At 57.5% G+C, this 55977-nt stretch carries 58 protein-coding genes and 1 tRNA gene (1 of these 59 only partly in view); 25 read left to right on the plus strand and 34 right to left on the minus strand.

The genetic code is table 11. The features are described from left to right. Positions 1-273: 273 nt before the first annotated feature. A complete protein-coding gene (gene msrQ / locus ACR0JX_RS17965) occupies positions 274-888 on the minus strand; it encodes a protein-methionine-sulfoxide reductase heme-binding subunit MsrQ (RefSeq protein ID WP_480545146.1) in 615 nt (204 codons plus the stop codon). A gap of 4 nt (positions 889-892) precedes the next feature. Beyond that, positions 893-1795, minus strand: coding sequence for a protein-methionine-sulfoxide reductase catalytic subunit MsrP (msrP, locus tag ACR0JX_RS17970; protein ID WP_480545147.1), 903 nt, complete (start codon positions 1793-1795; stop codon positions 893-895). Positions 1796-2016: 221 nt separating this feature from the next. On the opposite strand from msrP, the gene ACR0JX_RS17975 reads away from it, so the two are divergent. Then, complete coding sequence (locus tag ACR0JX_RS17975) at positions 2017-2832, plus strand: cyclase family protein (RefSeq protein ID WP_480545148.1); 816 nt, start codon at positions 2017-2019, stop codon at positions 2830-2832. Between the two features lie 154 nt (positions 2833-2986). Further along, complete coding sequence (locus tag ACR0JX_RS17980) at positions 2987-3586, plus strand: NAD(P)H-dependent oxidoreductase (RefSeq protein ID WP_480545149.1); 600 nt, start codon at positions 2987-2989, stop codon at positions 3584-3586. 119 nt (positions 3587-3705) lie between these two features. Here the strand turns inward: ACR0JX_RS17980 and clpB are convergent, their stop codons facing one another. Then, positions 3706-6324 carry an ATP-dependent chaperone ClpB gene (gene clpB / locus ACR0JX_RS17985; RefSeq protein WP_480545150.1) on the minus strand — a complete coding sequence of 873 codons (2619 nt, stop codon included), beginning with the start codon at positions 6322-6324 and terminating at the stop codon, positions 3706-3708. Between the two features lie 123 nt (positions 6325-6447). Then, positions 6448-6765 carry a hypothetical protein gene (locus ACR0JX_RS17990; RefSeq protein ID WP_480545151.1) on the minus strand — a complete coding sequence of 106 codons (318 nt, stop codon included), beginning with the start codon at positions 6763-6765 and terminating at the stop codon, positions 6448-6450. 143 nt (positions 6766-6908) lie between these two features. Between ACR0JX_RS17990 and pyrF the strand changes: the two genes are divergently transcribed. Next, positions 6909-7613, plus strand: a complete 705-nt coding sequence (gene pyrF / locus ACR0JX_RS17995) for an orotidine-5'-phosphate decarboxylase (RefSeq protein WP_480545152.1) — start codon at positions 6909-6911, stop codon at positions 7611-7613. A 350-nt stretch (positions 7614-7963) separates the two neighbouring features. Further along, positions 7964-9217, plus strand: coding sequence for a DNA polymerase IV (locus ACR0JX_RS18000; protein ID WP_480545153.1), 1254 nt, complete (start codon positions 7964-7966; stop codon positions 9215-9217). A gap of 3 nt (positions 9218-9220) precedes the next feature. Here ACR0JX_RS18000 and ACR0JX_RS18005 read toward each other — a convergent pair whose 3' ends face one another. Beyond that, on the minus strand, positions 9221-10075 hold the full coding sequence (locus ACR0JX_RS18005; protein ID WP_480545154.1) for an N-formylglutamate amidohydrolase: 855 nt from the start codon (positions 10073-10075) through the stop codon (positions 9221-9223). Positions 10076-10224: 149 nt separating this feature from the next. On the opposite strand from ACR0JX_RS18005, the gene ACR0JX_RS18010 reads away from it, so the two are divergent. Together ACR0JX_RS18010 and ykgO are read left to right on the plus strand one after the other, a co-directional pair. Continuing rightward, positions 10225-10299 (plus strand) — tRNA-Val (locus tag ACR0JX_RS18010). Between the two features lie 88 nt (positions 10300-10387). Next, positions 10388-10513, plus strand: a complete 126-nt coding sequence (gene ykgO, locus ACR0JX_RS18015; RefSeq protein ID WP_008755722.1) for a type B 50S ribosomal protein L36 — start codon at positions 10388-10390, stop codon at positions 10511-10513. Between the two features lie 79 nt (positions 10514-10592). On the opposite strand, the gene ACR0JX_RS18020 is transcribed toward ykgO, so the two are convergent. Beyond that, a complete protein-coding gene (locus ACR0JX_RS18020; protein ID WP_480545155.1) occupies positions 10593-11087 on the minus strand; it encodes a GNAT family N-acetyltransferase in 495 nt (164 codons plus the stop codon). 224 nt (positions 11088-11311) lie between these two features. On the opposite strand from ACR0JX_RS18020, the gene ACR0JX_RS18025 reads away from it, so the two are divergent. From ACR0JX_RS18025 to ACR0JX_RS18035, 3 genes are all read left to right on the plus strand, one after another. Continuing rightward, the gene (locus ACR0JX_RS18025; RefSeq protein ID WP_480545156.1) at positions 11312-12328 is read left to right on the plus strand and encodes a Fe(3+) ABC transporter substrate-binding protein; all 1017 of its coding nucleotides are present in this window, start codon (positions 11312-11314) and stop codon (positions 12326-12328) included. Between the two features lie 119 nt (positions 12329-12447). Further along, on the plus strand, positions 12448-13002 hold the full coding sequence (locus ACR0JX_RS18030) for a helix-turn-helix domain-containing protein (protein ID WP_480545157.1): 555 nt from the start codon (positions 12448-12450) through the stop codon (positions 13000-13002). After that, positions 12999-13580, plus strand: a complete 582-nt coding sequence (locus ACR0JX_RS18035; protein WP_480545158.1) for an N-acetyltransferase family protein — start codon at positions 12999-13001, stop codon at positions 13578-13580. The genes ACR0JX_RS18030 and ACR0JX_RS18035 overlap by 4 nt, the downstream gene beginning before the upstream one ends. On the opposite strand, the gene gyrB is transcribed toward ACR0JX_RS18035, so the two are convergent. Both gyrB and ACR0JX_RS18045 read right to left on the minus strand, forming a co-directional pair. Next, entirely contained in the window at positions 13577-15994 is a 2418-nt protein-coding gene (gene gyrB / locus ACR0JX_RS18040) for a DNA topoisomerase (ATP-hydrolyzing) subunit B (protein WP_480545159.1), read from the minus strand. The two genes, ACR0JX_RS18035 and gyrB, sit on opposite strands and share 4 nt — an antisense overlap. A 102-nt stretch (positions 15995-16096) precedes the next feature. Then, a complete protein-coding gene (locus ACR0JX_RS18045) occupies positions 16097-16669 on the minus strand; it encodes a TetR/AcrR family transcriptional regulator (RefSeq protein ID WP_170537086.1) in 573 nt (190 codons plus the stop codon). 100 nt (positions 16670-16769) lie between these two features. Between ACR0JX_RS18045 and ACR0JX_RS18050 the strand changes: the two genes are divergently transcribed. Then, positions 16770-17336: a carboxymuconolactone decarboxylase family protein gene (locus tag ACR0JX_RS18050; protein ID WP_480545160.1), complete on the plus strand. Its 567-nt coding sequence runs from the start codon at positions 16770-16772 to the stop codon at positions 17334-17336. On the opposite strand, the gene recF is transcribed toward ACR0JX_RS18050, so the two are convergent. The 6 genes from recF to mutM all read right to left on the minus strand — a co-directional run bounded on the left by recF (position 17333) and on the right by mutM (position 23975). Then, the gene (gene recF / locus ACR0JX_RS18055; protein WP_480545161.1) at positions 17333-18430 is read right to left on the minus strand and encodes a DNA replication/repair protein RecF; all 1098 of its coding nucleotides are present in this window, start codon (positions 18428-18430) and stop codon (positions 17333-17335) included. The genes ACR0JX_RS18050 and recF overlap by 4 nt on opposite strands. Before the next feature lie 59 nt (positions 18431-18489). Further along, positions 18490-19611: a DNA polymerase III subunit beta gene (gene dnaN, locus ACR0JX_RS18060; protein WP_353012544.1), complete on the minus strand. Its 1122-nt coding sequence runs from the start codon at positions 19609-19611 to the stop codon at positions 18490-18492. A gap of 227 nt (positions 19612-19838) precedes the next feature. Beyond that, on the minus strand, positions 19839-21236 hold the full coding sequence (dnaA, locus tag ACR0JX_RS18065; protein ID WP_480545162.1) for a chromosomal replication initiator protein DnaA: 1398 nt from the start codon (positions 21234-21236) through the stop codon (positions 19839-19841). A gap of 556 nt (positions 21237-21792) precedes the next feature. After that, entirely contained in the window at positions 21793-22056 is a 264-nt protein-coding gene (gene rpsT / locus ACR0JX_RS18070) for a 30S ribosomal protein S20 (RefSeq protein ID WP_170463044.1), read from the minus strand. Between the two features lie 225 nt (positions 22057-22281). After that, positions 22282-23058, minus strand: coding sequence for an enoyl-CoA hydratase (locus tag ACR0JX_RS18075; RefSeq protein WP_480545163.1), 777 nt, complete (start codon positions 23056-23058; stop codon positions 22282-22284). 65 nt (positions 23059-23123) lie between these two features. Next, positions 23124-23975 carry a bifunctional DNA-formamidopyrimidine glycosylase/DNA-(apurinic or apyrimidinic site) lyase gene (gene mutM / locus ACR0JX_RS18080; protein WP_480545164.1) on the minus strand — a complete coding sequence of 284 codons (852 nt, stop codon included), beginning with the start codon at positions 23973-23975 and terminating at the stop codon, positions 23124-23126. 86 nt (positions 23976-24061) lie between these two features. On the opposite strand from mutM, the gene ubiE reads away from it, so the two are divergent. Both ubiE and ubiB read left to right on the plus strand, forming a co-directional pair. Continuing rightward, positions 24062-24814, plus strand: coding sequence for a bifunctional demethylmenaquinone methyltransferase/2-methoxy-6-polyprenyl-1,4-benzoquinol methylase UbiE (gene ubiE, locus ACR0JX_RS18085; protein ID WP_480545165.1), 753 nt, complete (start codon positions 24062-24064; stop codon positions 24812-24814). Then, positions 24815-26344, plus strand: a complete 1530-nt coding sequence (ubiB, locus tag ACR0JX_RS18090; RefSeq protein ID WP_480545166.1) for a 2-polyprenylphenol 6-hydroxylase — start codon at positions 24815-24817, stop codon at positions 26342-26344. It abuts the gene before it with no gap. Between the two features lie 98 nt (positions 26345-26442). Here the strand turns inward: ubiB and ACR0JX_RS18095 are convergent, their stop codons facing one another. After that, a complete protein-coding gene (locus tag ACR0JX_RS18095) occupies positions 26443-27618 on the minus strand; it encodes an acetyl-CoA C-acyltransferase family protein (RefSeq protein ID WP_480545167.1) in 1176 nt (391 codons plus the stop codon). Between the two features lie 116 nt (positions 27619-27734). Here ACR0JX_RS18095 and ACR0JX_RS18100 point away from each other — a divergent pair, with 116 nt between their 5' ends. The 7 genes from ACR0JX_RS18100 (at position 27735) to ACR0JX_RS18130 (ending at position 34648) form a co-directional block, all read left to right on the plus strand. Then, positions 27735-28298, plus strand: a complete 564-nt coding sequence (locus tag ACR0JX_RS18100) for a helix-turn-helix domain-containing protein (RefSeq protein WP_480545168.1) — start codon at positions 27735-27737, stop codon at positions 28296-28298. Between the two features lie 107 nt (positions 28299-28405). Next, the gene (locus ACR0JX_RS18105) at positions 28406-29590 is read left to right on the plus strand and encodes a glycine C-acetyltransferase (protein ID WP_480545169.1); all 1185 of its coding nucleotides are present in this window, start codon (positions 28406-28408) and stop codon (positions 29588-29590) included. A gap of 14 nt (positions 29591-29604) precedes the next feature. After that, positions 29605-30633 carry an L-threonine 3-dehydrogenase gene (gene tdh, locus ACR0JX_RS18110; protein ID WP_480545256.1) on the plus strand — a complete coding sequence of 343 codons (1029 nt, stop codon included), beginning with the start codon at positions 29605-29607 and terminating at the stop codon, positions 30631-30633. A 65-nt stretch (positions 30634-30698) separates the two neighbouring features. Then, entirely contained in the window at positions 30699-31586 is an 888-nt protein-coding gene (locus ACR0JX_RS18115) for a tryptophan 2,3-dioxygenase (protein ID WP_480545170.1), read from the plus strand. A 3-nt stretch (positions 31587-31589) separates the two neighbouring features. Then, a complete protein-coding gene (locus tag ACR0JX_RS18120) occupies positions 31590-32417 on the plus strand; it encodes an alpha/beta hydrolase (RefSeq protein ID WP_480545171.1) in 828 nt (275 codons plus the stop codon). 252 nt (positions 32418-32669) lie between these two features. Then, positions 32670-34340, plus strand: coding sequence for a CdiA C-terminal domain-containing protein (locus ACR0JX_RS18125; protein WP_480545172.1), 1671 nt, complete (start codon positions 32670-32672; stop codon positions 34338-34340). Beyond that, on the plus strand, positions 34340-34648 hold the full coding sequence (locus ACR0JX_RS18130; RefSeq protein WP_480545173.1) for a hypothetical protein: 309 nt from the start codon (positions 34340-34342) through the stop codon (positions 34646-34648). The genes ACR0JX_RS18125 and ACR0JX_RS18130 overlap by 1 nt, the downstream gene beginning before the upstream one ends. Positions 34649-34856: 208 nt before the next feature. Here the strand turns inward: ACR0JX_RS18130 and infB are convergent, their stop codons facing one another. The 6 genes from infB to pip form a co-directional block, all read right to left on the minus strand. Then, entirely contained in the window at positions 34857-37334 is a 2478-nt protein-coding gene (gene infB, locus ACR0JX_RS18135) for a translation initiation factor IF-2 (RefSeq protein ID WP_480545174.1), read from the minus strand. Positions 37335-37342: 8 nt separating this feature from the next. Continuing rightward, complete coding sequence (locus ACR0JX_RS18140) at positions 37343-37966, minus strand: RNA-binding protein (RefSeq protein WP_480545175.1); 624 nt, start codon at positions 37964-37966, stop codon at positions 37343-37345. Positions 37967-37989: 23 nt separating this feature from the next. Then, positions 37990-39603 carry a transcription termination factor NusA gene (nusA, locus tag ACR0JX_RS18145; RefSeq protein WP_170537121.1) on the minus strand — a complete coding sequence of 538 codons (1614 nt, stop codon included), beginning with the start codon at positions 39601-39603 and terminating at the stop codon, positions 37990-37992. Next, on the minus strand, positions 39603-40193 hold the full coding sequence (gene rimP / locus ACR0JX_RS18150) for a ribosome maturation factor RimP (RefSeq protein ID WP_480545176.1): 591 nt from the start codon (positions 40191-40193) through the stop codon (positions 39603-39605). The genes nusA and rimP overlap by 1 nt, the downstream gene beginning before the upstream one ends. A 159-nt stretch (positions 40194-40352) precedes the next feature. Then, a complete protein-coding gene (locus tag ACR0JX_RS18155) occupies positions 40353-41171 on the minus strand; it encodes an ABC transporter substrate-binding protein (protein WP_480545177.1) in 819 nt (272 codons plus the stop codon). Beyond that, positions 41168-42145 carry a prolyl aminopeptidase gene (gene pip / locus ACR0JX_RS18160; protein ID WP_480545178.1) on the minus strand — a complete coding sequence of 326 codons (978 nt, stop codon included), beginning with the start codon at positions 42143-42145 and terminating at the stop codon, positions 41168-41170. Before pip ends, ACR0JX_RS18155 begins: the two co-directional genes overlap by 4 nt. A gap of 49 nt (positions 42146-42194) precedes the next feature. Between pip and ubiG the strand changes: the two genes are divergently transcribed. Together ubiG and ACR0JX_RS18170 are read left to right on the plus strand one after the other, a co-directional pair. Then, a complete protein-coding gene (gene ubiG / locus ACR0JX_RS18165) occupies positions 42195-42941 on the plus strand; it encodes a bifunctional 2-polyprenyl-6-hydroxyphenol methylase/3-demethylubiquinol 3-O-methyltransferase UbiG (protein ID WP_480545179.1) in 747 nt (248 codons plus the stop codon). A gap of 156 nt (positions 42942-43097) precedes the next feature. Continuing rightward, positions 43098-43691 (plus strand): hypothetical protein, encoded by a 594-nt coding sequence (locus ACR0JX_RS18170; protein WP_480545180.1) that lies wholly within the window; start codon positions 43098-43100, stop codon positions 43689-43691. Positions 43692-43779: 88 nt separating this feature from the next. On the opposite strand, the gene ACR0JX_RS18175 is transcribed toward ACR0JX_RS18170, so the two are convergent. Genes ACR0JX_RS18175 through ACR0JX_RS18190 form a run of 4 tightly spaced genes read right to left on the minus strand, consistent with a single transcriptional unit; the run spans position 43780 to position 46064 of the window. Then, entirely contained in the window at positions 43780-44220 is a 441-nt protein-coding gene (locus tag ACR0JX_RS18175; protein WP_170537132.1) for a MarR family winged helix-turn-helix transcriptional regulator, read from the minus strand. Between the two features lie 13 nt (positions 44221-44233). Beyond that, complete coding sequence (locus tag ACR0JX_RS18180; protein ID WP_480545181.1) at positions 44234-45064, minus strand: carbon-nitrogen hydrolase family protein; 831 nt, start codon at positions 45062-45064, stop codon at positions 44234-44236. Further along, on the minus strand, positions 45064-45321 hold the full coding sequence (gene grxC, locus ACR0JX_RS18185; RefSeq protein ID WP_480545182.1) for a glutaredoxin 3: 258 nt from the start codon (positions 45319-45321) through the stop codon (positions 45064-45066). The genes ACR0JX_RS18180 and grxC overlap by 1 nt, the downstream gene beginning before the upstream one ends. Positions 45322-45344: 23 nt before the next feature. Continuing rightward, positions 45345-46064 carry a double zinc ribbon domain-containing protein gene (locus ACR0JX_RS18190; RefSeq protein ID WP_480545183.1) on the minus strand — a complete coding sequence of 240 codons (720 nt, stop codon included), beginning with the start codon at positions 46062-46064 and terminating at the stop codon, positions 45345-45347. A gap of 40 nt (positions 46065-46104) precedes the next feature. On the opposite strand from ACR0JX_RS18190, the gene ACR0JX_RS18195 reads away from it, so the two are divergent. Together ACR0JX_RS18195 and hemH are read left to right on the plus strand one after the other, a co-directional pair. Then, the gene (locus ACR0JX_RS18195; RefSeq protein ID WP_480545184.1) at positions 46105-46935 is read left to right on the plus strand and encodes a class I SAM-dependent methyltransferase; all 831 of its coding nucleotides are present in this window, start codon (positions 46105-46107) and stop codon (positions 46933-46935) included. Positions 46936-46991: 56 nt separating this feature from the next. Continuing rightward, a complete protein-coding gene (gene hemH / locus ACR0JX_RS18200) occupies positions 46992-48041 on the plus strand; it encodes a ferrochelatase (protein WP_480545185.1) in 1050 nt (349 codons plus the stop codon). Between the two features lie 75 nt (positions 48042-48116). Here hemH and ACR0JX_RS18205 read toward each other — a convergent pair whose 3' ends face one another. After that, the gene (locus ACR0JX_RS18205) at positions 48117-48299 is read right to left on the minus strand and encodes a hypothetical protein (RefSeq protein ID WP_170455786.1); all 183 of its coding nucleotides are present in this window, start codon (positions 48297-48299) and stop codon (positions 48117-48119) included. Between the two features lie 140 nt (positions 48300-48439). Further along, the gene (locus tag ACR0JX_RS18210) at positions 48440-49039 is read right to left on the minus strand and encodes a L,D-transpeptidase (RefSeq protein WP_480545186.1); all 600 of its coding nucleotides are present in this window, start codon (positions 49037-49039) and stop codon (positions 48440-48442) included. A 168-nt stretch (positions 49040-49207) separates the two neighbouring features. On the opposite strand from ACR0JX_RS18210, the gene dalA reads away from it, so the two are divergent. Further along, complete coding sequence (gene dalA, locus ACR0JX_RS18215; protein ID WP_353012623.1) at positions 49208-49723, plus strand: divisome-associated lipoprotein DalA; 516 nt, start codon at positions 49208-49210, stop codon at positions 49721-49723. A gap of 64 nt (positions 49724-49787) precedes the next feature. On the opposite strand, the gene ACR0JX_RS18220 is transcribed toward dalA, so the two are convergent. The 7 genes from ACR0JX_RS18220 to ACR0JX_RS18250 all read right to left on the minus strand — a co-directional run bounded on the left by ACR0JX_RS18220 (position 49788) and on the right by ACR0JX_RS18250 (position 54565). After that, on the minus strand, positions 49788-50252 hold the full coding sequence (locus ACR0JX_RS18220) for a PTS sugar transporter subunit IIA (protein WP_480545187.1): 465 nt from the start codon (positions 50250-50252) through the stop codon (positions 49788-49790). A 58-nt stretch (positions 50253-50310) separates the two neighbouring features. After that, positions 50311-50874 carry a ribosome hibernation-promoting factor, HPF/YfiA family gene (gene hpf, locus ACR0JX_RS18225; protein ID WP_170537148.1) on the minus strand — a complete coding sequence of 188 codons (564 nt, stop codon included), beginning with the start codon at positions 50872-50874 and terminating at the stop codon, positions 50311-50313. A 252-nt stretch (positions 50875-51126) separates the two neighbouring features. Then, positions 51127-51885, minus strand: coding sequence for an LPS export ABC transporter ATP-binding protein (lptB, locus tag ACR0JX_RS18230; RefSeq protein ID WP_170537150.1), 759 nt, complete (start codon positions 51883-51885; stop codon positions 51127-51129). Then, on the minus strand, positions 51885-52376 hold the full coding sequence (locus tag ACR0JX_RS18235; RefSeq protein WP_480545188.1) for an LptA/OstA family protein: 492 nt from the start codon (positions 52374-52376) through the stop codon (positions 51885-51887). The genes lptB and ACR0JX_RS18235 overlap by 1 nt, the downstream gene beginning before the upstream one ends. Before the next feature lie 3 nt (positions 52377-52379). Further along, positions 52380-52979 (minus strand): LPS export ABC transporter periplasmic protein LptC, encoded by a 600-nt coding sequence (locus tag ACR0JX_RS18240; RefSeq protein ID WP_480545189.1) that lies wholly within the window; start codon positions 52977-52979, stop codon positions 52380-52382. A gap of 12 nt (positions 52980-52991) precedes the next feature. After that, on the minus strand, positions 52992-53954 hold the full coding sequence (locus ACR0JX_RS18245; protein WP_480545190.1) for a KpsF/GutQ family sugar-phosphate isomerase: 963 nt from the start codon (positions 53952-53954) through the stop codon (positions 52992-52994). Next, a complete protein-coding gene (locus ACR0JX_RS18250) occupies positions 53951-54565 on the minus strand; it encodes a ribonuclease D (protein WP_480545191.1) in 615 nt (204 codons plus the stop codon). The genes ACR0JX_RS18245 and ACR0JX_RS18250 overlap by 4 nt, the downstream gene beginning before the upstream one ends. A 210-nt stretch (positions 54566-54775) precedes the next feature. Between ACR0JX_RS18250 and ACR0JX_RS18255 the strand changes: the two genes are divergently transcribed. Further along, positions 54776-55977 carry the 5' portion of an MFS transporter gene (locus ACR0JX_RS18255; protein ID WP_480545192.1) on the plus strand. Its footprint extends 19 nt past the window's final position, so 1202 of the gene's 1221 nt are visible here — the first part of the coding sequence; its start codon is at positions 54776-54778; its stop codon lies beyond the right edge, outside the window.

The raw sequence follows: 55977 nt of genomic DNA on the forward strand, positions 1-55977 counted from the left end.
CAACCGTCTCTCCGGCCCGTCTCCGCCATCTCTAGCGTCCCAACAACAACCTCAGCTGCGCCGGTGAAGGGGGTTCTAAGGTCTAGCGATCAGGGCCGCAAGCAGAAAATTCAGAAATCCATTAAAAAACTGAAGTGACAAATTTTATTAAATAAATTCAATTACTTAATGAAATTCTAACCTAAGCTAAAGGCACAATACTCTGTGTCTTCCAACCAGGATCAACACCAAACACGCGTTATGCACGAGGTTACCCACAGACTCAGGTTAAACTCAGGCGGAATCGGCTTGCCGTGTACGAGACAGCAGCCCTGACATCGGCAATCGCAAAACCAAAAGGCCGACAATCACCAGAAGGTAGAGCAGCGGCTCGAGCTGAAAGCCCTTTGCAAGCATGACATAATGCACTCCGCCTAACAGGACTGCCGGATAGACCAACTTGTGCAGCTTACGCCAGCGCTGACCCAAACGGCGCACAGACCAGTTGTTTGACGTCATGACCAAGGGCAGCAGCAGAAGAAACCCCGCCATGCCGACCGTAATATAGGGGCGCTTGATGATGTCGGCCCATATCTGGCTGGGCAGTTGAACGTCCAAAACCAACCAGACCAGCAAATGAAGCGTGACATAAGCAAAGGCCAAAACCCCGATCGCCCGGCGGAACTTGATCAAGTTCAGACCAAAGTGTTGACGCAATGGCGTAACGGCCAGACCGAGGATCAGAAGTTGAAGGGCGAGTTCGCCCAACTCATGTTCCAGCGCCTTGATCGGCTCGACCCCCAATCCGCCAGTCAGGGCCAGATACAGAAACCAAGGGGCAGGAAGCGCCCCAAGCACATAAATCGTCCAGACGGGGATCTTGCGTAGTATCTGATTTATTGCCTGCATCTGATCAGTAGAATTCTTTCAGGTCCATACCTTCATACAAACCAGCCACCTCATCCTCATATCCGTTGAACATGAGCGTCGGGATGCGTTTGGAAAACAGACCACCGCCAATCTGACGTTCCGAACCCTGCGACCAGCGCGGGTGATCCACATTCGGATTCACGTTACTATAAAACCCATATTCACGTGGCGCAGACATGTTCCAGCTGGTGGGCGGCTCATCTTCGGTGAGGGTGATTTTTACAATCGACTTGATGGATTTGAACCCGTACTTCCACGGCACGACCAGTCGCAAAGGCGCGCCGTTCTGGTTTGGAATCGGCCGGTCATAGATGCCAGTCGCCATGATCGTCAGCGGATGCATCGCCTCGTCCAGACGCAAACCTTCTCTGTAGGGCCAGTCCAGGATCGGGAATTGAGTACCGGGCATTTCATCGGGGCGATAGGCGGTTTCGAACGCCACGTATTTTGCGCCCTCCTGCACACCTGCCATGTTCAAAAGGTCCGCCAATTCGAAACCATTCCAGGGGATAACCATTGACCAAGCCTCGACACAGCGGAATCGATAGATGCGTTCTTCGATCGTCATCTCGGACAGAATGTCCTGAAACCCGTATTCGCCAGGACGGTCGACCAGACCGTCAATCTGAATGCTCCAGGGTTCGGTCACCAGCATATGCGCGTATTTGGCCGGGTCGTCCTTGCGGGTCCCGAATTCGTAGAAATTATTGTAGCTGGTGATCTCTTCCCAAGTATTGGGCTCAAGGGCTTCTTGCGCCGCTGCGGGCCGCGCCATTGAAGCCAGCCCGACACCTGCCAACCCGGCCATCAGTTGCCGCCGGTTCAGAAATGCCGCCCGAGGGGTGACATCGGCATGTGTCAAAGTGTTGGTCCAGCGATGCGCCATTTGGGTCTCCGTCCTGTATCAGCGTCATGTGTGACGTAGTGCCCTGATAGCACAGCGCCAAGGAAACAAGCGTCACGATTGAGCGAAGTCGCTGTAACTTTCGCCCCTGCCCGACACTCCATCGCATAAGATTCAGGTTAGTTGGTCACATTTGAGTATAGTAAGCGAGTCGCAGTCCGATCTGCGATGAATGACTGAGAATGCTGACTGGGAGACTTCATATGTGTGACATCTGCGTAATGAATGCCGTCAAAGACAAAATGCTGTCGCGACGAAACTTCTTCAAAGCCGCGGCAGCCACAGGCGTGGCCGCAGCTGCAACCGGACTAAGCGCGCCGGCAGCTTTGGCTGCAGGTCATGGCGGGGTTGAGGATATGACCCATACGCTCAGCCCCGATTTCCCAACTTGGGGCGGGGAGCCCGGCATCTCGGCTGAGCAGGCGTTTAACTTCGCCGACCATGGGTTTAACCTATTCAACCTGTCGATCAACGAGCATACCGGGACACATATAGATGCGCCGCTGCATTTCTCGGCGGATGGCACATCAGTCGACGAAATTCCGGTAAGCGATCTGGTTGCGCCCTTGTGCGTGGTGGATATCGCCGCACGCGCTGCCGAGGATGCCGACACCCGCGTTACACCAGACGACCTAAAGGCCTGGATCGCCGCGAACGGAGACATTCCGGATGGTGCCTGCGTCGCCATGCATTCTGGCTGGGGCAGCAAAACCGCAACGGATGAGTTTCGGAACTTCGATGGCGAGGCACAGCACTATCCCGGCTTCCATGTTGAGGCTGCACAAATGCTGATGGAAGACACCGGCGCGCGGTCAATTGCGGTGGATACACTGTCGTTGGACCATGGCATGTCCGCCGATTTCGCCACTCACTACGCATGGCTGCCTTCGGGCCGGTTCGGGATCGAATGCTTGGCCAACCTTGATCGCGTCCCCGCTGCAGGCGCCACGCTTGTTATCGGCGCGCCTAAACACAAAGGCGGCACGGGAGGGCCCGCGCGGATATTTGCGCTGGTTTGAAGGCGACAATCAAAAATGCCACATCAAAGGCTCGCCTTGTCGGAGAGCCTTTGTTGCGTTGACCCACTCAGCTGCCAGTTTTGTGCTTGACCTAAAGGTATCTTGAGCAATCACAGTGCCTTTGGAAGACCAATTTCAACAGAAAGTCTCGTTCATGCACGTGCTGACCGTCGTCGATCATCCAGACCCCAACTCATTTACCGCCGCCGCAGCACAGATGTTCATGGATGGAGCCAATGCAGCCGGTCACACAACTGAATTTGCTGACCTGCATGCCGAGGGCTTCGATCCGCGTTGGTCTATGGCGGACATAGAGGGGGACAAAGCATCGGCGCCACTCGCCGATATTAGATCCGAGCAAGCGCGAATCTCGCGCGCGGATGCCATCTGCCTCGCGTTTCCACTTTTTTGGTGGGGGATGCCGTCGATGATGAAGGGTTGGGTTGATCGCGTCTGGTCTTGGGGTTGGGCCTATGATCAACTGGATGATCGCGAAAAGTCGTTACAACGGCCCAGATCAGGGGTCTTGCTGATACCTGCTGGGGCAAGGTCCGACGAAATGGAAGACGCCGGGTATCTGAACGCGATAGAGACACTCTGGACACAAGGCACCTTCGGGTATTTCGGGTTTTCGCCCCGTAAGCTGGAAATGCTCTATGGATCAACAGGATCGAAACAGCGTCGCGAAGCACTTTTGGAACAAAGCTACCGCGCTGGACAGACGTTGCCGGCACCTCGGCAGACCATGTCTTGATGGGTTCACAACGATACCTCACACCCCAGTCGAGCGCTAAAGGTCAGGCATTCAAAAGCGTTGGTAGAAATGAAAAAGACCCGCTCACGCAGCGGGTCTTTCTGTTGATTTAGGTTTGATCAATGCACCACTGCATCATCCGGTCTGGGCCGTTCGGATGTGCCCAGCCGATCACCAATGATCAAACCATCGGCTCCGGCTGAGACCGGGACGGTTTCGCCATCCTTGATCTCACCTGCCAGCAACGCTTCGGCCAACGGGTTCTGCAGGGCGCGTTGAATCACACGCTTCAAGGGACGCGCGCCAAAGACTGGGTCATAGCCTTCGTTCGCCAGCCATTCTTTGGCCCCATCATCCAGCGCCAGCTCGATCTTCCGTGCCGCCAGACGTTTTTGCAGACGCGCCATCTGGATATCGACGATGCCATCCATATCACCCCGCTTGAGCCGGTCGAAGATGATGGTCTCGTCCAGACGGTTCAGGAACTCGGGCCGGAAATGCGCCCGGACCGCGTCCATCACATCGCGTCGCGCCTGTGCGCTGTCGGCCCCTTCGGGCAGTTGGCTCAGCGCCTGAGAGCCAAGGTTCGAGGTCAGGATGATCAGCGTCTGCTTGAAGTCCACGGTGCGGCCCTGACCATCGGTCAGCACGCCATCGTCCAGCACTTGCAACAGCACGTTGAACACGTCCGGGTGCGCCTTTTCAACCTCATCAAACAGCACAACCTGATAGGGCCTGCGCCGCACGGCCTCGGTCAGCACACCGCCTTCGTCATAGCCGACATAGCCCGGAGGGGCACCGATCAGACGGGCGACGGCGTGTTTCTCCATGAACTCGGACATGTCGATGCGCACCATCGCGTTGTCGTCGTCGAACAGGAAGTTCGCCACGGCCTTGGTCAGTTCGGTTTTCCCCACACCCGTCGGGCCGAGGAACAGGAACGAGCCCAACGGGCGGTTCTCGTCATTCAGGCCCGCACGCGCACGGCGCACGGCGTTGGACACGGCGGTCACGGCGGCATCCTGACCAATCACGCGGGAATGCAGATCGTCTTCCATCCGCAGTAGTTTCTCGCGCTCGCCTTCCAGCATTTTCGAGGTCGGGATACCCGTCCAGCGTTCGACAACGCTGGCGATCTGTTCCGGACGCACCGTTTCCTCGGCCATCATGGCGTTGCTTTCGGCGTTTTCGGCCTCGGTCAGCTTTTTCTCAAGCTCGGGGATGACGCCATAGGACAGCTCACCCGCTTTGGCGAGGTTGCCTTCACGCTTGGCGATTTCCAGATCAGCCCGAGCCTTGTCGAGCTGTTCCTTCAGATCGCGCGCGCCTGCCAGCTTGTCACGCTCGGCCTGCCATTGAGCCGTCATCTCTGCGGATTGTTCCTGCAGATCGGCCAGATCCTTTTGCAAGGTTTCCAGACGATCTTTTGATGCCGCATCGTCCTCAAGCTTCAACGCCTCTTCCTCGATCTGCATCTGCAGAATCTGGCGATCCAACTGATCGAGTTCCTCGGGCTTGGAATCCACCTCCATCCGCAACCGTGACGCCGCCTCATCAACCAGATCGATGGCTTTGTCGGGCAGGAACCGGTCGGTGATATAGCGATGCGACAAGGTTGCCGCCGACACCAGCGCCGAGTCCGAGATACGCACGCCGTGGTGCAACTCGTACTTTTCTTTGATGCCGCGCAGAATGCTGATCGTATCCTCGACAGTTGGTTCAGCCACGACAACGGGCTGGAACCGGCGCGCAAGGGCTGCGTCTTTTTCGACGTATTTGCGATACTCATCCAGCGTGGTTGCGCCAATACAATGCAACTCACCCCGAGCCAGCGCAGGCTTGATCAGGTTGGCGGCATCCATCGCGCCGTCGGATTTACCGGCTCCAACCAGAGTGTGCATCTCGTCGATGAACAGGATGATTTCACCCGCGGCCTCGGTCACTTCGGTCAGAACAGCCTTGAGGCGTTCCTCGAATTCACCACGGTATTTTGCACCAGCGATCAGCGCACCCATGTCGAGCGCCAGCAGTTTCTTGTCCTTCAGCGATTCCGGCACATCGCCGTTGACGATGCGCAGGGCCATGCCCTCGGCAATCGCGGTTTTACCAACGCCGGGTTCCCCGATCAGAACCGGGTTGTTCTTGGTACGGCGCGACAGAACCTGCATTGAGCGGCGGATTTCTTCATCCCGACCGATGATCGGATCGATCTTGCCTTCGGCCGCAGCCTCGGTCAGATCGCGCGCGTATTTCTTCAGCGCGTCATAGCCCTCTTCCGCCGAGGCACTGTCCGCGGTGCGGCCTTTGCGGATATCATTGATGGCTTCGTTCAATTTCTGCGCAGATACTGCCCCGGCCTCCAAAGCGTCCTTGGCTTTGGATTTGACCATGCAGAGCGCCATCAGCACCCGTTCCACGGGCACAAAGCTATCGCCCGCCTTGGTGGCGATCTTGGTGGCCTCGTCCAGAACCTTGGCGGTCTGGCCGTCCATGTAAATCTGACTCGCGTCACCGCTGACTTTAGGGATTTTTCCCATCGCAGCGTCTAGTGCCTCCACCACGCGGTTGGGCGCGCCGCCCGCACGTGTGATCAGGTTGCTCGCCAGCCCCTGATCGTCATCCATCAATGCCTTTAATATGTGTGTGGGTTCCAGCCTCTGGTGCCCTTCGCGCAATGCAATAGTTTGCGCCGCTTGCACGAATCCACGTGCCCGCTCGGTGAACTTGTTCAAGTCCATAGCATTCTCCTTCTAAAAGCGCCCCGGTATGATGCGCCCGCTTGGCGGCACGCGTCGATCTGGGCCTCACATTCAATCTGGGAGATATCTTTGCAGGTTCAAGAGGCTGAACCGCAGAAATCGCTACTCTCGCTGGATTGTATAAACAGTATACCCGCCGGTTTCTGCCACCTGAACAGCCCCGGTTTCATCCACCAACGATTGCGCCGCTGCGCTGCCGGTTGGGCAGGACACAAGATCCGCCGTGTGATCAAGAAAATCGATGGTAAACGCGGTCTCTCCGGTCAACTGGCACCAGTCATCTTCTGACCGATATCCACCCACCAGGCGAAGGTCGTCCGTTGTGGGTGCAGGGGCCGCCCCGACCTCTGGCGCATCAGGCGGGGTTTCATCACATGCCACCAGCGCAACAAGCACACTCAGCAAAACCAGTTTCTTCATATTCTGTCCCTTACATTGAATTCGCGTGTTCTATGCCAGACAGGTTAGCACAGAATGAAACCCGGCGCGCCCGGTATCGCAGATGGACAGCCGCGTCCGAAACCGTTAGGACGCAGACGTTTGCCAAAAAGGAGCGCCCCACTATGTCCGATGACCGCCTGATCGTAGCCCTTGATGTTCCGAACGCCCTGCAAGGGCTCGCCATGGCCGAAAGGCTGGGCGACAGCGTGTCTTTTTACAAGATCGGATTGGGGATGCTGACCGGTGGCGGGCTGGCTTTGGCCAATGAGCTGAAACAGGACCACGGCAAGCGCATCTTTCTGGACATGAAGCTGTTCGACATCGGCAACACGGTCGAAAACGCCGTGCGGGGGCTGGCGCAATTTGATCTGGATTTCTTGACTGTTCACGGCGACCCGCATGTGGTGCGCGCAGCAAAGGAAGGGGCCTCGGGCAAGGACATGAAGATTTTGGCGGTAACCATCCTAACCTCGCTGAACCGCGCTGATCTGGATGCTAGCCTGCTGAAAGCGGGCGACGTGCAGGACCTGGTCGTCGAACGTGCGGTCAGGGCATTGGAGGCCGGGGCGGATGGTGTCATCGCCAGCCCGCAAGAGGCCGCCCTGATCCGCGCCTTGCCGCAGGCCGAAGGCCGCCTGATCGTCACTCCCGGCGTGCGACCTGCGGGCGCCGCCTTGGGGGATCAAAAGCGGGTTGCCACACCCGCCAGCGCAATTGGGGATGGGGCCGATCATATCGTTGTCGGGCGCCCGATCTACCAAGCGGACGACCCAAAAGCTGCCGCCCAGGCTGTGCTTAACGAATTAAATTCTTTGACACGCCACTAGGCGCCCCTGGGAATCGAATCCAGTTTGGATCAACAATTCCGTTCATTAACTTGACCTTACGTCAATTTTTGAGCGCTTCGGTCGAACTCACGCTGTTGTCCAAAATACACACAGCTAACGGCAAGTTTTGGGCCCGACGGTTAGAAACTATCTAAATATTGCGATTTCGGTGAGTCTTGGGGGCGTAATACTCCCCAACGAACCGTTTCTTCCTGAGGTTCGTTACCTCCCCCCGCTCACGCGCGGGGGGTCTTCTTTTCGAAAACCGGGCAAGATGTCAGCCCTTTGATCGCCATCAATCGGTGATATAAAGAACACCTGATCCATTCGCGGAGCACCCGAGGACGCGTATGCCCGGTCTTTGCCGAGATTGCCTGACCACAGTTAACAATGAAACGCGTTGCCCCTCTTGCGGCAGCCCGCGTCTCACGTCGCATCCGGAGCTGTTTGACCTGTCCATTGCGCATATGGACTGCGATGCTTTCTATGCCTCGGTCGAAAAGCGCGACAATCCGGAACTTGCGGATAAACCCGTCATCATCGGTGGCGGAAAGCGAGGCGTGGTGTCGACCGCATGTTACGTGGCGCGTATCCGGGGCGTGCGCTCGGCAATGCCGATGTTCAAAGCCCTGCAACTGTGCCCCGACGCGGAGATAATCCGGCCGCGTATGTCGGTTTATGTCGAAGTATCGCGCGAAATTCGCAAGATGATGGACGAATTGACGCCAGTTGTGGAACCTTTGTCTTTGGACGAGGCATTCATGGACCTGTCCGGCACCGAACGCCTGCATGGCGCGCCACCTGCAGTCATGCTGGCTCGACTTGTCAAACGCATGAAGGATGAACTGGGCCTGACAGGCTCCATCGGGCTAAGCCATAACAAGTTTCTGGCCAAGGTCGCCTCGGACCTCGACAAGCCGCGCGGGTTTTCGGTGATCGGGAAAGCCGAGACAGCTGAGTTTCTGAATGACAAACCTGTGCGTCTGATCTGGGGCATCGGGCCAGCGGCGCAGGAATCGCTGGAACGCGCCGGAATTCGCAGCTTCTCCGATCTGCTGCGCTGGGATCAGGAGGCGTTGACGGCCCGGTTTGGTTCGATGGGGTATCGCCTGTGGCATCTGGCGCGGGGTCAGGACAAGCGGCGCGTGTCGGCGCATGAGCCGATGAAATCAATAAGCAACGAAACTACGTTTTTTGAAGATACAGCCAGCATCGATATTCTGGACGGACATATCTGGCGCATGGCGTTGAAAGTGTCCGACCGGGCCAAAGCAAAGGATTTGGCCGGGCGGGTCGTGACACTGAAACTCAAGAAAGCCAACCACAAGATCATAACCCGTCGGGTCTCGCTGCGCGATCCAACCCAGATCGCGGACCGGATTTACCGCACCGCGCGCGGTCTGTTTGATCAGGTCGGGGATGAGGGTCCTTATCGGCTGTTGGGTTGTGGGCTTTCAGATCTGTGCCCAGCAGATCAGGCTGACATTTCAGGCGATTTGCTGGACCCCGATGCCACACGCCGGTCGCAGGCCGAGCGCGCAACGGACAAAATTCGTGAACGCTTTGGCACCGACGCCATCGTCAAGGGCCGCGCCCTGCGCTGAGGTCTATTCGGCCGCCAGCCGCTGAGGCCGTGCGCCGACACTGGTAATCTCGGCAATGACCTGACGCAGTAGTTTGCTGAAAGCCATAAAGTTTGCGTTGGGGGCGATCTTATCCTCGTCCATATAAAGAGCGCGATCAATCTCGATCTGGATGGCATGCTGCTGGCGACCAGGCCGACCATAAGTCTGAGTAACATAAGCACCAGCAAAGGGCGCGTTACGCGCTACGTTCAGACCCGCTGCGGCAAAGGCGGCTTCAATCTGATCGACGATCTGGCCGGAAGCAGACGCGCCAAATCGATCGCCCAGAACAATCTCGGGGCGGTTCTCATGCGCTGCCCCGGCGATGGCCTCATGCGGCATCGAATGGCAATCGATCAGGATGGCCTGCCCGAACATTTCATGCGACTCGGCCAGAAGTGATTTCAGCCGCGCGTGATAAGGCCGCCAATAGGTATCGATCCGCAATCGCGCCTCATCCATGGTCAGCTTGCCCCGATAAATGGCCCGACCATTGGCCACGACGCGGGGAATCACCCCCAGTCCGGACGCGACGCGCGGATTGTGCCCCTGGCGGCGCGCGCCACTGATCAAGGCGGGATCAAGCTCCTCTGCGCTGCGATTCAAATCCAGATAGGCGCGAGGCATAGCGGCCCGGATCAACGGCGCGCCAAATTCGGAGGCCGGTGTAAACAGTTGATCTACAAAGGCATCCTCAGAAGATCTGATCGCCCTTGGGCTTAGAACCGAACGGTCCAACAGCGCCAGTGGATAGTCCCGCCCGCTATGAGGCGACGAAAACACCACACTCGAACTGCGGTTCTCGGGCATGTCCAGTATAAAGGCTGCGTTCGCCATAGCCCCTCCATTGCTGTTGCTCAACATAGACCGGAAATTTGTTCTACCAAACCCCTTGAACCCCTGAACGACTCCTTTTATAGACCCCGCTACCGGCGCGGTGATCCGCGCCCCATTTCGTTATGGGGTAGGCATCGTGACGGGAACGTGGGCGGTTAGCTCAGCGGTAGAGCACTTCGTTGACATCGAAGGGGTCACAAGTTCGATCCTTGTACCGCCCACCATCGTTTCACTGTTCCGGTTTCCGGGACCCCGACTAACCCAGGCGCTGGCCACGTCTTTGATGAAGGCGCCGCAGATTGGAGACAGACCATGAAGGTCAAGAACTCGCTCCGCTCGCTCAAAAACCGGCACCGCGATTGCCGGATTGTGCGTCGCAAAGGCCGCGTCTACGTGATCAACAAGACGCAGCGCAAGTTCAAAGCACGCCAGGGCTAAGAACTGCACTTATAGATTTCGAAGAAACCGCGCCGTTGAGCGCGGTTTCTTTGTTTTGAAACGCCACCTGCTGCCTGAACTATTCATCCAATCCGGCCGTCATCTGTTTCTCAAAGCGCCACACTTCCATTGGGAACGCGCCTTCCGAGGTGTCGAGATTCACAACCCGCTGCCCAGCTTTGACCCAACCTGTCTTCTCATAGAACCGGTTTGCGCGTTCGTTGCCCATTGCGCAGGCCAGCCAAGCCATTTCGTGACCGGCAGCCTTGATCCAGCTTTCGGCGTCTCTAATTAGCGCTTGAGCGACACCTGATCCCCGCGCCTGTTGCGACACGTACATCTGATATAGCTCGTCCTCTTTTATCATGCAGAATCCAAGCAGTTTGGAACCGTTGACAGCAATCCGGGTATCCAGAAGGTTCTCCATCGTGCGCTCCAAAAAACTATCTTTAGTACGCAGTGCACGAAGGCGGGAAGGCACGATATCAGCATGCGCGTCATGCCAGCCGGTTTCCCAGATCCTTGCGATCTGCCCAACCCATTCTTTGGTGGCGTTCTCCAGACGGTAGGTCATTTCTGAAATCTACACCCGAGGCACTGCATCAGCAAACAGCGCACTGAGGTCTGTGTCCATCTCCTGAGAATCCCCGACAGGTAAACCAATGATCTGATGGGTCGAACCCGCGACCATGTGACCAACTATTTTAGTCGGATTTTCTTGCATCTTACCCGGAATCGTTTAATTGACAATTTCAGTCGGATTATGATCCGCCAAAAATTTCAATGTTGGGAGACACTATGCTGAAATCCTCGACCTGTATCGCCGCAGCCATGACAGCGCTGATTGCCACCTCCGCCGCTGCAGACGGTGAACTGAACCTCTATTCGTCGCGCCACTACGATACCGATGAACGCCTCTATTCAGACTTCGAAGAAGCGACAGGCATCAAGATCAACCGCATCGAAGGCAAAGCCGACGAACTGATCGCGCGTATGGAAGCCGAAGGTGCAAACTCGCCCGCCGACATCCTGCTGACCGTTGACACATCGCGCCTGGAACGCGCCAAGAATGCGGGTGTTCTGCAATCGATTGACAGCGCAGTTCTGGAAGAGCGTATCCCGTCGAACCTTCAAGACAGCGACAACCAGTGGTTTGGCTTCTCGCAGCGTGCGCGCATCCTGTTCTATGATAAGAATGACGTCAGCGAACCGCCGCAAACCTATGCCGATCTGGCCGATCCGAAATACAAGGGTCAGGTCTGCATCCGTTCCGGCACCAACGTGTACAGCCAGACCATTCTGGCCGCGATCATCGAACACGCTGGTGCTGATGCCGCGAAAGACTGGGCCGAAGGCGTTGTTGCGAACTTCGCACGCGATCCCCAAGGCGGGGACACCGACCAGCTGCGCGGGATCGTTTCAGGTGAGTGTGACATCGCGATGTCCAACACTTACTATTTCGCCCGCGCCATTCGCAAAGACGTGGATGGTGTATCGGCCGAACGTGACATGATCGGCTGGGTCTTCCCAGATCAGAATGGCAATGGCGCGCACATGAACCTTTCCGGTGGCGGTGTTGCGGCAAACGCTCCGAACAAGGAAAACGCCATCATGTTCCTTGAGTATCTGGCAAGCGATCAGGCGCAGCAGTATTTCTCAGCCGGGAACGACGAATATCCGGCAGTTGAAGGCGTTGCCATCTCGGCTTCGGTTTCAGAACTGGGTGGCTTCAAGGGCGACGGCGTTGACTTGTCTGCCGTTGCGAAGAACGTACCAGAAGCACAGAAGATCTTTAACGAAGTTGGTTGGAAGTAAACCAACTGATCTCTAGTAGATTGCAATGGGCGCAGATTTTTCTGCGCCCTTTTTCGTTGCTATATCTATATATATCTGCAACTATTCTCATTATCGAGAATATTTCTACTATATGGACAATGCTGGATTCCCTCTCAAACCGCCTGGCAACCCGACTAAGTGAGCTACGCCAAGGCCGTGGCTGGTCACTGGATCAACTGGCCCGACACAGCGGCATCAGCCGGGCAACCCTATCGCGCATGGAAAAGGGTGACGTCAGCCCAACGGCTGAAAACCTAGGCCGTTTATGCAACGCCTACGGCCTGCCCATGTCGCGCTTGCTGATGATGGTCGAAGACAGTTTCGACCCCAAGGTTCCACTTGAAAGGCAAACAGAGTGGAGCGATCCGGAAACCGGCTATACGCGCCGATCCGTCTCACCGCCGTCCACCGGGCTGAGTGGCGAAGTGCTGGAGTGCCACCTGCCACGCGACACCGTGATCCGATATGAAGCCCCGCCAAAACCGGGGCAAGAACATCATCTGATTGTACTGGACGGAGTGATGACACTCACGGTGGATGGCATCATGCACGAGCTGAGCGGCGGGGATTGCCTGCGCTATCATCTGTCTGGCCCGACGCGATTTGAAACCACGGCAGCGCGCGGCGCGCGCTATATTCTGGTACTGATATGATCACACGACTCTCGGACGATTATTTCGATGACGCAGTCGATGACCTTTCCGATATTCTGCACGCGTGTGTCTATACCGGAGCGAGCATCGGATTCGTTCTACCCTTCTCGATGGAAGACGCGCGCAGCTATTGGCACAATCGAGTGCGGCCGGACCTACACGCGCTGGACCTGTTTGTAGCTTACGATGCTGGCCGCATTTTGGGTACGGTCCAACTGATCCCCGCCAACATGCCAAATCAGCCGCATCGTGCCGATGTTGCCAAGCTTCTGGTTCACCCGAACGCAAGGCGGCGCGGTTTGGCGCGGGTGCTCATGGGCGCGCTTATGGACCGATCGCGCGAACTTGGCCGTACCCTCTTGGTTCTGGACACGCGCAGCACTGACCCATCGAAACTGCTCTACCAGAGCATAGGTTTTCAGATCGCCGGAGAAATCCCAAACTATTGCCGCAACCCGTTTGAGCCCACGCTGGAGCCCACCACCTATATGTACAAAGACCTGAGGCAGCGCGCCGCGTCAGATTCAATCAACACAGGCCAAGGGGCAGAAACCGATCCTGCCCACACGACGCCTTAGAAATCCAGGTTTTCCACACTCAAAGCGTTCTGTTGGATGAACTCGCGGCGGGGCTCGACCACGTCGCCCATCAGCTTAGTAAACAGATCATCCGCTTCGACCATGTCATCCACGCGCACCTGCAACAGCGTCCGGGCGTCCGGGTCCAGCGTGGTTTCCCACAGCTGATCCGGGTTCATCTCTCCCAGACCCTTATAGCGTTGCAGCGATAGACCCTTTTCGCCCTCTTCCAGAATGGCCCGCAAGAGGTCCAGCGGGCCATGGATGTCCTGACTGCGATCACGGCGGACCAACGTGGCAGGGGTGTTATAAATCTCCTGCAGACTTTGCGTGAAGCTGCCGGTTTTACGCGCCTCACCCGAGCGCAGCATCGGGCCGTCTAGTGTGCGCACCTCTTCGACACCACGCAAGATACGGGCCAGGCGGATGCCGTGATCCTGCGTAATCCGGCCCTGCCAGCCACGTTCATATTCCAGCGCGATCAGGTCAAGGCGGGCGGCAACCTTGTCGGCCACGCCTTGCAAGTCGGCATCGACAGCACCGGGCACAAAGGCACCGGCCACGGCGGCCTGTTCCAGAATGTGGCGCGGGTAGTGGGTTGGGAAGGCGTCCAGCACGCGTTTCAACTGGCGCGCTTCGTCGACGACGCGGGTCAGGTCCTGAGCGACGATTTCCTCGCCCGAGCCCAGCTTCAGAACAGCACCCTCGACCCCCTGATTGATCAGATAGTCGTCCAGCGCGGCTTGGTCCTTCAGGTAAACTTCTGATTTACCACGTGAAACCTTATAGAGCGGAGGCTGTGCGATGTAGAGGTATCCACCTTCAATCAATTCCGGCATCTGACGGTAGAAGAAGGTCAACAGCAGTGTACGGATGTGTGCGCCATCGACATCCGCATCGGTCATGATGACGATCTTGTGGTAGCGCAGCTTTTCGATGTTGAACTCATCGCGGCCAATGCCGGTGCCCAGCGCCATCACGAGGTTTCCGATTTCCTGAGACGACAGCATCCGGTCAAACCGAGCGCGTTCGACGTTCAGGATTTTCCCGCGCAGGGGCAGAACGGCCTGAGTCAGACGGTCGCGACCGGTCTGCGCAGAACCACCCGCCGAGTCACCCTCGACGAGGAAGACTTCGGTCTTGGACGGGTCTTTCTCGGAACAGTCTTTCAGCTTCCCGGCCAGATAGTTCACATCCATCGCCGTCTTACGACGGGTCAACTCGCGCGCCTTTCGGGCCGCTTCACGGGCCAATGCGGCCTCGATGATCTTGCCAACGATTCCTTTGGCTTCATTGGGGTTTTCTTCGAACCACTCGGCCAGCTTTTCGTTCATCAGGCCTTCGACTGCAGGGCGGACTTCGGACGACACCAGCTTGTCTTTGGTTTGCGATGAGAACTTGGGATCCGGCACTTTCACCGACAGCACGCAGGTCAGACCCTCGCGCGCGTCGTCGCCGGTAAAGCTGACCTTTTCCTTCTTCGCGATCCCGCTTGACTGGGCATAGTTGTTGATCGTCCTGGTCAGAGCGCCCCGGAAACCCGCCACATGGGTCCCGCCATCCCGCTGCGGGATATTGTTGGTAAAGGGCAGAACCGTCTCGTGGTAGCTGTCATTCCACCACATCGCGATTTCGACGCCAATATCGTCCCGCTCGCCCTTGATATAGATCGGCTCGGGCATCGCCGGGGTCTTCGACCGGTCGAGGTATTTGACGAATTCCTTGACGCCGCCCTCATAGAATAGCTCGGTCTCCAGCCGTTCGGCAGGGCGTTCGTCGATCAGGATGATGCGCACGCCCGAGTTCAGGAAGGCCAACTCACGCAGGCGCTTCTCCAGCGTCTCAAACGAGTATTCGAGGTTCGAGAACGTATCGGTCGAGGCCAGAAAGCGCACCTCGGTCCCGGTGCGGTCACCGCATTCGCCGACGACTTTCAGATGCTCAGCGGTCTCGCCACGCTCAAAACGCGCTACGTGCTCTTTGCCCGCGCGCCAGATGCGCAGCTCCAGCCATTCGGAAAGAGCATTTACAACCGACACACCTACACCGTGCAGACCACCCGACACCTTGTACGAGTTGCTGTCGAACTTACCGCCCGCGTGCAGCTGGGTCATGATGACCTCGGCCGCCGAAACGCCCTCTTCGGGGTGAATATCCACCGGGATGCCACGGCCGTTGTCACTGACCGAGACGCTGGAATCGGCGTGAATTTTCACGGTCACATGGTCGGCATGACCGGCCAGAGCCTCGTCAATTCCGTTATCAACGACCTCGTACACCATATGGTGCAGGCCCGATCCATCATCCGTGTCCCCGATATACATACCGGGACGCTTGCGAACTGCCTCTAAGCCTTTGAGAACTTTGATGGAATCTGCGCCGTATTCTTGGGGTGCCTGTGCGTCTTCGGACATGCCGTTAGTACCTATATTATTTTGGTAACTTATACGTTTTCTGGTGGGGAATGTCACGCGCTCCCCCAAGATTTTGTGGTTGAGATCCGATTTATCTGCGGATCAAAGCCGATCGAGGTCTGCCGCGATATCAGCTGCAATTTCGGCGGCGTTGACGTCGTCCCGTTCGGCCGTCAATCGCAGGCCCAGAAGGTCCGACTGATAGCGCGCAGCAAGGCGTTCTGGATCGTGATCAGGGCTGATCTCTCCGGCCTTTTGGGCGCGGCGAAACAGGTCTGCGAAACAGGATTTCATTGCGATCATATGCGCGCCCGCCTGACCGGCCAAATCGTGATCCTTTGCCTGCAACTCGGCGTAGGTCTTGGCCAGCATACAAGCTTTGGTCGGCAGGTCAGAGGCAGCAATCACGCGATAGGGCTGCGCCTTGAGCGCCCCGAGCGGCCCCAGCTCCTCAGCCAAGGCAAGCATACTGGCAACCCCGTCCTGCGCGTAGCGCTCCAGCGCCAGCGCATATAGGGCATCTTTCGAGCCAAACGCCGCATAGAAACTGCCCGGCTTCAGCTTCAACTCGCGCTCAAGGTCCTTCAGCGACGTCCCCGCCCAGCCGTGACGCCAGAAGATATCACGCGCCTGCGCGATCAGCGCGTCTCGGTCATATGCGGGTTTGCGGGGCATTGGATCACCAATTCTTGAGTGCTTGCTCAAATATATACTTGAGTGATCGCTCAAGAAACCCTAAATACGACTCATCGCGCCAGAAATCAGGAGTTTTGACATGGCCAACTTCCCGTCTCACGACCTCGAATCCGCCCCAGAGGGATCCAAACCGCTGTTGAAGAAATCGCAAGCCGCCTTTGGCCGGCTGCCCGGTCTGCACAAGGTGATGGCAGAAAGCCCGCAGCATCTGGAAGGCTATCAGGTTCTGCACGGCCTCTTCCTGCAAACCGATTTCGACAATGATGAGAAAACCGTGGTTTGGCAGACCATCAACGTTGAAAACGAATGCCACTACTGTGTCCCCGCCCACACCGGCATCGCCAAAATGATGAAGGTTTCGGACGAAATCACCGAGGCTTTGCGCAACGAAACCCCGCTGCCGAAAGCAGAGTTAGAAGCGCTGCGCACCTTCACGCTGCAGGTGATGGAAACCCGCGGCAACCCGACCGAAGAACAACTGCAGGCGTTCTTTGACGCAGGCTATTCGCACCGCGCCGTTCTGGATGTTGTTCTGGGTCTGGCGCAGAAAACCATGTCGAACTACGTCAACCACATGGCCAAAACTCCGGTCGATCAGGTCATGCGCGGCTTCTTGTGGGAACGCAAAGTCAGCGAACCGGCCTAAGCCGACACGACCGAGCCCTCATCGCCTTCGGTAACAACCAGCGTTTGGGCCCGGTCGCCCAATTCCGCAAACAGCTCAGGCCCGGTGCCCGTCATCCAGGCCTGAGCGCCCAGCGCACAGATCTCATCATAGAGCGCCGCGCGTCGCCCGGCATCCAAATGCGCAGCCACCTCATCCAGCAACACAATCGGCGGCGCGCCAACCATTCCCGCCAGCGCCCGTGCGTTTGACAGGATCAGGGACACCAGCAACGCCTTCTGCTCACCCGTGGAACAATCCTTGGCCGGAACCCCTTTGGCAGCGAACACCCCATACAGGTCCGAGCGATGCGGCCCGACCAGAGTCCGCCCTGCTGCAAGATCGCGGAAACGGCTTTCGCTCAGCGCCTCGCGCAGATCATCCGCTGTCTCGGGCATCGCACCTTCCGTTTGAAGCAACTCCAACTCGGCTGAAGGAAACGCCGTTTCGGCCTGATCCTGCGCGGCACGCAAATGATCCAATGCTGCAATACGCGCCGCATGAATCCGATATCCTGTCTCAGCCATCTGACCTTCCAAGGCCGTGTACCAATGGGCATCCCGGACCTGATCTTTCAGCAGCCGGTTCCGCTCTCGCATGGCCTTCTCATAGGTCAGCGACGCCTCGGCATGCGCGGGATCAAAGCTCAGCGCGATGCGGTCCAGAAACCGCCGCCGCCCCTCAGCCCCTTCGTTCCACAGCCGATCCATCGACGGAATCAACCAAACCACGCGCGCGAGCTTGCCCAGATCAATCTGACTGGCAGCCTTGCCATCAATCCGAACTTGACGCGCAGCGCCACATTCGGACCACGTCTCGATCTCATACCGCCCGCCCTGCGCGCTCAGCAGGCCGGACAGTTTCCAGCCCAAGGCCTCGGGTCGCCTGGTCATCTCCGCCGCACTGGCCCGCCGCATCCCGCGACCGGGCGAAAACAGAGACACCGCTTCAAGGATATTGGTCTTCCCGGCCCCGTTCGGCCCATGAATGGCCACCGGGCGCCCATCCAAAGACAACCGCGCCAATTTGTGAGACCGAAAATGCGAGACCGTAAGCTCGGTCAGGGCCAATCCCATGACCCCTCCCTTCTTCTGTTCAAAAATACCTCCGCCGGAGGCATCGCGCGCCAGCGCGATCAGACGCGCATCGGCATGACAACATAAACCGCGCTCTGGTCATTGCCTTCGCGCATTAGGGTCGGGTCGCCCGCCGAATTGAACATGAACACCGCGTTTTCGCGATCGACCTGAGACGCGATCTCTAGCAGATATTTTGCGTTGAACCCGATCTCTAGCCGTTCATCACCATAAGCCACGGCCAATTCTTCCTCAGCCGCACCACTATCAGGTGCATTGACCGACAGTATCAGCTTGTCCCCGTCCAGCTGAAGCTTCACCGCGCGTGACCGCTCAGAGGAGACTGTAGCCACACGATCTACGGCCTGCGCAAATTCGGCGGCGTCTACCTCAAGCTTGCGGGTGTTCCCTTGCGGAATAACGCGTGTGTAGTCGGGGAAGGTGCCATCAATCACTTTTGAGGTCAGAGTGATATCGGGTGTTGCAAAACGGACTTTGGTTTCACTGACTGAAACTGCGATATCCATCTCGTCATCTTCCAGCAGCTTTCGCAGCTCGCCCACTGTTTTGCGGGGCACAATCACGCCCGGCAAATCCGCAGCGCCATCGGGCAGATCCGCATCAATACGCGCCAGACGGTGGCCATCGGTGGCCACACAGCGCAGCACTTTGCCACCCTCAGCCCCATCCGCCACATGCATATAGACACCGTTCAGATAATACCGGGTTTCTTCTGTCGAAATGGCAAACTTCGATTTATCAAACAGCCGGCGCAGCAGGGCCGCCGACGCGGTAAAGTTTGACGCGTATTCCGACGAGGCCATCACCGGAAAATCCTCTTTCGGCAAGGTCGCCAGCGAGAAATTCGACCGCCCGGCCTCAACCGTCAAACGACCTGCGGCACTGTCGGCTGTCAAGGTAACCAGAGCACCATCAGGCAGTTTGCGTACAATTTCATGCAACGTTGTCGCAGCCACCGTCGTCGCGCCGGCCTTCTCGACCTGTGCGGGGGCTTTGTCGACAACCTCGATATCCAGATCGGTGGCGCGGAACTGAACCTGATCCCCTTCGGCCTCGATCAGCACATTGGCCAGTATCGGGATCGTATTCCGGCGTTCGACAACAGATTGGGCCTGGGAAACGGCCTTGAGAAGGGTGCCGCGTTCGATGCTGATCTTCATACCCTTAATTCCTCTGACTTGCGTGCCGAAATGGGCGGGACTGGCACGTTAGCGGTTCCACCCTGAGGCACAAGGATTTTTTACGGATTTCTGGGTCGGAAAACCCATTCGGTCAAGGGGCGCGTGCGCCGCCAAGTACAGTTCACGCGCGACCGTGGGCAATACCGCACAAGAAAACGCCCCGGACATCACATCCGAGGCATCGTTGACAGGTTATGCCTTAGACCTCAGGCTTCCAGCGCGCGGCGCAGCATTTCAACGTCTTCCGCGATCTGGCCATCGGTGACTTTCAATTCTTCGATCCGCTTCACACCATGCATAACCGTGGTGTGGTCGCGCCCTCCAAACCGGCGCCCGATTTCGGGCAAAGACCGACTGGTCAATTGCTTGCATAGATACATCGCCACCTGACGCGGGCGCGCGTACGAGCGCAGCCGTTTAGGGCCAATGATGTCCGACAAACGGATGTTGTAATAGTCGGACACTTTGCGTTGAATCTCTTCGACCGTGATTTTGCGTTCCGAGGCGCGCAGCACGTCAGCCAGACAATCCTGTGTCAGTTCCATGTCGATCTCACGCCCGACCAGCGAGGCGAAAGCGAACAGACGGGTCAGTGCGCCTTCTAGCACGCGCACATTGGTCGAAATGCGATGCGCCAGAAACTCCAGCACCCCATCCGCAATCACCAGATCAGGATAAGTGCTGATATGCTGTTGAACCTTGTTCTGAAGGATGCCCAGACGCAGCTCGTAATCGGTCGGGTGTAGATCGACAACCAATCCACATTGCAGGCGCGATTTCACGCGGTCTTCCAGATCCTTGATCTCACCCGGTGCGCGGTCAGCCGAGATGATGATCTGCTTGTTCTGATCCACCAGCGCATTGAAGGTATGAAAGAACTCTTCTTGAGTGGAATCCTTGCCCGCGATGAACTGCACGTCATCAACCATCAGCACATCGACCGAGCGGAACAGATGTTTGAAGTCCATCATCCGGCGTTCGCGCAGGGCCTGCACGAAACGATACATGAACTGTTCCGCTGACAGGTACAGAACATTCAACTCAGGATGCTTGGTTTTTAGCTCCCATGCGATGGCGTGCATCAGGTGGGTCTTACCCAGACCTACACCCCCATACAGAACCAGCGGGTTGAATGTGACGGGACCGCCTTCTGACACGCGGCGAGCAGCGGCATGAGCCAGCTCGTTGGGCTTGCCCACCACGAAGCTGTCAAAGGTGAAGCGCTGATCAAGCGGCGCGGCTTGCATCGAATCCAACGCCTCTTGCGCCGCCTCTGAGCGCGGCGCTGCAGTGGCGGCGGCAGTCTCAGGCGCTGCCTCTTCGACCACTGGTTTCGCGACCGGATTCGGACGCGCGGGGGTATTTGCAGCAACGCGGAAATCCAAACGCTGAACTGACTCTCCCGAGGTGTTCAGTTCGTACAATATCAGGTCGGCAAAGTTCTGACTGACATAGTTGCCCATGAAATTGGTCGGTGCAGAAAACACCGCGACACCATCTTGCAACTCTTCAAACGTCAGAGGTTCAATCCAGGTCGTATAGTTGTTCCGGCCAATTACCTTAATCAACTTGTTACGCAGTAGTCCCCATTTCTCTTGTGTCATTAAGCGCCTCACGCATCCCATTCTTTATTGGCCTGTCGGCCTTATTCATACTGAACCGGTTTCCCGGTTTAGGGATTCACCGCGCATAGGGATTAGGTGCGCCGAACGCGATAGTTCGGCGAGTTGATCACCTTCAGGCGGCCACGCTCTGGTTCAGAAGACTGGCAAAAAACAGCCTTCCGGCGAACCGGGTCGAAAGTCGCGCACACATTTTCTAGACAGAGCCAGAACCATTGGTTAGCCCAAGGTCCGTGGCAAATCGGCAGCCCGGACAAAGCCGGTCATCGACGCCAACCCCGCAATCGTCCTGATGCCCGTCAGTATGATCGCGGAAACAGCCTGTCCCCCCAAGCGAGTGAATCGCTGAATCAGTGGTAGCAAGACGGCATAGGGCACGGCAACGAAACTCTGATATTGACTCGGCTCTTTCAGCGAAAGAATCTCTCGGTTTCGTGAGGACGCGGCATTCCGGCAACAGGAAAAAAGGCGCCGCACTTAGCGACGCCTTTGAATTTGGTTCAGCCTTTCTGACATGACCTAAGGTCATGCAGCAGGTTTAACCCAGTGCTTTGACGCGCGCTGACAGGCGCGACATTTTACGGGATGCAGTATTCTTGTGGAAGACACCCTTGGTGACGCCGCGCATCAGCTCGGGCTGCGCCGCGCGCAGGGCTGCGGTGGCTGCGTCCTTGTCACCGGATTCGATTGCTTCTTCGACTTTGCGCAGATAGGTGCGGATGCGCGAACGACGCGCTTTGTTTACAGCGAAACGCTTTTCGTTCTGACGCGCGCGCTTCTTTGCCTGGGGCGAGTTAGCCATGTGTTTCTTGACCTTTGTTCGGTACGGTTATCTTGGGTTGCGCGCCACGGATATATCCGCACCGAATCAGAAATCACGAGTGTGAGTCGGGCCAGGCGGGCCGCACGCGCATGTATGACGGCGGTCTCTAACCAAGTTTTACGGGTTTGCCAAGCCGATTCTTACGCAGCGCGCCCAACAAAAAGCGGGCTGAAGCCTGCCTTTCGCGGGGTCTTTGTTGCGACCTCATTTATCGCGGAATTGCGCAGCACGTTTTTCCAGAAACGCCGCCATGCCTTCTTTCTGATCTTCAGTAGCAAACATCGAATGGAATACGCGACGCTCGAACAACAGACCTTCGCTCAGCGGCAGTTCATAGCTGCGGTTCACCGCCTCTTTGGCCGCAGCGGCCGTCAGCAGCGATTTCTCAGCGATCTTCTGCGCTGCACCCATGGCTTCTTCCATCAGCTTTTTTGCTGGGACAACTCGGCTTACAAGACCCGAGCGTTCGGCTTCTTCCGCGTCCATGAAACGACCTGTCAGGTTCATGTCCATGGCCTTGGATTTGCCGACAAACCGCGTCAGGCGCTGTGTGCCACCAATGCCAGCAATCACACCCAGATTGATCTCGGGCTGGCCGAACTTGGCTGTATCGGCTGCGATGATGAAATCGCACATCATGGCCAGTTCACATCCACCGCCCAGCGCATAACCTGCCACGGCTGCGATGATTGGCTTGCGAATGGCCGAAACGCGTTCGTTGACCGAAGCAAAAAGATCCGCGCTAAGCACATCAACAAAGCTCATCTCGGACATCTCCTTGATGTCCGCACCTGCAGCAAATGCTTTGTCCGAGCCGGTGATCACAATGCAGCGCACTTTGTCGTTCTGATCTGCTTCTTCCAGCGCGTCGCAGAGCTCACTCACCAACTGAGTGTTTAGCGCGTTCATCGCGTCTGGTCTATCCAGCTTGATCAGCCCGACGTGGTCTTCGATTTCGACGATGATCGTCTCAAAAGCCATAAGGTTTAGCTTCCGGTTGTTCCGTTCAAGTACGATTCCTTATCACGCGAAAAACTTGGATCAAGTTATCTTTGGCATTGCGCACAATAGAAGGATGAGCGACCGGACTGGGTGATTCTCTTGATCAATGCGCCGCATCCTTCGGTGCGGCAGGGTTCATCTTCACGCCCGTAAACATCAAAGCTGTGCTGAAAATATCCAAGCTCTCCATCAGCTTGGCGGAAATCCCGCAACGACGACCCGCCAGCATCAATTGCATCCTGAAGCACCTCCCGGATGATCGGCACCAAAGCTGCAATTCGTGGCTTAGAAATCTGCCCAGCTTTGCGACGTGGCGAGACTCGACCCCGATAAAGCGCCTCGCAGACATAAATATTGCCAAGCCCGGCAACGATTCCCTGATCCAGAAGCGCCGATTTCACCGGCGTATTCTTCCCCTTGAACGCATCAATCAAGTGCTGTTCGTGAAAATCATTGCCCAAGGGCTCCGGCCCCAGAACAGACAACAGCTTGTGATCGTCGGCCGTCGCCGTTGGCAACAGATCCATCGCCCCAAAGCGGCGCGGATCATTGAATGTCACGCGCGCACCGTTGGCCATATGGAACACAACATGATCATGTTTCTGCGCCGAGGGGTGCTCGTGCAAGAACTGGCCCAACGGATCGCCTGACATCGTCATCCGACCCGACATGCCCAGATGCACCAGAAGGGTCTCACCACTGCTGAGATCGGCCAGTATATACTTTGACCGCCGCCGCAACCGCTCAACCCTTTGCCCGGTCAGACGCTCCGCCATGCGGTCCGGAAAAGGCCAGCGCAGGTCAGGGCGGTTCACATCCGCCCGCGCGATCACAACGCCTTCCATCGCCGGAGTAAGGCCGCGCCTTACAGTCTCGACCTCGGGCAACTCGGGCATTACATGGCTCCTATACCAAAGGGCCGCATTGTGCCCGCTTCTCATGGCCCTATAACAGAAGCGAAATTCGACAAACGGCAAGGCAAATGTCTGACATCAACGACAACACCACTCATTTCGGGTTCGAAACTGTGCGCGAGACAGACAAGGCAGAGCGTGTGCAAGGCGTGTTCAGTTCCGTCGCCTCGAAATACGATGTGATGAATGATGTCATGTCGATGGGCATTCACCGGATCTGGAAAGATGCGATGATGGATTGGCTCGCGCCCCGTCCGGGTCAGCGCTTGCTGGATGTGGCCGGGGGCACCGGAGACATTTCCTTCCGCTTCCTTAAACGTGCCGGCCATGGCCACGCCACCGTTCTGGACCTGACCGAATCGATGCTGATCGAAGGCCGCCAACGGGCCGAGGCGGATCAGATGTCTGAAAGTCTGGACTGGGTGGTGGGCGATGCGATGTCGCTTCCGTTCGAAGACAACACTTTCGATGTTTACACTATCTCCTTCGGCATCCGAAACGTCACCCGCCCGCAAGAGGCCCTGAACGAAGCGTATCGCGTTTTGAAACCGGGCGGGCGCCTGATGGTGCTGGAGTTTAGTCAATTGCCCAATGACGGGCTGCAGAAGCTTTATGACCTCTACAGCTTCAACGTCATCCCCCGCATGGGCAAGTTGATCGCCAATGACTACGACAGCTATCAGTACCTCGTGGAATCGATCCGCAACTTCCCCGATCAGGAGACATTCCTGGGCATGGTCCGCAGTGCTGGGTTCGAAAACGCCAAATATCGTAACCTGAGCATGGGGATCGCCGCCTTGCATTCCGGCTGGAAAATCTAAATGCGCGGCCCGCACAACATCATTCGCCTGATCCGAACAGGTGCCACACTGGAACGCACCGGCGCCATGAACGTGGTGCTGGATGCGTTTGAAGCCCCCAGATCGTTGCGCTTCGTGGCCCACGCTCTTGGCAAGCCCTTTCAATGGCTTGGCTACAAGGGCGATCCGGATATGCCCCCTGCGACGCGCGCCCTGACCGCACTTGGCCCGGCCTATATCAAGTTCGGGCAGGTGCTCTCGACCCGCCCCGACGTGGTCGGCGATGAACTGGCCGAGCAATTGCGCGTCTTGCAGGACAAGCTCCCCCCCTTCTCCAAATCTGAGGCCATAGCTGAGGTGGAAAAGGAACTCGGGCAACCCGTCAGTGACATCTTCAGCGAATTCAGCGACCCCATTGCCGCTGCATCCATTGCGCAGGTTCACAAGGCCAAGCTGGTCACCTCAGGTGAAGATGTGGCGGTCAAAGTCCTGCGCCCCGGCATCGAACGCGCCTTCCGCAAGGATGTGGATGCGTTCTATTTCGCTGCCCGTATCGTTCAACTCTTTGCCCCGGGCGCACGTCGTCTGCGCCCGATGGAGGTGATCGAACATTTCGACGGCGTCGTGCGCGGTGAGCTAGACCTGCGCCTCGAAAGCGCCGCCGCTTCAGAATACGCCGCCAACACAAAAGATGATGCCGGGTTCTGGCTACCGCCGGTGGTGTGGTCCCTATCCGCCCGCCGTGTGATGACGCTCAGCTGGGCGGATGGCATACCACTTGGCGACAATAACGCGCTGGACGCCGCAGGCCACAACCGCCGTGATCTGGCGGAACGGGTGCTGCGACTGTTCTTGTTGCACGCGCTGCGCGACGGCTACTTCCACGCCGATATGCATCAAGGCAACCTGAAGGTCGCTGCCAACAGCGATATCATCGCCTATGACTACGGTATCATGGGCCATATCGACGAATACACCCGCCGGGTTTATGCCGAGATCCTGTTTGGCTTCATCCGCCGCGATTACAAGCGGGTCGCCGAGGTTCATTTTGAAGCCGGATATGTCCCCGCCGACCGGGATGTCGACGAATTCGCCCGCGCCTTGCGCGCAGTCGGCGAACCAATTTTCGGCATGGACGCTACGCATATTTCGATGGGTCGGCTGCTAAGCTACTTATTTGAAGTCACCGAACGCTTCGGCATGGAAACCCGGACCGAGCTGATCCTGCTGCAGCGCACTATGGTTGTCGTCGAAGGCGTCGCCCGTTCACTCGATCCACATATGAATATCTGGGAAGTCGCCCGCCCCGTGGTCGAGGACTATATCAAACGCTCAATCGGCCCACGCGCCGCGCTGCGGGATTTTGGGAAAACCGCTCTGGTTCTGGCCAGATTCGGCCCACGCCTGCCTGCACTGGTGGAAAACGCACTCATCGCACAAACCCAAAAAGAAGAGCCCAAAGACTCAGGCCTTCTGCGCGGCATCCTCACTACCCTGTTCGGCGCCGTCCTCGGGGCCGTCAGTGTTCTTCTGATCATGGCGCTTGGCTAGGTTCAGCCCACTTGCTTCATCTGGCCAAAAATATCCTCGGGGGGGAATCGCGCCATGGCGCGATGGGGGGGCAGACAGCCCCCCAACCCGATCTCAGATCAAAGCCGCTCAATGGCAAGGGCGATGCCCTGGCCGCCCCCGATGCACATGGTAATCAATCCTTTCGACCCCCCCGTGCGCTCCAGCTCGTACAGCGTCTTCAAAGTGATAATTGCACCCGTCGCACCTACCGGATGCCCCAGCGCGATCGCGCCACCGTTTGGGTTCACCTTCGCAGCGTCGAGCCCAAGTTCCTGATTGACCGCCAAAGCCTGCGAAGCGAAGGCCTCGTTGCTTTCGATCACATCAAAGTCTTCCGCTGACAATCCGGTCTTCTTCAACAGGTTCTGAACCGCTGGAACCGGGCCAATCCCCATGACCTCGGGCCGGACGCCCGCATGAGCATATCCCAACACCCGCGCCTTGGGCTTCAACCCGGCCTTCTCCGCCGCATCCGCAGTCGCCAAAACCATCGCCGCCGCGCCGTCATTGATGCCCGAGGCATTGCCCGCCGTCACGCGCCCCTCTTTCTTGAATACCGGGCGCAGACCAGCCAGCGCTTCGGCGGTGGTCGCCTTCGGGTGTTCGTCCACCACAAAGTCAACCATATCCCGCTTAACCTTGACTTGAACCGGGGCGATCTGGCTTTCGAAATATCCCGCCTCAATCGCAGCCGCCGCGCGGGTCTGGCTGGTCAGGGCAAACGCATCCATCTGTTCACGGCTGATCTGATGCTCATCCGCTACGTTTTCAGCCGTAACTCCCATATGGCCGGTGCCGAACGGGCAGTTCAGCGCGCCCAGCATCATGTCCAGCGAAGAAACGTCACCCATTTTCGCTCCCCACCGCGCTTGAGGCACGATATAGGGGCTGCGCGACATGCTTTCGGCACCGCCTGCTACCGCAAAATCTGCATCGCCCAGCATCAGCGCCTGCACCGCTGACACAATGGCCTGCGCACCAGAACCACACAGACGGTTCACATTCATTGCAGGTGTCCCGTTTGGGATCCCAGCCTGCATTGCTGCAACCCGCGACAGGTACATATCGCGCGGCTCGGTATTGATCACATGACCAAAGACAACTGTCCCGATCTGAGCACCTTCAACACCCGAACGCTCAAGCGCTGCTTCGGTCGCCACCGTGGCCAGATCAATCGGCGCGGTGGAGGCCAATGCACCACCAAAGGTGCCAATTGCGGTGCGCGCACCGTCGAGAATTACGATATCGGTCATGGGACAATCCTCCTGAATTTGCACTTACTATGCACCCGCTGAATGAACCTGTCGCGCAAGACGTCCCGTCACGGTCAGAATTGACATCCGCTCGCGCAACACGCATGGATTCCGTCATGACGGAAAACACAGACGATATCCTGACCCGCCTGCCCGCCCGCCTGAAAGAGGCGCGCCGCGCCAAAGGTCTGTCGCTGGAGGCCGTGGCCAATCTCAGCGGCGTCTCGCGGTCCATGGTCAGCCAGATCGAACGCGGTGAGAGCAGTCCCACCATCTCGACCCTGTGGAATCTGACCCGCGCCTTGCAAGTCGATTTCGCAGGCCTTCTGGACGATGCCAACAACACCGACCAGATCGAAGTTTTGCGTCAGGCCGAAGTGCCCAGCATCGACAATATGGGCGAGAAATGCCGCATCCGCATCCTCTCTCCTCCGGAGGAGGCCGGAGGGCATGAGGTCTATGACATCCAGTTCGAAGCCGGTGGAACGCTGAACAGCCCGCCGCATGCGCGGGGGGCACGGGAACAGCTGACCGTGCTTGAAGGTGCTGTCCGTATCACCTCTGGCGCCGCGGTTTCCGAACTGCGCCAAGGCGATACCGCGCGGTATGCCGCCGATATTGCGCATTGCATTTCTGCGATTGACGCAGCGCGCGTCTTCTTGATCGTCAAGAACGCCTAACCCGCTAAATCCGTCTTCACGGATATTTTTCCCGAATATTGTATTTCCCCTATTTGGGAAACGTATCCGTTATGCTAGATATGCGACTCAGTTGATCGGAGGTCGCCATGGCAGATGCATTCTTCTCTCACATCACGGACACACTCGCGCAAATCGAATCCGAGGGCTTGTATAAACGTGAACGCATGATCACCTCGCCTCAGGGCGGTGAGATCACGGTGGGCGACCGTCAAGTCATCAACCTGTGCGCCAATAACTACCTTGGTCTGGCGGATCATCCCGCACTGATCAAAGCAGCAACCAATGCGATGGAGCCCAAAGGCTTTGGCATGGCCTCCGTTCGGTTCATCTGCGGCACCCAGGACATTCATCGGGAGTTGGAACAGAAGCTGGCCAAGTTCTTGAACAAGGACGACGCGATCCTGTTCGCTGCCTGTTTCGATGCCAATGGTGGGCTATTTGAGCCTTTGTTAGAGCCTGAAGACGCGATTATCTCTGACAGCCTGAACCACGCCTCGATCATCGACGGGGTGCGGTTGTGCAAGGCCAAACGCTATCGCTACATGAACAACGACATGAACGACCTCGAAGCCTGGCTGAAACAGGCACGCGAGGACGGCGCGCGACATATCATGATCGCCACCGATGGCGTTTTCTCGATGGATGGGTATCTGGCCAACCTACTAAAAATCCGCGAACTGGCCGACAAATACGATGCGATTGTCATGGTCGATGACTGCCACGCCACCGGTTTCATGGGGCCTAACGGGGCTGGTACGCCAGATTACTTCGGCGTCGATGTGGATATTCTGACGGGAACTTTGGGTAAGGCACTTGGGGGGGCAATCGGCGGCTATATCGCTGGGCCGCAACCAGTGATCGACCTGCTGCGGCAGCGGGCGCGGCCCTATCTGTTCTCAAACTCGCTGCCGCCCTCCATCGTCGCCGCCGGGCTTGAGGCGATCCGGCTGGTTGAAGAAGGCGATATGCTGCGCGCCCAGCTGTTTGGCAACGCCAAATACTGGCGCGCGGGGCTGGAAAAGTTAGGCTTCGACCTGCTGCCCGGCGAACACCCGATCATCCCGGTGATGCTGGGTGAGGCACAGCTGGCACAGGACATGGCGGCCAAACTGTTTGACGAAGGGGTCTATGTCTCGGGCTTTTTCTTCCCCGTCGTCCCGCGCGGGCAGGCGCGGATCAGGACGCAGATGAATGCGGCCCTGACGCGCGAGGAGCTGGATCGCGCCTTGGCTGCCTTTGGCAAGGTCGGCAAGGACCTGGGAGTGATCTGATGCGCCCCAACACGATGAAAGCGCTGGAGAAGTCTAAGCCCGAGGAAGGGTTGTGGATGGTGCAGGCCCCAGTGCCCGAGATAAACCCAGACGAGGTTCTGATCCGCGTCAACAAGACCGGCATCTGCGGCACCGATATCCATATCTGGAACTGGGATGACTGGGCCGCCGCCACGGTGCCGGTACCGATGATCACCGGGCATGAATTTGCCGGTGAGATCGTCGAGATCGGTCGCAATGTAACCGGTCTGGAGATCGGCCAGCGCTGCTCGGGCGAAGGCCATCTGATCACCCCCGACAGCCGCCAAAGCCGTGCAGGCAAATTCCACCTCGATCCTGGTACCCGCGGGATCGGGGTTAACGAGCAGGGCGCATTTGCCCGGTACCTGAAACTGCCCGCCTTCAATGTCGTCCCCTTACCTGATGAGGTGCCAGATGAAATCGGCGCCATCCTCGACCCGCTGGGCAATGCCGTTCACACTGCGCTGAGTTTCGATCTGCTGGGCGAGGATGTTCTGATCACCGGCGCTGGCCCCATCGGGATCATGGCCGCCGCCGTCGCGCGCCATGCGGGTGCCCGAAACGTGGTGATCACCGATATCAATGCCGACCGTCTAAAGCTGGCCGAACATGTGGTGCCAACCGTGCGCCCTGTCGATGTATCCGCCGAGGGCCTGAACGACGTCATCACCGAGCTCGGCATGCAACAGGGTTTTGACGTCGGTCTGGAAATGTCCGGGTCTCAGGCCGCATTAGACCAGATGGTAGAGGCCTTAGTGATGGGCGGAAAGATTGCCCTGCTGGGTATCCCCCCGGGCAAATCCCCGGTCGATTGGTCCCGGATCGTATTCAAAGCCATTACCATCAATGGTGTCTATGGGCGCGAGATGTTTGAGACCTGGTACAAAATGATTGCCATGTTGCAGAACGGTTTGGATGTCAGCCGTGTGATCACCCATCGCTATGGCGTGGACGACTTTGACAAAGGCTTTGCAGCCATGAAATCGGGCCAATCCGGCAAGGTTGTTCTGGACTGGACTTGAACCACTGGAAAGTTGCAAACGCAGCCTCTACACACGTAGCAAACAGCACAGGTGCGGAAGGCAGCATGAGCGACAAAGCCAATGAAGACCGGTATCTTGAGCGCGGGATTGAGGACTCTCTGGTCACCGATTTCGCCGAAACCCATCGCAAAAGCTATGGCGACTTTCTGCAGCTCAAGACCCTGCTGAACCTGCAACGTACGTTTCAGGACCCGGCCCAGCCCGACGAAATGCTGTTCATCATCATCCATCAGGTCAGCGAGTTGTGGCTGAAGCTGATGCATCACCAACTGGTCGAAGTGCGACGCTTCCTACAGCAGGATGAGTTCGGCCCGGCGATGAAGAACATCGACCGGATCAAAGCCATTCAACGGCAGTTGATCACAGCATGGGAAACCCTGCTGACCATGACACCTGCCGATTACATGACATTCCGTCAGGCCCTTGGCAGTTCGTCCGGCTTTCAAAGCTACGGGTATCGCCAGATCGAATTCATTCTGGGTAACAAGGATGCTTCGACCCTGAAGGTTCATGAACATGATCCCGAGGTAATGAATCAGCTAAACGCGGCGCTGACAAAACCGTCGCTGTATGATGAGGTGTTGCATATGCTTGCGCGCCAGGGCTTCGACGTTCCGCAAGACCTGTTGGACCGCGATTATGCACAACCCTATTCAGGGGACGCACGCATCGTGAAAATCTGGGCGAAGGTATACAGTGATACCGACCGGTATTGGCAGCTGTATGCGCTGGCAGAAAAGCTAATGGATGTGGAATCCCTGTTCCAGCGCTGGCGCTTCGATCATGTCACAGCGGTTGAACGGGTGATCGGCAACCAACCCGGCACCGGAGGGTCCAGCGGCGTTTCTTTCTTGCGCAAGGCCTTGGATTTGCGGTTCTTCCATGATCTCTACGATGTACGTACCGAGTTAATGTACACAGATCAGGAGTAGGTGATGCTGTATCGCGGATTTACCCAGTCCGAGCTGGAGCAAGAGTATTCCCCCAGTTCTATGGTCGGCGGCGACCTCACACCCTATCTGAACAGCTATGCCGCCCTGAGTGCACAACACCGGGCCCAAATGACGGTGCAAGAGAACCTCGCCTATGGCGGAAGCCCAACTCAGGTTCTGGATTTCTTTCCGGCGAAAGGCGCTGGCGCGCCGCTGCATGTGTTCATTCATGGCGGATACTGGCAGGCGCTCAGCCAGCGCGAGTCGGCAATGATGGCCCCGGCCTTGATCGAAGCCGAACAGTCTTTTGCAACGCTGAACTACACGCTCGCCCCCGGCGCCCGCATCGGAGATATGGTCGAAGAATGCAGCAACGCGTTGTTGTGGCTGGCCTCGCAGGCCGAAACGCTTGGATTTGATCCCTCGCGGATCACCTTATCAGGGCACAGCGCAGGCGCGCACCTGGCCAGTATGGTCATGGCACGTTCAGCCAACGATCTGGCCCGCGCCGGGTTACGGGTGCGTGATGTGATCCTGATAAGCGGGGTTTATGATCTGGAACCGATCAGCCTGACCCCGGTGAACGACCCGCTGCAACTAACCCCGGTCGAGGTGAACGACCTGTCGCCCATCCGCCACCTCCCCCGCCCCGGCCCGCGCTACCACGTGACCGTGGCCGAAAGGGACACGCCCGAGTTCATCCGCCAAAGCCGGGAATACGCGGAACTGCTACGCAAAGCCGGGCATGCCGTCAGTTTCGACCTGAAAAAGGGGATGCAGCATTTCGACATCATCATGCATTCGGGGACGTTTTTGGCAGTGTCACGGTAGGCAGAGTATTGGACTTCGGTCAGATTTTTCTCCGCATCTTAGACCGATACAACCGTCACCAACCATACTTTTTGGGCAGAGCTTCGAATGTCTGCTTGGAGCCTGAAACGACGGATGCTGCGGACCGCATGAATGTCTGTTTAATGACGCGAGCGTGGAGATTCGCTTTCCTCAAGAGCGTTGCGAACGGTGATCTTAGGTTTTCTTCACCATTGGTGAATAGAACCTGTACCGCACCTGCTCGGAGGCTCCATGCAACACAGTTTCAGCGATTTCCTCAGACATGGCGGCGACGGCCAATATGTGCTCGCTCGGCGCGACGGCCGCATCGTTGGTCGCTGCGGGGGGCTATCGCTCAAATCGAGTTTCCCAAACTACTCTGCTTTACGAGCCGATTTGAACGAACGTCTCGACCAGGTGATTTCCGAAAACACTCGGACGCTTCTGAACGCCCTCACATCGCCTGACACAGTACCAACTGTGTCCGCATCCGATCTGAGGGACGTGTCAGACGCAAAGGCAGAAGCACTTAGCGCGTGGGATGCACGTCTAGAGAGTATTTTCAACGAATACCAAAATCATCCGCAACGATTTCGGCCATTGCGAACAGCAATGGAAGAACGTCTCGTGCGGGCATTTGCAGGACTAATCAACCAGCTCCGGCAGGAAAACCTCGGGATTGAGCAATATATCTGGCGCTCGCAAGATGATGCCAAGGTACGTGATAACCACGCTGCATATGATGACCGTGTTTTCCGATGGGACAATCCCCCAGAAGGCGGCCATCCGGGCGAGGCACATAATTGTCGGTGCTATGCCGAACCTGTTTTGCCGGGAGTACAGAGCAATGTGGTGCTTGCTGATTTTGCACCCGCTGCAAATGGTGTCCCTGCTCTCGACCCAACTGATGCGATACGCGGCTTGCGCGCTCTGACTGGCGTTGGCGCTGCGCTTCTTGCATCTGATGCCTTGCAAGACTGGACAGAAGCTATGCGTGATCGGCGTGTAGATGCGGCAGGGGCGCAACTCGGGGTCGATGTGTCAACTGTCGAAGGCCGCCTGGCTGCAACCGCATATGCCCTCGTGCAAGAAGGAATCAGTAGCGGCGGTTATCGAGTCTTACCCAAGAACCCCGAATTTGCGCGTATCGGCGCAGAGGCCACAGCGATTTACGAGTTGATGAATCCCGGCACCATTCTGGAAACAGGCATTGGCGGCGACCCAGCTAAGCAGCTCGATTTACAGGATTTTATTGAAGCCGCTGGCGAAGCATTTGCGCAAGGTGAATTAAGGCTTCAGGAAGGCGAATTAGCACAAGGCTGGGTCGAGGTGTTCCCCGAACTGACGGAAGATGAACGCCGCTTAGGGCAACTGCCAGGCTTCACTCCGGAACGGATCGAACAATGGCTTGAAACGTACCCGATTGAAGAGCTTGGTTTGCCTAATCACACCGGATCGCCGATCCCTGATGATCCGGCCGACAACATCATCTCTACTCCGATCCCTGCGGAAACAGGGCCGAACATTGTTGCGGTCAGGCCAGGTGATCCGACACCAATCAATCCCAATTCAGATGAGGCGACACAACGCGGGCATCAGCGAGAAAATGAGTCTGCCCAGATTTTGGGGCAAAATGGCTTTGACATCATTCATAACCCGGCGGTCGACGGGCCAAAAAACCCTGATTATTTGATCAACGGAGAGATTTACGATCACTACGCGCCGTCGACGGACCGCGCGCGAAACATCTGGTCAGAAGTCAAAGACAAAATTGATGAGGGCCAGACTGCAAACATCGTCATCGGCCTTTATGATAGCAATGTAGATGAAGACGCCCTTAGACAGCAGTTTGAGAACTGGCCCATTGAAGGGCTTGGCGATGTGATTATCGTTCGCCGTAACGGAACCATTGGGAGGCTGTGATGGCAATTGAGTACACGATATATACCGATCTGGACATCGAAACGTTGAAGAGTCGTACCGAAGCTGCTGCCAAAGGCACGCAGGACCTTTGGGCGGGCTGGTGGGTTTATGATGATCTAGGGCCGTTTCACGAGGAAATCATGGAGGATTACGGTGACCAGAAAGGGTACAAAACAAAAATGAGATCGCGCCATTTCAAGGGCCGAGATATAGAAGCACGCGCCAGATTAATTGAGTTTTTTGACTCTTTGCCAGGAAGGAAACTCATTTTGAACGGCGACAGCTTCGTCGAATATCGGGAGAGCTAAGAGCAGCCATTGGTGAGGCCGCGGCAAAAGGCGGGTTTGTCCCGCACATCCGCCATTGGATCAAATCGACTTGGCGGCAGGACCAAGGTTGTATGGTGAGTGATACCAACCGGAAACAGAATATCTAATACAGTGCACCGAAAGTTCGCTGCGCAAAAAAACAGCGGCCCGATTGGACCGCTGCTTTCAATCTCTATCCTGAACCAAATCAATCCAGTGTCCGCGTAACCTCTTCGCGCTCGAAGATTTCGATCACGTCGCCTGCGCGTATGTCGTCGTAGTTTTCGAACGCCATGCCGCATTCCTGACCCGACTGAACCTCGGCCACTTCGTCCTTGAAGCGTTTCAGCGTCTTCAGCGTGCCTTCGTGGATCACCACATTGTCGCGCAGCAGGCGGACGCCTGCGGACCGGCGGGCGACGCCTTCGGTGACCAGACAGCCGGCAACCTTGCCAACACCGGTGACCTTGAAGACTTCGCGGATTTCCGCATAGCCGATGAACTTCTCGCGGATTTCGGCGCTCAGCAGGCCGGATGCAGCCGCTTTCACGTCATCCACGAGGTCGTAGATCACCGAGTAATAGCGGATTTCCACGCCCTTCTGGTTCGCAGTGTTCCGCGCCGAGGCGTTTGCACGCACGTTAAAGCCCAGGATCGGCGCACCGGACGCTTCGGCCAGGCCGACATCCGTTTCGGTGATCGCACCAACGCCCGAATGCAGCACGCGCACGCGGACTTCGTCGTTGCCGATTTTCTCCATCGCCTGAACGATGGCTTCGGCAGAACCCTGCACGTCCGCTTTCATCAGAATTGGCAACTCTGTGACGTTTTCGTCTTCCTTGGCTTTCTGCATCAGCTGCTCAAGGGTGGTTGCAGCACCGGCAGCGGCGCGCTTGTCCTTTGCGGCCTGTTCACGGTAGGCAGCGATTTCGCGCGCCTGCGCTTCGGTCTCGGTAACGTTCAGAACGTCACCCGCTTCGGGCGTGCCGTTCAGACCCAGAACCTCGACCGGAACCGAGGGGCCAGCCTCTTTGACGCGTTCGCCCTTGTCGTTGATCAGCGCACGGACTTTACCGTATTGCTCACCCACGACGAAGATATCACCCTGACGCAGAGTGCCGTTCTGAACCAGAACGGTAGCGACGGGTCCACGGCCCACATCCAACTGCGCTTCGATCACGGCACCCTGGGCTGCGCGGTCGGGATTGGCTTTCAGCTCCAAAATCTCGGATTGCAGCGCGATGGCTTCCAGCAGTTCGTCCAGACCCTGACCGGTGATGGCCGAGACTTCGACATCCTGAACCTCACCCGACATCTTTTCGACGATCACTTCGTGCTGCAGCAGATCGGTGCGCACCTTGTCCGGATTCGCATCTGGCTTGTCGACCTTGTTGATCGCAACGATCATCGGGACACCCGCCGCTTTTGCGTGGTTGATCGCCTCGATCGTCTGCGGCATCACCGCGTCATCCGCAGCAACAACCAAAACCACGATATCCGTGACCTGAGCGCCGCGGGACCTCATCGAAGTAAAGGCCGCGTGGCCCGGCGTATCCAGGAATGACAGTGTGGTGCCACCTTCGGTTTTCACCTGATAGGCGCCGATATGCTGGGTGATGCCACCGGCTTCGCCCGCCACAACGCGCGCGTCGCGGATTGCATCCAGTAGAGAGGTTTTACCGTGGTCGACGTGACCCATGATGGTGATGACTGGCGGACGTGGCTGCAGATCGTCTTCGCTGTCTTCGGCCTCTTTGATGACGTCTTCGACATCCGAATCAGAGACGCGAGTCACCTTGTGGCCAAACTCTTCGATGATCAGTTCTGCAGTATCAGCGTCGATGGTCTGGTTCTGCGTGACCATCATGCCCATCTGCATCAGTGACTTAACCACATCGGCCACGCGCTCAGCCATGCGGTTGGCCAATTCCGAAACCATGATGGCCTCAGGTAGCTGAACGTCACGAATGACCTTTTCCCGCTCGACCGTACCGCCCATTGCTTTCTGACGCGCGCGCTCTTGCTTGCGCTTCATGGCTGCCATCGAACGCTGGCGGTTGCCTTCGCCACCGGTCGCTTGACCAAGAGTCAGCTTGCCCGAACGGCGGTTGTCATCACGCCCCTTGCCGCGGTTGCCGCGCTGCTCACGCTCGCGATCCTGCTTGCGTGGCGTCGCCGCTGGCGCAGGTTTGCTGGCCGAGCTACGTGCGGCTTTTGACGCTTCAGGAGCCGGAGCCGCAGCTGCGCGCTTGGCGGCTTCTTCAGCCTCTTTGCGCTGACGTTCTTCCTCTTCGGCCTTGGCGCGAGCGCGTTCTTCAGCTTCGCGCTGCTCGCGTTCCTTGGCCTCTTGCTCGGCACGGCGACGGGCACGTTCCTCTTCACGTGCTTTTTCCTGCGCTTCGCGCTGTGCCGCTTCTTCGGTTTCGCGGGCCTTGGCAGCCTGCAATGCCTTCATACGGCGCGCCATTTCCGCATCGGAAATTCCAGCAGGACGACGCGACGGATCACCCGAGGGCGTTGCTCCACCGCTCGGCTTGCTGGCACCCGGCTTGGGGACCACCACGCGTTTGCGCTTGGTTTCCACCACGACATTCTTGGTACGTCCGTGGCTGAAACTCTGTTTCACATTTCCGGGGCGCGCCCCGCCACGAAGACCCAATGTCTTTTTGCCGTCATTATCGCTCATAAAGCTTCTTACCCTTCCGCGCGGCCCCTGCCGCCGTCATCCGTTTCGCGCAAGCCACGCAGGCGCTGCGCTTCCTCTACAACACGTTTGGCAAGACCGCCAGAGGCCAAGGCCGCATGAATCACCGTTTGGCGCCCAAATGCCTGTCCTAATTCATCTGCCGTCAACCAACCGATGTACTTTCCAAAGTGTGGCGTACTGAGTTTCGACTTGCCACGCCCCGATCCATCTGCGGCCTGAATCAGCACCTGTGCTTCTTCCCGGTCCAGCCAGGTCTTGACCTTTTCGTAGCCCGCAACCGCATCACCAGACTTGCGCGCCAGGCTCAACAGCTCGATCACCCGACGAGCGACCTGCTTTTCCACTTCGTCGATCAGGTCTTTAGGCACATTTACCTGCGCCTTGAACCCACGTGCGAACAGCTTCTTGCCCACGGCCTTGTCCAAAGCGGCGCGATCTGCCGCCACATAGACCCCGCGCCCCGGCAATTTTGCCGCGACATCCGGATAGACCTGCCCATCCGGTCCGGCGACAAAGCGGATCAGCCCGTATTTGGGCTGTACCTCGCCCGTGGCGATGCACTTCCGCTCTGGCCCATCGGACCGGTCTTTATGGACGCCACCGCGACCCATGTGCGCCACCCGAGGCCCTGAGATCAGGCCTCGGCCTCCTCTTCTACAACGTCGCCGTCTTCTTCGGCTTGCTCCAGCTCAGCCGGGTCAACCCAGCCCAGCATAATGCGCGCCGTCATCACCAAATCCTGCGCCTCTTCCAGCGTGACGCCGAAGGGCTCCAGAACACCGTCATCCTTGATGCGTTCGCCATCGACCGTGGTCCAGCCACCGGCCAGTTCCCAGTCAGCGCAGGTTGCGAAGTCTTCCAGCGTCTTCACATCGTCCTTGGCCAGCGCCTCTACCATCTGGGGTGTCAGGCCTTCGAATTCAATAAGGCTGTCCTCAACGCCCAGCGCTCGGGCCGCATCCAGCGCCGCCTTGGCCTGAGCCTCCAGGAATTCCCGCGCACGGGTCTGCAATTCCTGCGCGGTGCCTTCGTCAACACCGTCGATGACCAGCAGTTCTTCGATCTCGACATATGCAACCTCTTCAAGGTTGGTAAACCCTTCCGACACCAGCAGCTGTGCGAAGAATTCGTCCAGATCCAGTGTTTCCATGAACAGCTGGGTGCGAGCTTCGAATTCCTTCTGACGACGCGCCGATTCTTCGGCCTCGGTCATGATGTCGATGTCCAGATTGGTCAGCTGGCTGGCCAGACGCACGTTCTGACCACGACGACCAATGGCAAGGCTCAACTGCTCTTCCGGAACAACGACTTCGATCTTGCCGGCTTCTTCGTCCAGAACCACCTTGGAGACCTCAGCAGGCTGCAGCGCGTTCACCAGGAAGGTCGGCTGGTCTTCGTTCCACGGGATAATGTCGATCTTTTCGCCCTGCAGTTCGTTTACAACGGCCTGCACGCGGCTGCCGCGCATACCAACGCAGGCGCCCACAGGGTCAATCGAGCCATCATAGGAAATCACAGCGATCTTGGCGCGAGAGCCCGGGTCACGGGCCACGGCCTTGACCTCGATGATGCCATCATAGATTTCCGGCACTTCCATCTTGAACAGCTCGGCCATAAATTCCGGCGCGGTGCGCGACAGGAAGATTTGGTGGCCACGAACCTCGCGGCGGACCTCTTTGATGTAAGCACGCACGCGGTCATTCGGGCGATAGCTTTCACGACCGATCTTGTCATTGCGGCGTAGAACAGCCTCGGCACCGCCCAGATCGACGATGACATTGCCAAACTCTTCACGCTTGACCGCACCGTTGATGATTGTGCCCGCGCGATCCTTGAATTCTTCATACTGACGATCCCGCTCGGCTTCGCGGACCTTTTGCAGAATCACCTGCTTGGCGGATTGCGCTGCGATCCGGCCCATTTCCACCGGCGGCACTTCTTCGACAAAGACGTCACCGACCTCAGGGTTTTCCATGTATTGCTTGGCCTGTTCGACGGTGAACTCGGCCTGATAGTTCTCAAGCTCTTCGTCCTCGACCACGGTGCGGACGCGGGTAAAGGTCGCCTTGCCGGTCTTGCGGTCGATGGACACGCGGATGTCCATTTCCGCGCCGTAGCGGCTTTTGGCGGCACGGGCGAGCGATTCCTCCATCGCTTCTACAACCAGACCGGGGTCGATCATCTTTTCGCGGGCCACGGCCTCGGCGGTCTGCAGCAGCTCCAGCTGGTTGGCTGAGGTGATTGCCATCAGTTCGTCTCCTCTTCGGACCCTTCGGTCTCAATCTCGTCGAAAGCGTTTTCGTTCAGGGCACCGGCGTCTTTGCGCTGGCGCAGCATTTCCTTAATCAGGTCATCGGTCAGGACCAGCTTGGCATCGCTCAGCCAGTCGAATTGCAGACCGATGGTGATGGTCTCAGATCCTTCGGGGATGTTGATCAGAACCTCATCCCCTTCGATCCCGGCCAATTCGCCCTTGAACCGGCGGCGACCGTCAATCAGTTCGGTGGTCTCGATCTTGGCCTCGTACCCCTCGAACGTCTCGAAATCCTTGAGACGGGTCAGAGGGCGGTCGATGCCCGGGCTGGACACTTCCAGCGTATAGGCGTCCAAAATCGGGTCCTCGACATCCAGTGTGGCGCTGACCGCATTGGAAATCTCGGCGCAATCATCTACCTCGATACCGCCATTGGGCTTGTCCGCCATGATCTGCATCGTAGTGGTCTTGCCGCTCATCAGGCGGATGCGTACCAGCTCATACCCCAGATCCTCGATCACCGGGGTGATGATCTCGGCCAGTCGCCTATCGATGGCTGCTTTGGCTATCAGGTCGTTTGTCATCAGGTTCTCTACCCTTCGAACGGGCACAAAAAAACGGGCGCGCGGCCCGTCGAATTTTCCGGTGGAGCCTTGAACCAGAAGTCCAACGCGCCGCTGTTGCAACTGCATATACGCAGGAGTTTCCGAGTCTGCAACCCCCGGCGAAAATCGTGATCGAATTTACACCAGCCACCACCGTTCGGCGATGCGCCCATCATCCAGCGAAGCTTTGCCGATCTGCCTGGGCATCCCGACATGCGACGCAATAGCCAACGACAAATCCTTGTCATTCGGGAAAAATCGCAGGCCGCGTTTGTCGCGCAGCTGATCGCCCGCTGGCAGGGCTGCTATATCAACATATCCATCGCGCAACGCCTCGGCCCGGACCTGTGCGTCAGGGATCACAATAACCTCGATCTTATCGGCCCACCCAGCGGTATTGCCCTTGTAGTGATCAGCCACTTTCCGCCCCAGAAAATTCCGATCATCCTCGGCTCTTTCAACCCGGTAGCAGCCAGTGCCATTGGCCAGTTTCAATGGCGTCACACCCGAACCGTTCCGCGCGATAACAAACCTTGTGTCTGCCAACTGGAACGGCAACCCCGTATTGGGCGTAGCAAGCTCAACGCGCATTGCAGATGCAGACAAAGCCTCTGCCCGCCCAAACTCGGCCAACACCGGTACAACATCCGATATATCCAGGTCAGACCCATCGTGGAATTGAACCTCCTCGCGCAGGCTGAACGTCCAGACACAGGCATCCGCATCGGTTTTCCAAGCGGTCGCCAGCTCGGGCCGTAGCGACCCGTCGGGCGCGATCTCGGTCAGGGTATCGAATACAGCACCACGGGCGACCTGTTCCAGGCTGTCATCGCGCGGCACGGCCAAACGCAGGGTCCCGCCCGCTTTGGGTGTATCCGCCAAAGACGCACCCGTAGCCGCGAGCAATGCAGCCGCAGCACCCGAAGCGAACAAAGCACGACGGTCCATCCGGGTCATGCCCAGCCCTCCGCCACACGGTCCATGATGCGCACAAGCTCGGCGCTGATACCGGGCTCGGACAAGGCATGTCCGGCCTGTCGTACCATCTTCAACTCAGCATTCGGCCAGCGTTCCGACAGGTCCCACGCCGCTTGCGGCGGACAGATCATATCGTATCGCCCCTGAACGATATGGCCGGGGATGTGCGCGATCCGGTCCATCTGATCCAGAATCTGCCCGTCCTTTTCCAAAAAAGCGTTGTTGGTGAAATAGTGATTTTCGAGCCGCGCGAAGGCACGTGCATATTCGCCGGGGCTTTCGCCTACCACACCGTTGGAATGGATCGAAGCCAAAGCGTTCTCCCAAGCCGACCATGCCTTTGCATACAGGATTTCGGTTGCCCGATCGCCCGAGAACAGGCGCTTGTTATAGGCTTTGATCGTATCCGAAAGCTCATCTTCGGCCAGCAGAGAGGTGAACTTGGCCCAAGGTTCGGGCCAGAACTTGCCTGCACCGCCGCCATAGAACCAATCCAGCTCGGATTGGGTCGCCAGAAACACACCACGCAACACCAAACGGCTCACCCGATCCGGATGGGCCTGCGCATAGATCAGCGCCAAGGTCGCGCCCCAGCTGCCACCAAACACCGTCCATTCCTCGATATCCAGCAGCGACCGCAGGCGTTCAATATCTTCAACCAGATGCCAGGTCGTATTGTTCTCGACCGAGGCATGGGGCCGCGATTTCCCGCATCCGCGCTGATCAAACAGAATCACCCGGAACACGCGGGGATCAAAATAGCGCCGCATCGCAGGGCTGCAGCCACCACCCGGGCCGCCATGCAGAACCACCACGGGTAAGCCGTCGGGATTACCGCATTGTTCCATATAAATCTGGTGCCCATCGCCCACGCTGACCAACCGCTGATCGAACGGGTCGATCGGCGGGTACAAATATTGCACTGCGCGCTTTTGGTCCGGGTACTTGTCCATTATGGCCCTATATAGTCCTCAAGACGTAAAAGAGCATACGGAGACAGGAATGCAAGCGCATCCGAACACGGTAGACCCATCCGAGATCGCAAAATTCGAGGCGATGGCGGCGGAATGGTGGGATCCGAACGGAAAATTCAAGCCATTGCATATGCTGAACCCCTGTCGTCTGGACTATATCACACAGCAGATCGCCGGGGAATTTGACCGTGATCTGAAGGCTGCGAAACCGTTCGAAGGCCTGCGCCTGCTGGATATCGGCTGCGGCGGAGGTTTGCTAAGCGAACCGATGGCTCGCCTTGGTGCGACGGTCGTGGGCGCAGATGCCGCCGAGCGCAACCTGCCCGTCGCCCGCATACACGCCGAGCAATCGGGGCTGGAGATCGACTATCGCCACACCACCGCCGAGGACATGGCCGCCGCAGGCGAACAGTTCGACGTTGTGCTGAACATGGAAGTCGTCGAACACGTGGCCGACCCACAATCCTACCTAACCGCCACGCAGCAACTGCTGAAACCCGGCGGGCTTCAGGTGTGCTCCACCATTAACCGCAACCCAAAATCCTATGCGATGGCCATCTTCGGGGCCGAGGTCGTCATGCGCTGGCTGCCACGCGGCACGCACGAATGGAACAAGTTCATCACTCCTGACGAGCTGTTCGACCTGCTGCGCCAGGCCGGACTGGAACCGGTGGACCGCAAGGGGTTCGTGTTCAATCCAATCCTCTGGAGCTGGTCGATCTCGGACCGGGATCTAAGCGTGAATTATGTGACGGCGAGTGTGAAGCCGAGGTAGGATGGGTTTTCAACCCATCTTACCTGTGGTTTCCCGGATTTGATGATGGTTTAGAAACCCATCCTGCGCTTGCTTATCAATGCAATGCGGTGACTACCAAAGGCGAAAGACCGGCTTTCAGGGAATAAGGTTTGAGTATTTGAGGAAAGGTTTTTTATGTTTCGATTTGCAAACTATGCACTGCTACGATCAATACTGTTTGGTGTAGCAGTTTCTGTTTTTTCCTTATTCAATTCTACGTCGGCTTGGGCACAAGTACCCGAAAAAACGAAAGGTTTGGTAGCACATAAGTATGAAGGGGTTCCCCTAGCTGGTCATATAGATGATCCGAGAGTCGCCAAGATGGCCGTGGAGATTCTAACTCGATACTTGGCTTCGAATTCGGAAAAAGATGACACAAAAACGGCAAGTCTTCTGTCCACCTTTATCCATCCTGAGATAGTTTCTAATGGTAGGTTTGTGAATCCAAGTGGAGTGGAGCTGCCGGAGGCAACGTTAGAACTATTGGCACCGCACAAATTCTTGGACGAGGAGTGCAACGTCCTGAGAATGTACTCTGAGACCAAGGAAGAAGAAGGTGAGTATCTCGTATTTCTGGTTTATGGTGGCGAAACCGAGGATTTGAAGGAAATAGAATCCTGTCTTCTGCTTGCGGCGGCAGTTGCAGCCGGAGTTTATTCGGACGATTTTCCAGATGCGCAGAATAGCGATAAGAGGCTGTTCTTAGATGCAGCGATCTTGGGAAACTGACAGAACTACAGGCTGGAGTTCAAAGGCATATTTAGCGGCGAAAATCGCAATGTTCTCCAAGCCAAATAACGTAAGGTGCCCCGGCCCCCTACTCCCCCTCCAACTGCAACCGCAAATCTCGTAGCACCGGCAGTGTGCTGCGGACACGCTCCAACCCCAGCTCTCCGACCACACGGTTGATCAACGGGGCGATCGACGCGATCGCCTGATCGCGCGCGCGGCGGCCGGCGGGGCTGATGGCCACCATCTTGCGCCGTGCATCGTCCCAGTCAGGGCGGATGTGGATGTATCCGGCCCATTCCAACTTGGCCAAAGTGTTGGTCATTGCCCCTCGGGTCACGTGGAAGGTATTGGCCAGCTGTGCCGGGCTACGCTCATCCCCGACAAACACCAGATGGTTCAACACCGAGAAATGCGAGATTTCCATGCCCTTGGGCAGCACACGGCTGAGCCGGTTGCGCAATAACTGATCTGCGGTCAGGATCTCGCTGAACAGCGTGACCGCAAGGGCATTTGTCTCGTCTGTCATGGTCCGGTCTGGATCAGGGTCCGTCGAAAGGGCGGCGGTGCGTCAGCGAAGGTACACGCCGGCGCGCCTCTGTCACAGAACTATCATCCAAATCGAAAAAGTGAATGCCCGGATTGGTGCCTGCGTCGATGACGACCTCTCCCCACGGGGCCACGACCATGCTGTGGCCATGGGTATGACGGGTCTTTCCCCGCGTGGTGGGATGTGCACCCGTTTGCGCCGGGGCAAGTACCCAACAGCCGGTTTCAATCGCCCGCGCCCGCAACAGCGATTCCCAATGTGCAGCCCCGGTGACAGGAGAAAACGCCGCTGGAACCGTCAGAATACGAGCTCCAGCCTGCGCAAGGGCGGCATGCAGATGGGGAAATCGAATGTCGTAGCAGATGGTCAGGCCGATCTTGCCGAAATCAGTCTCGGCAACCACCGCTTGTTCGCCCGGGCGGTAGTTTTTCGATTCGCGGAACGTCTCGGTTTCGGTGACCTGCACATCGAACATGTGGATCTTGTCATACCACGCAACGATCTGACCCTGCGGGTTGATCATGAAGCTGCGGTTCGCAAAACGGCCATCCGGGTCGTGGGTCTTGATCCCCAGCGACCCGATCAGCAGCCAAACGCCCAACTCGGCCGCCTGCGCCCGTAGACCGGCCAGCGTGATATCGTCTTCCTCATGCTGCAACACCTCGCGCTGCCGCGTGGTGCTGTTAGAAACGCAATTCGTGACCTCGGGGGTCAGGATGAACTGCGCGCCCTCAGCGGCGGCCTCGGCCATCATGTTGCGAACCATCTCCAGATTCGCGGCCGGGTCGTCCGATGAGGTGATTTGCAGCAGAGCGGTTTTCATCAGGCCGCCAAAAGACGATCCAGCTTGCCCTGACGGTCCAGCTCATACAGGTCATCGCAGCCGCCCACGTGGTCAGGGCCGATGAAAATCTGGGGCACAGTGCGCTTACCGCCCGCGCGCTGAATCATTTCGGGCTTGCGCTTGGGGTGCAGCAGCACGTCGATTTCTTTGAATTCAACGCCTTTTTGCTTCAGCAGACGCTTTGCAGCATGGCAAAAGCCACAAAGCGGCGATGTATAAATTTCAACCGGTTTCATGTTTCCGTCCCTTCGGGTTTCACTCAATCTTGGGCGAAATAGGCATCCTTGGCAACGCGTGCCAGCACCAACACGGAAATATGATTTGCCCCGGCGTCGCGGCACGCCTGCGTACACGCCGCCAGCGTCGCACCGGATGTCATCACATCATCGACCAGCAGGATGTCGCGCCCCGAGATCCGTTGCCGTCGCTTGGGATGCGGAGCGATCACATCTGCCAGAATCTCAGCCCGTTGCGCAGCGGTTTTGCCGTCCAGCACCGGAGTGCGCTTGCGCCGCACCAACAGGTCGGGGCAGACTTTTGACCCGGTTTCAGCGGCCAAATGCTGGGCCAGAAGCGCGGATTGATTGTAACGCCTCTTCATCAAGCGGGACCAGTGCAGCGGGACCGGAGCGATAAGCATGCCGGGCCGGATCAACTCGCGCCCGGCCAGCGCCATCCAGAGCGCGGCGGGTCGCGCGAGTTCAGGCCTGTCCCCGTGCTTGAGCGCCAGGATCAGGGACTTAGCCCGCCCCTCATACATCAAGGCGGCCCGACCATCTTGCCAGGGGCGCGGTGTTTTCAGGCAATCATCGCATTCGATCCGATGATCATCGTCCTCACCCGGTACAGGCACACCGCAACTGTCGCAAACCGTCCCACCAATAAATGGTGTGTCGCGCCAGCACTCTCCGCAAAGACCAAAATCCGAGTCGGTCAGGGCGCCGCAGCTCAGGCATCTGGGCGGGTAGATCAGTTGCAACGCGGTTTGCACGCGCCGCCAAATGCGATACCTGCGGGGTATGAAACTGCCTGCGTCCAATGCGCCCTCGATTTTTGACCGTCCAACCCTGTTGCGCCGCCGCGCACGGGTTCAGGATAGTGCCCTGTTCCTGCATCGCGCCGCCGTGGACGAAGTACAGGATCGGCTGAGCATGGTTAACAGAACATTTACGGCGCCTGCGATTGTGACGCCGTTTGCGCATATCTGGCAGGATGTATTGCCGGGTGCCCAGATCGTCACAGATGACGACACGCTTGCCCTGAGCCAAGGCGCGCATGATCTTGTCGTGCATGCGATGGCTTTGCATTGGGCCAATGATCCGGTTGGGCAACTGATCCAATGCCACCGCGCCTTGCGCCCCGATGGCTTGTTGCTGAGTGTGTGTCTGGGCGGCGAAACCCTGCATCAACTACGCGCGGCGCTTGGACAGGCCGAGATTGAAGTGACAGGTGGGCTTAGCCCCCGGATCGCCCCCATGGCAGAGCTTAGGGACCTGGGCGCACTGCTTCAGCGTGCTGGATTAGCTTTGCCTGTTGCGGATGCGGTGCCTCTGACGGCCGAGTATCACGATCTGACCCATCTGATGCATGATCTGCGCGCGATGGGGGAAACGAACGTGCTGGCGGACCGGCTTAAATCACCTACGCGCAGGCAGGTATTCGCACGTGCGCAAGAGATTTATGCCAGGCATTTCAGCACCGGCACAGGCCGCTTGCCTGCGACCTTCGAAATGATTTGCCTGACCGGTTGGTCACCTGACGACAGCCAGCCCAAACCGCTGCGCCCGGGATCTGCCCAAATGCGCCTTGCTGACGCGCTGAACACTAATGAGGGCAAACTGTCCGATTGACGATTGGGTTTTTCCCTTTATCTCAGGCCAGAATGCAAAAACTCAGGAAGACCCAAATGTTCGATGCAATTCGCCCTGCGCATGCTCCAGCCGATCACCCCAAAGTCAAAATGGGGCGCGTGGGTATCTTGCTCGCCAACCTGGGTACGCCGGATGACTACAGCTACTGGCCAATGCGACGCTATCTGAACGAGTTTCTGTCGGATCAACGTGTAATCGACTATCCCAAATGGAAGTGGCAACCGATCTTGCAGGGCATCATCCTGACCAAACGCCCTTTCAGTTCGGGCGAGGCGTATAAGTCGATCTGGAACCACGACAAGGGCGAAAGCCCGTTGATGACGATCACCAAGGATCAAACCGCCAAGCTGCGCGATGCGATGCAGACACGCTATGGGGATCAGGTGATGGTCGATTTCTGCATGCGCTATGGCAACCCGTCGACCAAATCCAAGGTACGCCAGATGGTGGCAGAGGGCTGCGATCGCATCCTGTTTTTTCCGCTTTATCCGCATTATGCCGGGGCAACGACAGCCACTGCCAATGATCAGTTCTTTCGCGCGCTGATGGAGGAGGCCTGGCAACCGGCCAGCCGAACCGTTCCCGCCTATTACGACGAGCCCGCCTATATCGAGGCGCTGGCGCAATCGGTCGAGCAAGCCTATGCCGCCATGGACGCCAAGCCGGATACACTTGTCTGTTCCTATCACGGGATGCCCGAGCGCTATCTGCAACAGGGCGATCCTTATCACTGCCAGTGCGTCAAGACATCCAGGCTGCTGAAAGAACGCCTTGGCTGGTCGGATGATCAGATTGTGTCCACTTTCCAGTCCCGGTTCGGGCCCGAGGAATGGTTGAAGCCCTATACAGTGGATCACGTGGCTGATCTGGCGCGTCAGGGCAAAAAGAACATCGCCGTGATCGCCCCGGCCTTTTCCGCCGATTGCATCGAAACGCTGGAAGAGATCAACGAAGAGATCAAGGAAAGCTTCGAAGAGGCGGGCGGTGAAAGCTTCACCTACATTCCCTGCCTCAATGATGACGATTCGCACATTTCAGCGCTGGGCAAGATTATCGAAGACAATCTGAGCGGTTGGCTGGACTAGTCAGCCCCACCTTTCAGGCATGAAAAAAGGCGGTGGAGCGATCCACCGCCTTTTCTCTGGATAAAGCTCGTAAGCTTAGCCAGCTGCAACAGCTGCGGCCACAACGACCAGCAGGATCAGCGGCAGCAGGATGCCCTGCGAAGAACCCTGAGTTTCTTCAACAACAACAGGTGCTTCAACAACCGGCTCTTCCAGGTTGCCCGCATATGCGGTCGAAGCAGCAGCAGTCAGAGCAGCGGCGAGAACGAGTTTTTTCATATTAACCTCCAGAATTTGCGCGATTCCAATTCTTTGGAACGCGCATCTAAGACTTACCTCGTGGTTTTTTTCTAATCAGCAAAGCGGTTGGAATGCAATTGCAACTTGAACGCTAAGCCACCAGCTGCGCGAAAATGTCGTCAAATTAGCAACACTTGCGTGCCGACCTTGGCCATCGAAAACAGTTCGGCAATGTCTTCGTTGAACAGACCGATGCAGCCGTTCGACGATTTCCGGCCAATTTTGCGCGTGTCATGCGTTCCGTGGATGCGATAGTACTTCCACCCCAGATATAAAGCATGTGTTCCCAATGGGTTATCTGGTCCGGGCGGGATATAGTCAGGCCATTCAGGATTCCGCTTCTTCATCGAAGGGGTCGGTGCCCAGCTTGGACCCTCGACCTTGCGAATGACGCTGGTACGGCCACGGCGGGTCATTTCTTCGGTCAAAGGCACCGATGACGGGTAGAGTTTGTACACAGTTTGGTCATCTGACCAATAATGCAGCGCTCGCGACACAGTATCGACCAGAATGGCCCCGTTTCTGGTGTTCGAGAAGTAAGGCTGCCAGTCCAGCGCCCGGAATCCCGAGACATTGCGGCGAACCGCGGCTTCGGGCTCGGGCGCGGGGCGCAACGGATCGCCAGGGATGTATTGCGCCAGCGCCGGGCTTGCTACCATGGCAGCCGCGCCAGACAGGAAACCCCGGCGGGTCTGAGAGGAAATGCGTTTCTTGACCATGAGTGCGGTCCTTTGCGAGGGCGAGTTCTGAAATTTTGGGCATTCTATTGCCAGAATGCTTCAGTCGCAAATCAAACCGGCAGAATCATGCGGCCCTGTGACATTGGGAGTTTGCCCCGCACTGTCTGGCGCGGTATGCCCGTTAACGACACAAACATCAGGTCGATCATGACGCGTATCGTTTCTTTACTCTTGCTTTGCTTTGTCGCGCTGGCGGCATGTACCACCCCACAGTCCACAACTCTGGGTGCCGATGGCCGCCCCTTGCCCACGGTATATAAAATTCGCGGCAACCCCGAAAAGCTGCAATTCCGGATGCTGGATTCGGTCAACGCGCTGCGCCAGGCTCAAGGGTTACAGGCCGTTCAGCTGAACGCACAGCTGAATGCGGCTGCGGCGACCCACTCTAAGGATATGGCTCGGCAGAATCGCCCTTGGCACTTTGGGTCGGATGGCTCATCACCCATCGACCGCGCCGCTCGGGTTGGATATTTCGGGACGTTCCTGGGCGAAGCGATCTCGGAAACCTACGAAACCGAAACCGAAACCCTTGCTGCCTGGATGCAGGAATCCGGCCCACGCGCGGTGATCATGGACCCCAAGGCGACCCAGATGGGTTTTGCCTGGCATCAGGAAAATGGCGGGAAAATCTGGTGGACGCTGGAAATGGGTACCGGCGGCTGATCCGCGAATACCATAAACAAGAAAAGCCCCCGAATTTCGGGGGCTTCATATTTTCATCAGGTCTTTAAGCAGCTTGCATCGACTGTGCTTCGGTCAAAATAGCATAAAGCTTGACCGGATCAGGGTTGGCGCGCAGCTTTGCACAGACCGAACTGTCACGCAGCGTACGCGACACAAGGGCCAACGCCTTCAGATGATCTGCGCCCGCCTCTTCGGGGGCGAACAAGGAAAAGGCGATGTCCACCGGTTGACGATCAACCGATCCAAAATCGATTGGTTTTTCCAGCATTACAAATACGCCGGATACGCCAGCTATATCGGGCAGGCGCGCATGCGGCAAAGCCACGCCATGGCCAACACCTGTTGGGCCAAGGCTTTCACGCTCCAGCAGGCAATCAACGATTGACTGGGCCTCAAGACCCAGCGTTGCCGAGGCGACCTCACCGATTTCCTGAAACAGCCGCTTCTTGCTGGAAGCTGCTGACAAAACACGTACTGCTTCGGGCTTCAGAATGCTCGAAAGCTCCATGATCATGCTCCGTAGCGGGCCCGGCAAATGCGGGGCCCCGCCTTTTCAATCTTGCCTGTTAAGGATCGATCCAGCCGATGTTACCGTCGTCCCGACGATACACGACATTCAATCCATCCTTGTTTTCATTTCTGAACACCAGCACCGGGGCGCCAGCAAGTTCCATTTGCATAACGGCCTCACCGACGCTGAGCGATGGGATCTTTGTTTCCATCTCAGCCACAATCATGGGCTGCAGCGATTCGGGTTCATCTGCCGTGTCCGATTCGTCAGAGGCGAGGATATAAGAGGACGCTCCAAAGAGTTCAACCGGCTCGGACCGATCTTTGTGATGGTCTTTCAGACGGCGCTTATAACGGCGCAATTGTGTTTCCATCTTGTCGCAGCACCCCTCGAACGCTGCGTAGATCTCGGTCGCATGGGCTTTGGCCTGCGCCGTCAGGCCCGTCGACAAGTGGACAGTGGTTTCGCAAACATATTCATGCGCTGAACGGGAAAAGACGACGTTGGCGTCAGTTGGACGCTGGGCATATTTGCCAACGACCTCGCCCAGCTCGGTCTGCACGTGGTTTTGCAGGGCCGCGCCGATGTCGATCTGTTTTCCGCTGATTTGGTAACGCATGTGATCTCCTTCACAATTCACACCCATTTTGACGTTGCGTCGCGCAACGTACTTGTTTTTATCGGGTGGGGGGTATCGACATTCTGATCGGTTGCTGTTGACCCGACCCTTCGGGGAAGGGACATCGAGATCCAGTCTGGAACCGAATAAATGCCATGGCCCAATTGAGCCAAGAGGCGGCGGAAGAGTCAATCAAAACAAGAGCGTATATACGCGATTTCCGCCATGCGCCCGGCGCATTTCCGCGCAAGCCTATGAAATTCGGAAGTTTTCGCCCAGATAGACGCGGCGCACGTTTTCGTTTTCCACCACTTCACCCGGCGTGCCGGACATCAGAACCTGACCGTCATGCAGGATATAGGCGCGATCAACGATTTCCAGTGTTTCACGGACGTTGTGATCGGTGATCAAAACCCCAATCCCTCGCTTTTTCAAATCCGCGACCAGATGGCGAATATCGCCCACACTGATCGGGTCCACACCTGCAAAGGGTTCGTCCAACAGCAGATACTTCGGATCAGCCGCCAGACAGCGCGCGATCTCAACCCGGCGCCGCTCGCCGCCGGACAAGGCCAGCGCTGGCGCACGGCGCAGATGTTCGATGGAAAAATCTGAAAGCAGTTCTTCCAGCCGCTCTTTGCGGCGGTGCGCATGGTTGACAGTGATATCGAGAACCGAGGCGATGTTGTCCTCGACACTCATGCCGCGGAAAATCGACATCTCTTGCGGCAGATATCCGATCCCCATCCGGGCACGACGATACATCGGCAATGTGGTCACATTCTGACCGTCAATCGTCACTGTGCCTGCTTCGGGAAAGACCAGCCCGGCCACAGAATAGAATGTCGTGGTTTTGCCTGACCCATTTGGGCCCAACAATGCGACAACTTCGGACCGGTCAAGCGTCATCGACACATCGCGAATTACGGTTTTCTTCCGGTAGGACTTGCGCAGCTTTTCAATCCGAAGCCCGGAATTGCCTTCGGCGACGGACAGTTGGGGACGCGCCATCAGTTGTTCCCCTGCTGCAGGATCGTTTTGACCCGGCCGGTCATGGTTGCAGTGCCTGTGGTCAGGTTTGCATTCATCTGATCGCCACTGATCACGCTGGGGCCCTGGGTCAGCAACACATTGCCCCGCATTACGATCACACCGCTGTCGATAGTGTATTCGGCCCAATCGCCTTCGGCAGCGTCAGGCGGGCTGACCAAAACCACGTTCTCGGTCGCTTCCAGCCGATCAATGGCGGATCGTTCCTGATTGTAGATCACCAGAACACGCTCGGCCGTCAGCCGCATTTCACCCTGCACGACAACCACATTGCCGACAAACTCGGCGGTACCGTCCTGTTGGTTCACATTCAGAGTTTCCGAGGTCACCTCGACGGGCAGGGTCGGGTCCGCGCGCGTGGCCCCAAAAGCCACCTGCGCCTGCTGCGCAACTGCAGAAACAGCACCTGTTACAAGCGCTAAACTCAAAAGGGCGAAACGAAAATCAAACACAGGTTATCTTTCTGCTTTCTGAGGCTCATACACCAGCTTCACGCCGTCTGTAAAAAGAATATGGACCGGGCCGTCCTTTTTTTCTGCCCCGAAGGTCATGCGGCCCGCCGAAAAATCACCGATGGGGCCGGTTCCGTTCACGTGGCCAGGCGTATCGCCCCGGATTTCATCCAATGCGGTGTTTAGCAAATCGGTGGTGACTTCGATCCCATCTGCCGTCATGATCACCACATCACCCACAAAGGTCGCTGTGCCTTTATCGGGGCGGATCATTCCTGAATTCGAATCCAGCGTGATTGCGCCGCCGCTTAACAACCCAAACCGGCCACGAAACTCTGAGGCTGTCGGCACTGACCCTTCGGTGCCTTGCGTTGCCTTTGTAGCGCCGATCTGCACGTCTTCGCCCTTGCGGGTAGTACCGCGATAATCTGGTTGCGTGACCACTTGTTCGGCCAGACGCGCATCGATGTCCTGCTGCGTAAACGGACCCGAGACATTGGTTTCGATGCTGCGCGACAGAAGGAATACGGTGGACAGCATCAAAATCGCCGCAAGCGGCAACAGAACCTTCAGGAACTGTACCATGCGGGAATAGCGGTCCACCTCAGCCTCTCCTTAACCCAGACCGACGCGCAGACAGTCGTGAATATGCAGCAGCCCCTGCGCCTGCCCATCTGCGTCAGGATCAACCACGAAAAGTGAGGTGATTTTGCGGTCATTCATGATGGCCACCGCTTCTTCAGCCAAGGCATTGGGCGCGATCGTCATCGGGTCGCGGGTCATCACCTCTCGGGTGGATTTCTCCAGCAAACCATCCATGTTCCGACGCAAGTCACCATCCGTGACGATGCCCAACAGGCGGCCAGCCTCGTCAGTGACCCCCACAACACCAAAGCTTTTTTGGCTCATGACAAGCAGGGCATCACTCATCGGAGTATCTGAGGTCACAACCGGCATATCCGTATGCATTAAGTCCCGCACCTTGCTCAGCTGCGCGCCCAGCTTGCCGCCGGGATGAAAGTCGCGAAAGTTCTCGGGCTTGAAATCCCGGTACTTCATCAACGCAATCGCCAGCGCATCGCCCATGGCCAGGGTCAATGTCGTCGAGATCGAAGGCACCATACCGAACCCGCAGGCCTCACCCATTGACGGGATCAGCAAATGCACATCCGCCTGTTTCATCAATGAGCTCTCAGGCTTGCTGGACAGACCAATCAGTGGAATGCCAAACCGACGGGTAAAGGCCAACAGGTTGGCCAATTCCGGCGCTTCGCCAGAGTTGGAGATCGCCAGAACCACATCGCCTTTCGACACCATGCCCAGATCGCCATGGCTCGCCTCAGCTGGATGCACGAAATAGGCAGGCGTGCCCGTGCTGGCCAGAGTTGCTGCGATCTTGTGACCGATATGTCCGGATTTACCGATCCCGCTGACAATCAGACGGCCCGTGGCCTTTAGGATCATCTGGATCGCTTCGGCAAAATGCGCGTCCAGACTGTCGGCCAGCACATCCAGCGCGCGGGCCTCGTCGGTGACAACCTGGCGGGCTGTCTTCAGGAATGCTTCGGTATCGGTCATGAGTGCGCAAAAATATCCGTTTCGGGCCAACCTGCGAGGTCAAGTTTCGCACGCATCGGAAGGAAATCAAAACAGGCCTGCGCCATCTCGGTCCGACCTTCGCGGGCCAGACGCCCGTCCAAAGCGTCGCGCAGTTGATGCAGATACAGAACGTCGGACGCGGCATAATCCAACTGCGCCTCGGTCAGGGTTTCCGCGCCCCAATCGCTCATCTGCTGTTGTTTCGAGATGTCTACGCCGATCAGCTCCTGACAGAGGTTCTTGAGCCCATGACGGTCGGTATAGGTGCGCACCAGACGGCTGGCGATTTTGGTGCAGTAGACCGGAGCCGCCAGCGCCCCAAACGCATGATACATCGCCGCGATATCGAACCGGCCAAAGTGGAACAGTTTCAACACATTGGGATTTTCCAGCATAGCGCACAGGTTCGGGGCCTCGGTCTGCCCCTTTTCAACTTGAATGATATGGCTGTTGCCGTCCCCTCCGGACATCTGAATCACACACAGGCGATCCCGATGTGGGTTCAACCCCATGGTTTCACAGTCGATGGCCACGACAGGCCCCAGGTCCAGCCCGTCTGGCAGGTCGTTGTTGTACAGATGGTTCGCCACGGATTTGTCCTTTGTGCGGTCTCGCACCCCGAGATAGGCGGTTTGGTCGTCAAACTCAACGCCGTCCGGCTTGTAAGGTCAAAGCGTCTTGTTATCCGCCTAAATTGTTGGATAGTGGCACATAATAGCCAATATCCCCGGTGGTCGTATCCTGTCCGAACACGATAGTGGCCATTGACGCTCGCATTCCTTACGGAGCATGTCTGACCTATGCTCAGCGTTCTGCACGACCGAACCTATCGCCATCTGCTGGCGGCGCAGGTCGTTGCCCTGACGGGAACGGGGTTGGCAACAATAGCGCTTGGCCTTCTGGCCTATGATCTGGCGGGCGAGGCCGCGGGGCTTGTGCTGGGCACGGCACTGACCATCAAGATGATCGCTTATGTGACCATCGCCCCGCTTGCGGCAGCCTTTGCCGAACAGCTTGACCGGCGCAAACTGCTAGTGGTTCTCGACCTTGTTCGCGCAGCTGTTGCCCTCTGCCTGCCCTTTGTCACGGATATCTGGCAGGTCTTTGTCCTGATCTTTGTGCTGCAATCCGCCTCGGCAGGGTTCACCCCGGCTTTTCAGGCCACAATCCCCGATGTCCTGACGGATGAGCACGACTATACCCGCGCTCTGTCTCTGTCGCGCCTGGCTTATGACCTTGAAAGCCTGCTGAGCCCGATGTTGGCGGCGCTATTGCTGCTGTTTGTCAGCTTCAACACTCTGTTTTTAGGCACAAGCCTTGGCTTTATCGCCTCGGCCCTTCTGGTGGTCTCGGTCATCCTGCCATCGCCCAGGCCGTCGGGGCGCAAAGGTATTTATGATCGGACCACACGTGGCATCCGCCTCTATCTGGCGACACCCCGCCTGCGCGGTCTGCTGGCGCTCAGTTGGTGCGCTGCGGCGATCAGTTCGATGGTCATCGTGAATACGGTGGTCCTGGTGCGATCCGATCTGGGCCTGTCGGAAAGTGCCGTGGCCATTGCGCTAGCAGGATTCGGCGGAGGATCGATGATCGCAGCGTTTCTGTTACCGCCCTTGTTGGATCGGGTGCCGGATCGACGGGTCATGTTGACTGGCGCCACAATTGGCACGACCACGATGGTGCTTGCAGCTTTTGTATCAAGCTCCACAATCGTGACGCTGCCCATGCTGACCGGGCTTTGGGCGCTGGCCGGGTTAGGGTATTCCATGTCCATGACGCCCTCAGGCCGTTTGCTGACCCGATCGGCCAGTCCCGAGGATCGCCCCGCCACCTTCGCCGCCCAATTCACGCTATCGCACGCCTGTTGGCTGGTTCTGTACCCGCTAGCTGGTTGGCTGATGACTCGGTTTGGGGCAACAATCGCTCTGGCTGGCATGGCCAGCGCTGCCAGTCTTGGCCTGGTCATCGCCCTGTCGATCTGGCCACGCTCCGAACGTCCCCA

The sequence above is a fragment of the Ruegeria sp. AH7 genome (assembly GCF_056541325.1).

Bases quoted from the DNA above. Each gene is read 5' to 3' on its own strand.
- msrQ (WP_480545146.1), bottom strand. From the start codon at position 888: ATGCAGGCAATAAATCAGATACTACGCAAGATCCCCGTCTGGACGATT.
- msrP (WP_480545147.1), bottom strand. From the start codon at position 1,795: ATGGCGCATCGCTGGACCAACACTTTGACACATGCCGATGTCACCCCT.
- ACR0JX_RS17975 (WP_480545148.1), top strand. From the start codon at position 2,017: ATGTGTGACATCTGCGTAATGAATGCCGTCAAAGACAAAATGCTGTCG.
- ACR0JX_RS17980 (WP_480545149.1), top strand. From the start codon at position 2,987: ATGCACGTGCTGACCGTCGTCGATCATCCAGACCCCAACTCATTTACC.
- clpB (WP_480545150.1), bottom strand. From the start codon at position 6,324: ATGGACTTGAACAAGTTCACCGAGCGGGCACGTGGATTCGTGCAAGCG.
- ACR0JX_RS17990 (WP_480545151.1), bottom strand. From the start codon at position 6,765: ATGAAGAAACTGGTTTTGCTGAGTGTGCTTGTTGCGCTGGTGGCATGT.
- pyrF (WP_480545152.1), top strand. From the start codon at position 6,909: ATGTCCGATGACCGCCTGATCGTAGCCCTTGATGTTCCGAACGCCCTG.
- ACR0JX_RS18000 (WP_480545153.1), top strand. From the start codon at position 7,964: ATGCCCGGTCTTTGCCGAGATTGCCTGACCACAGTTAACAATGAAACG.
- ACR0JX_RS18005 (WP_480545154.1), bottom strand. From the start codon at position 10,075: ATGGCGAACGCAGCCTTTATACTGGACATGCCCGAGAACCGCAGTTCG.
- ykgO (WP_008755722.1), top strand. From the start codon at position 10,388: ATGAAGGTCAAGAACTCGCTCCGCTCGCTCAAAAACCGGCACCGCGAT.
- ACR0JX_RS18020 (WP_480545155.1), bottom strand. From the start codon at position 11,087: ATGACCTACCGTCTGGAGAACGCCACCAAAGAATGGGTTGGGCAGATC.
- ACR0JX_RS18025 (WP_480545156.1), top strand. From the start codon at position 11,312: ATGCTGAAATCCTCGACCTGTATCGCCGCAGCCATGACAGCGCTGATT.
- ACR0JX_RS18030 (WP_480545157.1), top strand. From the start codon at position 12,448: ATGCTGGATTCCCTCTCAAACCGCCTGGCAACCCGACTAAGTGAGCTA.
- ACR0JX_RS18035 (WP_480545158.1), top strand. From the start codon at position 12,999: ATGATCACACGACTCTCGGACGATTATTTCGATGACGCAGTCGATGAC.
- gyrB (WP_480545159.1), bottom strand. From the start codon at position 15,994: ATGTCCGAAGACGCACAGGCACCCCAAGAATACGGCGCAGATTCCATC.
- ACR0JX_RS18045 (WP_170537086.1), bottom strand. From the start codon at position 16,669: ATGCCCCGCAAACCCGCATATGACCGAGACGCGCTGATCGCGCAGGCG.
- ACR0JX_RS18050 (WP_480545160.1), top strand. From the start codon at position 16,770: ATGGCCAACTTCCCGTCTCACGACCTCGAATCCGCCCCAGAGGGATCC.
- recF (WP_480545161.1), bottom strand. From the start codon at position 18,430: ATGGGATTGGCCCTGACCGAGCTTACGGTCTCGCATTTTCGGTCTCAC.
- dnaN (WP_353012544.1), bottom strand. From the start codon at position 19,611: ATGAAGATCAGCATCGAACGCGGCACCCTTCTCAAGGCCGTTTCCCAG.
- dnaA (WP_480545162.1), bottom strand. From the start codon at position 21,236: ATGACACAAGAGAAATGGGGACTACTGCGTAACAAGTTGATTAAGGTA.
- rpsT (WP_170463044.1), bottom strand. From the start codon at position 22,056: ATGGCTAACTCGCCCCAGGCAAAGAAGCGCGCGCGTCAGAACGAAAAG.
- ACR0JX_RS18075 (WP_480545163.1), bottom strand. From the start codon at position 23,058: ATGGCTTTTGAGACGATCATCGTCGAAATCGAAGACCACGTCGGGCTG.
- mutM (WP_480545164.1), bottom strand. From the start codon at position 23,975: ATGCCCGAGTTGCCCGAGGTCGAGACTGTAAGGCGCGGCCTTACTCCG.
- ubiE (WP_480545165.1), top strand. From the start codon at position 24,062: ATGTCTGACATCAACGACAACACCACTCATTTCGGGTTCGAAACTGTG.
- ubiB (WP_480545166.1), top strand. From the start codon at position 24,815: ATGCGCGGCCCGCACAACATCATTCGCCTGATCCGAACAGGTGCCACA.
- ACR0JX_RS18095 (WP_480545167.1), bottom strand. From the start codon at position 27,618: ATGACCGATATCGTAATTCTCGACGGTGCGCGCACCGCAATTGGCACC.
- ACR0JX_RS18100 (WP_480545168.1), top strand. From the start codon at position 27,735: ATGACGGAAAACACAGACGATATCCTGACCCGCCTGCCCGCCCGCCTG.
- ACR0JX_RS18105 (WP_480545169.1), top strand. From the start codon at position 28,406: ATGGCAGATGCATTCTTCTCTCACATCACGGACACACTCGCGCAAATC.
- tdh (WP_480545256.1), top strand. From the start codon at position 29,605: ATGAAAGCGCTGGAGAAGTCTAAGCCCGAGGAAGGGTTGTGGATGGTG.
- ACR0JX_RS18115 (WP_480545170.1), top strand. From the start codon at position 30,699: ATGAGCGACAAAGCCAATGAAGACCGGTATCTTGAGCGCGGGATTGAG.
- ACR0JX_RS18120 (WP_480545171.1), top strand. From the start codon at position 31,590: ATGCTGTATCGCGGATTTACCCAGTCCGAGCTGGAGCAAGAGTATTCC.
- ACR0JX_RS18125 (WP_480545172.1), top strand. From the start codon at position 32,670: ATGCAACACAGTTTCAGCGATTTCCTCAGACATGGCGGCGACGGCCAA.
- ACR0JX_RS18130 (WP_480545173.1), top strand. From the start codon at position 34,340: ATGGCAATTGAGTACACGATATATACCGATCTGGACATCGAAACGTTG.
- infB (WP_480545174.1), bottom strand. From the start codon at position 37,334: ATGAGCGATAATGACGGCAAAAAGACATTGGGTCTTCGTGGCGGGGCG.
- ACR0JX_RS18140 (WP_480545175.1), bottom strand. From the start codon at position 37,966: ATGGGTCGCGGTGGCGTCCATAAAGACCGGTCCGATGGGCCAGAGCGG.
- nusA (WP_170537121.1), bottom strand. From the start codon at position 39,603: ATGGCAATCACCTCAGCCAACCAGCTGGAGCTGCTGCAGACCGCCGAG.
- rimP (WP_480545176.1), bottom strand. From the start codon at position 40,193: ATGACAAACGACCTGATAGCCAAAGCAGCCATCGATAGGCGACTGGCC.
- ACR0JX_RS18155 (WP_480545177.1), bottom strand. From the start codon at position 41,171: ATGACCCGGATGGACCGTCGTGCTTTGTTCGCTTCGGGTGCTGCGGCT.
- pip (WP_480545178.1), bottom strand. From the start codon at position 42,145: ATGGACAAGTACCCGGACCAAAAGCGCGCAGTGCAATATTTGTACCCG.
- ubiG (WP_480545179.1), top strand. From the start codon at position 42,195: ATGCAAGCGCATCCGAACACGGTAGACCCATCCGAGATCGCAAAATTC.
- ACR0JX_RS18170 (WP_480545180.1), top strand. From the start codon at position 43,098: ATGTTTCGATTTGCAAACTATGCACTGCTACGATCAATACTGTTTGGT.
- ACR0JX_RS18175 (WP_170537132.1), bottom strand. From the start codon at position 44,220: ATGACAGACGAGACAAATGCCCTTGCGGTCACGCTGTTCAGCGAGATC.
- ACR0JX_RS18180 (WP_480545181.1), bottom strand. From the start codon at position 45,064: ATGAAAACCGCTCTGCTGCAAATCACCTCATCGGACGACCCGGCCGCG.
- grxC (WP_480545182.1), bottom strand. From the start codon at position 45,321: ATGAAACCGGTTGAAATTTATACATCGCCGCTTTGTGGCTTTTGCCAT.
- ACR0JX_RS18195 (WP_480545184.1), top strand. From the start codon at position 46,105: ATGAAACTGCCTGCGTCCAATGCGCCCTCGATTTTTGACCGTCCAACC.
- hemH (WP_480545185.1), top strand. From the start codon at position 46,992: ATGTTCGATGCAATTCGCCCTGCGCATGCTCCAGCCGATCACCCCAAA.
- ACR0JX_RS18205 (WP_170455786.1), bottom strand. From the start codon at position 48,299: ATGAAAAAACTCGTTCTCGCCGCTGCTCTGACTGCTGCTGCTTCGACC.
- ACR0JX_RS18210 (WP_480545186.1), bottom strand. From the start codon at position 49,039: ATGGTCAAGAAACGCATTTCCTCTCAGACCCGCCGGGGTTTCCTGTCT.
- dalA (WP_353012623.1), top strand. From the start codon at position 49,208: ATGACGCGTATCGTTTCTTTACTCTTGCTTTGCTTTGTCGCGCTGGCG.
- ACR0JX_RS18220 (WP_480545187.1), bottom strand. From the start codon at position 50,252: ATGGAGCTTTCGAGCATTCTGAAGCCCGAAGCAGTACGTGTTTTGTCA.
- hpf (WP_170537148.1), bottom strand. From the start codon at position 50,874: ATGCGTTACCAAATCAGCGGAAAACAGATCGACATCGGCGCGGCCCTG.
- lptB (WP_170537150.1), bottom strand. From the start codon at position 51,885: ATGGCGCGTCCCCAACTGTCCGTCGCCGAAGGCAATTCCGGGCTTCGG.
- ACR0JX_RS18245 (WP_480545190.1), bottom strand. From the start codon at position 53,954: ATGACCGATACCGAAGCATTCCTGAAGACAGCCCGCCAGGTTGTCACC.